We start from the raw sequence: 52,177 nt of genomic DNA, 5'->3' as shown, positions 1-52,177 counted from the left end.
CTCGCGGCCTTCCTCGACCATGTCGCCCTGGTCATGGAGAATGAGGAAAGCAGCGAGACCGATCGCGTCAGCCTGATGACGCTGCATGGCGCCAAGGGGCTGGAATTCGACACGGTCTTCCTGCCCGGCTGGGAGGAGGGGTTGTTCCCCAGCCAAAGGTCCATGGACGAAAGCGGCCTCAAGGGGCTCGAGGAGGAGCGCCGCCTTGCCTATGTCGGCATCACGCGCGCCCGGCTTCGTGCCATCATCAGCCACGCCGCCAATCGCCGCATCTACGCCAATTGGCAGTCAAGCGTGCCGAGCCGCTTCATCGAGGAACTGCCGTCCGAACACGTCGCCCAGAGCGGGACCGCGGGGCAGGAACGGCAGCAGCGGATGAACGCGCCGCCGATCTTCACCGGCGCCTTCCCCCTTGCCGCAAGCCGTCCGAGGCAGGCCCCCGGCGCCTGGGAACAGACCTCCCGCCCGCCGCGAAAAGAGACGATTCCGGTGGGCAGCCGCGTCTTTCATCAGAAATTCGGCTACGGCACCGTCCTTGCCGTGGACGACAACCGCCTTGACATCGCCTTCGAGAAGAGCGGCGAGAAACGCGTGCTCGATACGTTCGTGGAACCTGCCTGATGGCCCGCCGTGCAACCCCGCTCGAAACCGTCTCGCTGCTCGTGCCGGAGGAGGCGCTGCCCTTCTACGAGCAGGCGCTGCTGTCCGTCTGTCCGACCGTCGGTTTCTTCCGGGACGAGGATGAGGGGCCCTGGCGGCTCGAAGCCGTGAAGCCGATCGGCGACCGCGATGATGAGCTTGCAACGGCCCTGATGCTGGCCGGCGCATTGTCCGGCGTGGAGGTTATGGTCGAGCATGTGCCCACGGAAGCCGAAGGCTGGCTTGCCCGCAATCTCGAGCAATTCCCCGAGCAGTTGATCGGTCGACACTTCGCCGTGCGCGGCACGCATGAAACGGCGCCGCTCGTCCAGGGCCGCCACACGCTGACCGTCGATGCCGGCCTCGCCTTCGGCAGCGGCGAACATGGCTCAACCCGCGGCTGTCTGCGGGCGCTGGAGTTCATGGCGCACCGCCGGCCACAGCGGATCCTCGATCTCGGCACCGGTTCCGGCATCCTCGCGATGGCGGCGGCCAAGCTTCTGAAGCGGCCCGTCATCGCGACCGATATCGACCCCTGGTCGGTGCGCGTCACCCAGCAGAATGCGGCGCTGAACGGGGTTACCCGGATGATCAGGGTGTCGCTCGCGGATGGCTGGAAAGGCACAGCCACCCGTGCCGGTGCGCCCTATGATCTCGTCTTCGCCAATATCCTGGCCCGTCCGCTCTGTTCGATGGCCTATCCCCTCTCCCAGCATCTCGCACCCGGCGGCCGCGCGATCCTGGCCGGGCTTTTGGCGACGCAGGAGCGCATGGTGCTCGCCGCCCACCGCCGGCAGGGCCTGGTTCTCGAACGCCGCTTCCCCGAGGGACAGTGGAGCGCGCTGTTGCTCCGCAAGCCATGAGCGCCCTCGCGCATCACAACCGCTACGATTATGCGCCGATCACGGCGCGGCCGGATTACGATTGGCCGGGCGGCCAGCGCCTCGCCATCTATCTCGGCATCAATCTCGAGCATTTCGCTTTTGGCGAGGGACTGGGCGCCGAGCTCGCCCCCGGCGGCCCGCCTCCGGACGTACTCAACTACGCCTGGCGGGACTACGGCAACCGCGTCGGCATCTGGCGCATGCTGCAGCTTTTCGATGGGCTGTCCCTGCCAACAACCGTGCTGCTCAACAGCAGCCTCTATGATTACTGCCCGGAGGTGGTGGCCGCGTTCCGCACCCGCGGCGACGAGATCGCGGGCCATGGCCGCACCAATTCCGAACGGCAAAGCCTTCTGCCCGAGGCCGAGGAAACGGCGCTGATCGCCGAAGCGACGGCGGCGATCCGCCGGAATGAAGGGGTCGCACCGATGGGCTGGCTCAGCCCCTGGATCGCGGAAAGCGCCGTCACGCCCGATCTGCTGGCGGAGGCCGGCTACCAGTACACGCTCAACTGGTGCCATGACGATCAGCCGACCTGGCTGCGCACGCGGAGCGGAAAGCCGCTCCTCTCCGTGCCCTATCCGCAGGAAGTGAACGACATTCCGGCGATCGCCGTGCGCCGCATGGGCGCTGCGGAATTCGCTGACATGATCGTGGACAATTTCAACGAGATGCTGGAGCAATCGGTGGAGCAGCCCCTCGTCATGGGCATCGCACTCCATCCCTATATCCTGGGCCAGCCCTATCGCCTGCGGCACCTGCGCCGGGCGCTCGCCCATGTGGCACACCCGCGTGACCGGGTCTGGCTGTGCCGCGCCGGGGACATCGCGGATCATGCGGCCCGGGTTCTGCCCGCCCCGCCCCAATGAAAAGGGCAGGTCCGGATCAGACCTGCCCTTTCAGACGCATGAGCGCTTCGGCATTACCGGGCGTCGCGAGCGGCCATCGAAAAGATGGAGCGGATTTCGCTGCGGTTCAGGCCGATGTCGGCGAGTTCGCGGTCGCTGAGGCGGTCGAGCTCATTGATCACGGCGCTGCGGCGGCCGAGATCACGGACCCACTGGCCCATGCGCAGAACGGGCGCGCTGAAGCGGTTGAGACGACCCGCGGAGCCACGCGCTGCCGAGGCGGTGGAGGAAGTGTTGATGAAGGCGTTCATCGGAATATGTCCTTAATACGACGGCCACTTTTCTTTCTCGGGCCGTTCGCTGAATCGGCATATAGCAATGCCGCAGCGCAAAATGTTGCGGCAAGAAGATCAGGCTGACATGCAAGCCGAGCATGATCACGCCAAGGTTATGAAGCAGACACATATCTTTCACGAAAGCTACGCCATGCTGACTTTTTCCGGCCGTCTTGCCGCACTGCGCACCGTCTTCCCGGAGGTTGGAATAGACGGTTTCCTGGTGCCCCGGTCGGATGAGCATCTCGGCGAATACGTGCCGGCGGGTGCCGAGCGCCTGGCCTGGCTGACCGGCTTCACCGGGAGTGCCGGGCTCGCCATCGCACTTGCGGAACGGGCAGCGATTTTCGTGGACGGGCGCTATGTTCTGCAGGTGCGGCAGGAGGTGGACGGCACGCTCTGGGATTATCGCCACGTGACGGACGAGCCGCCGGCCGACTGGCTGAAGGAAGCGGTACCCGCGGGTGCTCGCATTGGCTATGATCCGCTTCTCATCGCCGAGGAGACGCTCGACCGGCTGATCCGCGCGGTGCCTGCCCTCACCTTCGTGCCGCTCCCCGAGAACCCCATCGACCGCATCTGGCAGGATCAGCCGCCGCCGCCCAAGGCCGCGGTCTCCATTTATCCGGCGGCCTTCGCCGGACGGTCGGCCGAGGAAAAGCGAGCCGAGATCGCCGGCATCCTGAAGGCAGCCGGCGAGGATGCCGCCGTCATCACCGATCCCCCGGCGATTAATTGGCTGCTCAACATTCGCGGCGCCGACGTGCCCTTCGCGCCGCTCGCCCTCGGCTTCCTCATCCTCCGCGCGGACGCCACGGCGACCCTCTTCATGGCGCCGGAGAAGATTTCCGACGAGGTGCGCCTGCATCTCGGCAACACGGTGAGCCTCGAACCGCGCGCGGCACTCGGTACGGCACTCGATGCATTGAAGGGTCTGCGCGTACGCGTCGATTCCCAGGCCTCGCCCGTCTGGTTCGCACAGCGTCTGCGCGCGGCCGGCGCCGAGGTCATTGCCGGGCCAGACCCGATCGCGCTGCCGAAAGCCTGCAAGAACCCGGTGGAGCAGGACGGTGCCCGCCGCGCCCATGGGCGGGACGCCATCGCCCTCTGCCGCTATCTGCACTGGCTGTCGGAGAACGGCAAAACCGGGACGCAGACGGAAATCTCTGCCGCCGCCGCGCTCCTCGCCTTCCGGGCCGAGGCGCCGGAATTCCGCGAGGAAAGCTTCCCGGCCATTTCCGGCGCGGGTGAGAACGGCGCCATCATCCATTATCGCGTCTCGCCCGAAAGCAACCGCCGGCTCGCGCCGAACGAGGTCTATCTCGTCGATTCCGGCGCTCAGTACGAAGATGGGACGACGGACGTCACCCGGACCATCTGGACCGGGCCGGATAGGCCGCCGGCCGCTCTGAAGGATCGCTTCACCCGCGTTCTGAAAGGCCATATCGGCATCGCGACCCTGCGCTTCCCGCAAGGGGTCGCGGGGGCCCATCTCGATGCCTTCGCCCGCGCGCCACTCTGGCAGGCCGGGCTCGATTACGACCACGGCACGGGCCATGGCGTCGGCGCCTATCTTTCGGTGCATGAGGGTCCGGTGAGCCTGTCTCGCGCGGCCCGGCCCATCCCCCTCAAATCGGGCATGATCCTCTCCAATGAACCGGGCTACTACCTGCCGGGCGCTTACGGTATTCGCCTTGAGAATCTGCTCATCGTGCAGCCCGCCGCGGCCCAAGCCGACGGCGTGAAGCCTTTCCTGGAGTTCGAGACCATTACCTGGGCCCCCTTCGACCGCGCGCTCATCGAGACGGCGCTGCTCACCCCTGCCGAACGCCAATGGCTGGACGGCTATCATGCGGAGGTGTGGCGCCGCGTCGGCCCGCAGCTCACCGGCGCTGTCGCCACCTGGCTCGCCTCTGCCTGCGCGCCGCTGTAGCCAGCCTTGCCTACCATTCTGCAGGTTCTCCCCGCACTCGACAGCGGCGGCGTCGAGCGGGGAACGGTCGAGATGGTCGAGGCGATCGCGCGGCAGGGCTGGACCCCGCTGGTCGCGAGCCAGGGCGGGAGGCTCGTGCCCGCTGTCGAACGCGCGGGCGGGCGGCACATCGCCCTGCCGCTGAAAACCAAGACCCCATGGGGCATCTGGCGCAATGCCACCACCCTTGCCCGGTTGATGCGGGAAGAGCGCGTGGATCTCGTCCATGCCCGTTCCCGCGCGCCTGCCTGGTCAGTGCTGAAAGCCTGCCAGGCCACCGGCATTCCCTTTGTCACTACCTACCACGGCGCCTATTCGGAGGGATCGCGCAGCAAGCGCCTGTACAACAGCGTCATGACCCGCGGTGCCCGCGTCATCGCGGCAAGCGGCTTCATCGCCGATCTCGTCCGTCGCCAGCATGGCGTGACGGAGGAAAAGCTCCGCCTCATTCCGCGCGGCATCGACCCCGCGGTTTTTGACCCCCATGCGGCACTCGGCCTGCGCGTCGGACGGCTCGCCCAGGCCTGGGGCCTGCCGGAAGGGGCGCAGGTCGTGCTGCTGCCCGCCCGCGTGTCACGCTGGAAGGGGCAGAGCGTGCTGATCGAGGCGCTGAGCCTGCTCAAGCGGCCCAATCTCTTCGCGGTCTTCGTGGGCTCCGACCAGGGGCGCCACACCTATGTGCGCGAGCTGCTCGATCAGGCGGCCGCGCAGGGTGTCACTCGCCAGATCAAGTTCGTGGGTCATTGCGCGGACATGCCGGCGGCACTTCTTCTCGCGGATGTCGTCGTCAGCGCCTCGACCGAACCGGAGGCCTTCGGCCGTGCCGTAATCGAGGCCCAGGCCATGGAACGGGTCGTGATCGCGGCGGGCCACGGCGGCGCCGCCGAGACGATCACCGATCAGGAGACAGGGCTTCTCGTCCCCCCCGGCGATGTGCAGGCGCTCGCCGGAATGATCGCCGCGGTGCTCGATGCACCGGCAGAGGCCCGGCAGGAGATGGGCGAGCAGGCTCGCGCCTCCGTTCTCGCCCATTACACGATCGCCGCCATGCAGGCCGCGACCATCGCCGTGTATGAGGAGGTGCTGGCGAGCCGATCATAACCGGCTCGCCGCGCCCGTGTTCCGGGATGAGGACCGGAGCGAAATCAGGCCTCGCCTGAATCATCCCGGAAATAGGGCTCGACCGGTCCGTTCACCTTCATGGTGAGCGGATTGCCATGACGATCGACCGACTTGCCGACCGAGAGCCGCACCCAACCCTCGCTCACGCAATATTCCTCGACATTGGTTTTCTCGGCGCCCTTGAAGCGAATGCCTACGCCGCGCTCCAGCGCGGCTTCGTCGAACCAGGGGCTTTTGGGATTGACGGAGAGGCGGTCAGGAGGAGTGTCGGTCATGGATGGGGCCTTTGATGACGAAGCACGATGACTGAATGGCGCCGGAGGGTCAGAGGCCGCGATCAGCCAGGAACGCCTTGAACGCCTCGGCGTAGTCGGGATGCCAGCGGGACAACGGCGGACGGTTTTCGACAATGTCCATCGCCGCCCACAGCATCCGGGCATTGTCGAGGTCACGCGTCACGTCATTGTCCGGGCACATGATATAGAAGTCGCCCGCTTCCATCCGCTCAACCATGAAGGAGACGACCTGCTCCGGGCTCCAGGCGCCGGGCGGCTTGGTATCCACGCGGGCGCGCGTGAGGCCGGTGAAGGTAAAGCCCGGAACCAGCAGATGTGCCTGCACCTGACAGTCGCGCTGGCTGCGCAGCTCATGCGCCAACGCTTCCGTCACCACCTTCACGCCGGCCTTGGAGACGTTGTAGGCGGTATTGCCGGGCGGGCAGGTGATGCCCTGTTTGGACCCCGTGTTGACAATGACCGAGGGCGCATCCTGCGCGATCATGGCCGGTGCGAAGGCCTGGCAGCCGTGGATGACACCCCAGAGATTAACCCCAAGGATCGCGTCCCAGACGGCCGGATCGCCGAAGAGCCCGCCGGCGCCTTCACGCCCCGCATTGTTCATGAGGAAATGCACCGCGCCGAAGGCCCTGAAAGCCTCGTCGCGCAAGCGCTCCACAGCCTCGCGGCGGGATACATCCGTGGGCAGCGCCATCACCCGTGCCTGGCCCGCGGAACTTAACCGGGCTCGCGCCGCCTCCAGCGCCTCGGCATTGGCATCGGCGAGGCAGAGGTGCATGCCCTGGGCCGCGCAATAGTCGGCGGCGGCAAGACCGATGCCGCTCGCGGCGCCGGTGATGACGGCAACACGCCCGGGCTGGAAGACGGGATGCGTGGACGCAGACTTCTCGGTCATGGCGCTCACCTTTTCTCTCTATGTTCCTGAAGCTTCTAGTCTAACGCGGGTGGTTGGAGCATCAAAACCGGCTGCTTGGGCGCCCCAAACGGAAAAGGGGCGTCCGGCTCATGACCGGGCGCCCCTTGTTCTTCAACCGCCCCGGAGGGTGGATGCTTATTCGGCCGAGGCGGTCTCGCCCAGGATCTCGACCCGGCCACCGGCCGCCTCGATCGCCGCCACCGCCGTCGCGGAAGCGCCGGAAACCGAGATCGTGATCGCTCGGGTCACCGCACCGCGGCCGAGCAGACGCACGCCCGACATCTTGGCGAGGTTGACGACACCGGCTTCCACGAGATTTGCCTCGGTAATGGTCTGAGCAGCGTCGAGCACACCCGCGCCAACCGCGTGGTCGAGCAGGTCGAGGTTCAACGGCGCATAGACCTTGCGGGTCGGGTTCTTAAAGCCGCGCTTGGGCAGACGACGATAGATCGGGAGCTGACCGCCCTCGAAGCCGTTGAGGGACACGCCCTCACGCGCCTTCTGGCCCTTCACGCCCTTGCCCGACGTCTTGCCCTTGCCGGAGCCGATGCCGCGGCCGAGCCGCTTCGACTTGGGACGCGCGCCGGGATTATCGCGCAGTTCATTGAGCTTCATGGTTCAATCCTTAAGGTCTGACCGGGGTCAGGCCTTTTCCACAACCTTCACCAGATGGGCGACCTTGTTGATCATCCCGCGCACCGAGGGAGTGTCCTCCAGCTCGCGCACACGACCGATCTTGTTCAGGCCGAGCCCGATCAACGTCGCCTGCTGGCCGGGCTTCTGCCCGTTGCCAGAGGTGATCTGCTTGACAGTGATCGTACGATCAGACGGCATCTGCCACCTCCGCGGTCTCGCGCTTGCCCAGGATGTCCGACACCTTCTTGCCACGGCGGGCGGCGACGGAGCGCGGGCTTGCGCAATGCTGCAAGGCGTCGAAGGTCGCCTTGATCATGTTGTGCGGGTTGCGGCTACCCATGGACTTGGCGACGACGTCACCGATGCCCAGGGTCTCCAGCACCGCGCGCATCGGACCGCCGGCGATGATGCCGGTGCCCGCCGGGGCCGCGCGCAGAATGACCTGCCCGGCGCCGAAATGGCCCAGCGCGTCATGATGCAGCGTGCGGCCTTCCTTCATCGGCACGCGGATCAGGTTACGCTTCGCCCGTTCCGTGGCCTTGCGGATCGCCTCGGGGACTTCACGCGCCTTGCCGGCGCCGAAACCCACGCGACCCTTCTGATCACCGACCACAACCAGGGCGGCGAAGGCGAAACGACGGCCACCCTTCACCACCTTGGCAACGCGGTTGATGGTCACCAGCTTGTCGATGAACTCGTCACTATGCTCGCGCTCGCGCTCACGCCCGCCGCGGCCGCCTTCTCTCGGTTCCCGTGCCATTGCTTCGTTCCCCTTAGAAGGCCAGACCGCCCTCACGGGCGGCTTCGGCCAGAGCTTTCACGCGACCGTGGTAGAGATAGGACCCACGATCGAAGACCACTTCCTTCACGCCAGCGGCAAGAGCGCGCTCGGCCAGAAGCTTGCCCACGGCCGTCGCGGCATCCTTGTCCGCGCCGGTCTTGAGATCGCGGCGCAGATCGGCCTCGATCGAGGACGCGGTTGCGAGCGTGCGGCCCGCCACATCGTCGATCACCTGCGCATAGATATGCTTGCTGGAACGAAACACCGACAGCCGTACCCGGCCACCGGACTTCTGGCGCAGCTGGAAGCGAAGCCGCTCCCGGCGACGCACCCGGAGATCCTGGTTCGCGCTCATTACTTCTTCTTACCTTCTTTACGGCGGATGGTCTCGTCGGTGTAACGAACCCCCTTACCCTTATAGGGTTCCGGCGGACGCTTCGACCTGATCTCGGCAGCCACCTGGCCGACGAGCCGCTTGTCCACGCCTTCGACCTTGATCGACGTCGGCTTCTCGCAGGTGATCTTGATCCCTTCCGGGATCGGGTAGATCACGTCATGCGAATAGCCGAGGTTGATGACCAGGTTCGGACCCTGAACCGCTGCACGATAACCGGTGCCGGTGACTTCCATGGACTTCGAGAAGCCGGCGGAAACGCCCTTCACCATATTGGCGACGAGCGCCCGCGTCGTGCCCCACATCATGCGGGACGGCGCGGCCTTCGACTTCGGCTCGACGGTCACCCGACCGTCAGCAACCGTCGTGTCCACCAGTTCGGTCGAGAGCGGCAGCGTCAGTGTGCCGAGCTTACCCTTGGCGGTCAGGATATTGTTGGCGATGGCCACATCAACCCCGGCGGGGATGGTGACCGGATACTTACCTACGCGCGACATTTCCCAGCCCCCCTTAGAAGACCCGGCAGAGGACTTCGCCGCCGACATTGGCAGCGCGGGCCTCTTGGTCACTCATCACGCCACGCGGCGTGGAGAGAATGGAAACGCCGAGGCCGCTATAGACCCGGGGCAATTCCTTGATCTTCGAATAGACGCGGCGGCCGGGGCGGGAGACGCGGGTGATCTCCTTGATGACCGGCTGGCCCTCATTGTACTTCAGCTCGATGCGCAGCTGGGAAATACCCGGCCGCAGTTCCTCGCTCGAGAAGCCACGGATATAGCCCTCACGCTTCAGAACATCGAGAACGTTCGCACGCAGGCGCGAATTCGGCGCGATGCAGACGGTATGGTTGGCTCGCTGCGCATTACGAATGCGTGTGAGCATATCCCCCAAGGGATCGGACATGGACATCGGTGATCCCTTTCCTTACCAGCTAGCCTTGACCATGCCGGGAATCTGCCCGGAGCTGGCGAGGTCGCGGAGCGCAATACGGCTCAGGCGGAATTTGCGATAGTTGGCGCGCGAGCGGCCCGTGAGCTCACAGCGCAGGCGCACGCGGGTCGCAGACCCGTTGCGCGGCAGCTGCGCGAGCTTCACGGACGCTTCGAACCGGTCTTCAACCGGCAGCTCGCGGTCCTTAACGATCGCCTTCAGAGCCGCACGCTTCGCCTTGTCGCGCGCAGACATCTGCATGCGCTTGGCGTTGCGGTTGACCTGGGAAGTTTTGGCCATCCTGTTTTACCCTCCGGAACCTATCGGCCCACCGCAGGAGCGGTGGCCGTGGTTTTCCAAATCTCGTCGAATTAAGCTCAGTTCGCGAACGGCAGCTCAAAGGCCTTGAGTAGGGCCTTGGCTTCCGCATCCGTCTTTGCCGTGGTCACGAACACGATGTCCATACCCCGAACCGCGTCCACCTTGTCGTAGACGATTTCCGGGAAGATGATCTGTTCCTTGACGCCCATGGCGAAATTGCCGCGGCCGTCAAAACCCTTGCCGGTGATGCCGCGGAAATCGCGGACGCGCGGCAGGGCGATCGTGACCAGGCGGTCGAGGAACTCGTACATCCGGGCAGAGCGCAGCGTGACCTTGCAGCCGATCGGCAGACCCTTGCGGATCTTGAAACCGGCGATGGCCTTCTTCGCCACCGTCTTGACCGGCTTCTGACCGGCGATCAGCGTCATTTCAGCAACCGCCGCGTCCAGCTTCTTCTGGTCGGCCGCCGCTTCGCCCACGCCCATGTTCAGGACGATCTTCTCGAGGCGCGGCAGCTGCATCGGGTTCGTATACTTGAACTCCTCCTGCAGCTTGGCGCGCACCACCTCGTTGTAATGCGCATGCAGCCGCGCCATAGCCTTAACGTCGCTCACCCTTTAGCCTCCTCAGCTTTCGATGAGAGCGCCGGTCTTCTTGGCGACGCGAACCTTGCGGCCGTCCTCCAGAATCCGGAACCCCACCCGGGTCGGTTGATCGCTCTTCGGATCGATCAGCATAAGATTGGACAGGTTGATCGCGCGCTCACGCCGAACGAGGCCACCCTGCTCACCCATACGGGTCGGCTTCTGGTGCTTCACGGCGACAGCAACACCCTCAACGACGGCGCGGTTCAGCTTCGGCAGAACCTGCGTCACCTCGCCCCGCTTGCCGCGATCGGCGCCAGTGATGACGACGACGCGATCACCCTTACGAATACGCGCGGCCATGATCAGATCACCTCCGGCGCGAGGCTGATGATCTTCATGAACTTGCGGGCGCGCAGCTCGCGCACGACGGGCCCGAAGATACGCGTGCCGATGGGCTCGTTCTGCTTGTTGATCAGAACGGCCGCATTGCGGTCGAAACGAATGGCGCTGCCATCGGCACGGCGCACGGGGTAGGAGGTGCGCACGATCACAGCCTGGTGCACGTCGCCCTTCTTCACCTTGCCGCGCGGAATGGCATCCTTCACCGCGACGACGATGACGTCGCCCACGGATGCGGTCTTGCGCTTCGAGCCGCCGATCACCTTGATGCACTGCACGCGGCGGGCACCGGAATTGTCGGCAACGTCGAGGTTGGTCTCAGGATGAATCATCGCTCTCTCCTCAGGCCTGAGCGGGAGCGGCAGACGCCGCTTCCGTCACGTCGACCTCGGGGAACAGGGTCTGACCATTCCGCTCGATCACGATCCAAGCCTTGCGCTTGCTGATCGGAGGGCATTCCTCGATCCGCACCAGGTCGCCGGGCTTGCAGATATTTTCCTCGTCATGCGCCGGATAGCGCTTCGACCGACGAATGAACTTCTTGTAAAGCGGGTGCATGACGCGACGCTCGACCAAGACCGTCACGGTCTTGTCCATCTTATCGCTTACCACCCGCCCTGACAGGACGCGTCTAGACATCGCCCTAATCTCCTCAGGCTTTAGCGGAAGCGCGTGTGCGCTCCGCGATGATGGTTTTGACTCGGGCGATTTCGCGCCGCACAGCCCGCACGCGGCCGACACTTTCGGTCTGCCCCGTAGCACGCTGGAACCGTAGGTTGAACTGCTCACGACGCAGGTCAACCAACTGCGCCTCCAGCTCGTCCGGAGTCTTCGTCCGGATGTCAGTCGCCTTGTTCGCCATGATCACGCCTCCCCGATACGGGTGACGAACTTGGTCTTGATCGGCAGCTTCGCCGCACCGAGCGTCAGCGCCTGCTGCGCGATGTCGGTGGGAACGCCGTCGATCTCGAACATGATGCGGCCAGGCTTGACCCGAGCCACCCAAAACTCGGGGCTACCCTTACCGGAGCCCATGCGCACTTCGGCGGGCTTCGCCGAAACGGGGACATCCGGAAAAATCCTGATCCACACGCGGCCGGCGCGCTTCATGTGACGCGTGATCGCCCGGCGAGCGGATTCGATCTGGCGCGCGGTAATGCGCTCGGGCTCCATGGCCTTGAGGCCAAAGGCACCGAACGTCAGCTGCGTGTTACCCTTGGCGAGGCCGTGGATACGGCCCTTGTGCGCCTTGCGGTATTTCGTGCGCTTGGGAGAAAGCATTGTCCGTGTCCAATCCTTACCGCTGCGGCGCCTGTTCGGCGGCCTTGCGGTCCTGCGCCATCGGATCGTGCGTCAGGATCTCACCCTTGAAGATCCAGACCTTCACGCCGCAGGTCCCATAAGTCGTCTTCGCCGTAGCAACACCGTAATCAATATCCGCGCGCAGCGTATGCAGCGGCACGCGACCTTCGCGGTACCATTCCATCCGCGCGATTTCGGCACCACCCAAACGGCCGCCGCAATTGATGCGGATACCCTGGGCCCCGAGGCGCATGGCGGACTGAACCGCACGCTTCATGGCGCGGCGGAAAGCCACGCGGCGCTCCAGCTGCTGCGCGATATTCTCGGCAACCAGCGTCGCGTCGATCTCAGGCTTGCGAATCTCCATGATGTTCAGGGAGACCTCGGCCTTCGCCATGTTGGTGAGATCCTTGCGCAGAACCTCGATATCCTGACCCTTCTTGCCGATCACCACGCCCGGGCGGGCGGCATAAATAGTGACGCGCGGCTTCTTCGCAGGACGCTCGATCACCACGCGGGAGACGCCCGCGCCGGAGAGCTTCTTGCGCAGATGCGTGCGCAGCTTCAGGTCGTCATGCAGCAGCTTCGCGTAGTCCTTCCCGGCGAACCAGCGGCTCTCCCAGGTACGGTTGATCCCGAGGCGAAGGCCGATCGGATTGACTTTATGACCCATATTACACGGCCTCCTGCTCGGAGGGCGCTGCTTCTTGCGCCCGCTCGGCAACGACGATCTTCAGGTGGCTGAACCACTTCTCGACGCGGGCGGCGCGGCCGCGGCCACGTGCATGGAACCGGCGCATCACGATCGAACGACCAACCTCAGCCTTGGTCACGACCAGGCGGTCGACGTCCAGCTGATGGTTGTTCTCGGCATTCGCAATCGCGCTCTGCAGCGCCTTGCGCACGTCGTTCGCGATGCGGCGCTTGCTGAAGGTCAGCTGCGCAACCGCGACGGATGCCGGCTTGTTCCGGATCAGCCCAGCGACGAGGTTCAGCTTGCGGGGGCTCACGCGCAGGTTACTGACCAGCGCCTGGGCTTCGGTCTCCGCGAGGGACCGGGGATGTTTCGGCTTGCTCATCGATCAGCCCCGCTTTGCCTTCTTGTCGGCCGAATGGCCCGTGAAGGTACGCGTCGGCGAGAATTCGCCGAACTTGTGCCCGACCATGTTCTCGTTGACCTGGACGGGCAGAAACTTGTGCCCGTTGTAGACTCCAAAGGTCAGGCCGATGAACTGCGGCAGGATCGTCGACCGACGGGACCAGATCTTGATGATTTCGTTGCGGCCCGAGGCGCGTGCGGCCTCGGCCTTGTTCAGGAGGTACCCGTCTACAAACGGGCCTTTCCAAACGGAGCGTGACATGGACTCAGCCCTTGCTCTTGTTGCGCCGGCGGATGATCAACTTGTCCGTCCGCTTGTTAACGCGAGTCTTATAGCCCTTGGTCGGCTTGCCCCACGGCGTCACCGGATGACGGCCACCCGAGGTGCGGCCTTCGCCACCGCCATGCGGGTGATCGACCGGGTTCATGACGACGCCGCGGTTATGCGGGCGGCGCCCCAGCCACCGCGAGCGGCCGGCCTTGCCGATATGGATGTTCGAGTTGTCCGGGTTGGACACTGCACCGATCGTCGCCATGCATTCGGCGCGCACGATACGCAGCTCACCCGACATCAGCTTGACCTGGGCGTAGCCCGCGTCCTTGCCCACGAGCTGGGCGAAGGTGCCGGCGGAACGCGCGACCTTGCCGCCTGCACCCGGCTTCATCTCGATATTGTGGATGATGGTGCCCACGGGGATCGCGGACATCGGCATCGCATTGCCCGGCTTGATGTCGGCGCGCTGGCCGGCCACCACCGAGTCACCCACCGCGAGACGCTGCGGCGCGACGATGTACGCAAGTTCACCGTCCTGATACTTGAGCAGGGCGATGAACGCGGTACGGTTCGGGTCATACTCGATCCGCTCGACCGTCGCCGGCACATCGAACTTGCGGCGCTTGAAATCGACGACGCGGTAGCTCTGCTTGTGTCCGCCGCCCCGGAAACGCACCGTGGTGTGGCCATGATTGTTGCGGCCGCCAGAGGAGGTCTTACCGACCGTCAAACCCTTGACCGGCTTGCCCTTCCACAGACCCTCGCGAGACACCAGAACGGTGCCGCGAAGGCTTGGGGTGACGGGATTAAATTGCTTCAGCGCCATGATCTATCCCCAAGAGCCTCAGGTGAGACTCGTCGTGAAGTCGATCGACTGGCCTTCGGCCAGCTGCACGATCGCCTTCTTGACATCCGCACGCTGGCCAGGCCGGCCGCGGAACCGCTTCATCTTGCCCTTCGTGACCATCGTGTTCACGCCGAGCACGGTGACGCCGAACAGGCTCTCCACCGCCGTCTTGATCTCGGGCTTGGTCGCACCGATGGCAACGCGGAACGAGACCTGGTTGCGCTCGCTCTGGACCGTCGCCTTTTCGGTGATGACCGGGCTGCGGATGACCTCGTAGATCGCCTCGCGGGACATCTTCTCGGCGCGCTTGCGCGCGTTGAAACCGGGGGTGCTCATGCTGCGCTCTCCGTCACGGTGGCGCCCTTGTCGGCGAGGCGCGCCGTCAGACCTTCCACACCGGCCGAGGTCACGACCAGAATGTCATGGCGCAGAATGTCGAGGACATTGGCGCCGATCGTCGGCAGCACGTCCACGCCGATCAGATTGCGGCTGGCGCGCAGGAAGCCCGCGTCCACATCCGCATCGATGAACAGCGCCGAGGTCCAGCCCAGTGCCCGCAGTTTGGTCGCGAGTTCCTTGGTCTTCTCCACACCAGCGGCGCGATCGATGACGATCAGCTTGCCGTCGGCCTGCTTCTGAGACAGGGCGGAGATGAGGCCGAGGCGGCGCACCTTCTTGGGCAGGTCGTAGCCATGGTCGCGCACCACCGGACCATGGACGACGCCACCGGTGCGGTACTGCGGCGAACGCAGGCTGCCCTGGCGGGCATTACCCGTGCCCTTCTGACGATAGGGCTTCTTGGTCGTGCCGGACACTTCCGCCATGCCCTTGACCTTGTGCGTGCCGGCGCGGCGACGGGCCTGCTGCCAATGCACGACACGGGCCATGATGTCGGCGCGCGGCGCGGTGCCGAAAATCTCGTCCGCTAGCTCAACCGAGCCGGCAGAGCCGTTATCGAGGGTTTTAATATCGATCTGCATGTCGCAATCCTCAGCCCACCAGCGCGGCGGGATAGGCAGCGTCTGCAGGGCGGGCGCGCTTGATCGCGTCACGCACCATGACATAGCCACCGACGGCACCCGGAACAGCGCCCTTCACCATGATAAGGCCCCGCTCGACATCCACGCCCGCGACCTCGAGATTGAGGGTCGTGATGCGCTCACCACCGAGATGGCCCGCCATCTTCTTGTTCTTGAAGGTCTTGCCGGGATCCTGGCGGTTACCCGTCGAACCCAGGCTGCGATGGCTGACGGACACGCCGTGGCTGGCCTCGAGACCCGCGAAGTTCCAGCGCTTCATGCCACCGGCGAAGCCCTTGCCCTTCGATGTACCAGCGACGTCGATCTTCTGGCCGACCGAGAAATGGGCAGCGGAGATCACCGCGCCCGGCTCGAGCAGCGCGTCATCCGCCACGCGGAATTCGACGATCTTCTTCGCGGGTTCCACCTTGGTCTTGGCGAAATGGCCACGATTCGGCTGGCTGACGTTCTTCACCTTGGCGAGACCCCAGCCGAGCTGGACAGCGGTATAGCCATCCAACTCTTGCGTACGGGTGGACACCACCCGCACCTGGTCGAGGTGCAGAACAGTGACGGGAACGTGGCTCCCGTCATCTTTGAAAAGCCGAGACATGCCCAGCTTTTTGGCGATCACTCCGGTGCGCATAGAGGCGGTCTTTCCAGGCTCAGATCTTGATCTCGACATCGACACCCGACGCGAGGTCGAGCTTCATCAGAGCGTCCACCGTCTGCGGTGTCGGCTCGACGATGTCGAGAAGGCGACGATGGGTCCGAATTTCGAACTGCTCGCGGCTCTTCTTATCAACATGGGGGGAGCGGTTCACCGTGAACCGCTCAATGTGCGTCGGCAGCGGGATCGGGCCGCGAACCCGGGCACCTGTACGCTTCGCCGTGTTCACGATCTCCTTTGTGCTCGAGTCGAGCACGCGGTGATCATACGCCTTCAGGCGAATGCGGATGTTTTGATTGTCCATCGTCAGGCTTCCAGTTTCGCGGCTTCAATCTCTTCCTAGCGCGGTCTTACGCGGTCACACTCGCAACCACGCCGGCGCCGACGGTGCGGCCACCTTCGCGGATCGCGAAGCGCAGACCGTCATCCATGGCGATCGGCGCAATCAGCTCGACATCCATCGACACGTTGTCGCCGGGCATCACCATTTCCGTGCCCTCGGGCAGGGAGACGACGCCGGTCACGTCGGTCGTGCGGAAGTAGAACTGGGGACGATAGTTGGTGAAGAACGGCGTGTGACGGCCACCCTCTTCCTTCGTCAGAATATAGGCTTCGGCCTTGAACTTGGTGTGCGGCGTGATCGAGCCGGGAGCCGCCAGAACCTGGCCGCGCTCGACGTCTTCACGCTTCGTGCCACGCAGCAGCGCGCCGATGTTGTCGCCGGCCTCGCCCTGATCGAGCAGCTTGCGGAACATTTCGACGCCCGTGCAGATGGTCTTCACGGTATTCTTGATGCCGACGATTTCGACTTCGTCGCCAACCTTCAGGATGCCGCGCTCGATACGGCCGGTGACGACGGTGCCACGGCCAGAGATCGAGAACACGTCTTCGATCGGCATCAGGAAGGGCAGGTTACGCGGACGCTCAGGCTGCGGGATGTAGCTGTCGACCGTCTCCATCAGCGCCAGGATCGCCTGCTCGCCGATTTCCGGGGTCTTGTCTTCCAGAGCGGCCAGGGCGGAACCCTTGGTGATCGGAATGTCGTCGCCGGGGAACTGGTAGGAGGACAGAAGCTCGCGCACTTCCATCTCCACGAGCTCGAGCAGCTCCGGATCGTCGACCATGTCGACCTTGTTCATGAACACGACCAGCGCCGGCACGCCGACCTGACGGGCGAGCAGGATGTGCTCGCGGGTCTGCGGCATCGGGCCGTCGGCGGAGGACACGACCAGGATCGCGCCGTCCATCTGCGCGGCACCCGTGATCATGTTCTTCACGTAGTCGGCATGGCCCGGGCAGTCGACATGGGCGTAGTGGCGCTTGGCGGTCTCGTATTCCACGTGCGCGGTGGAAATCGTGATGCCGCGGGCGCGCTCTTCCGGCGCCTTGTCGATCTGGTCATAGGCCGTGAAGGTCGCGCCACCAGCCTTTGCCAGCACTTTCGTGATGGCGGCGGTCAGCGAGGTCTTCCCATGGTCAACGTGACCAATGGTGCCGATGTTGCAGTGAGGCTTGTTACGCTCAAATTTGGCCTTAGCCATCGTCTTCTCTCCGTGAGCCGACTTGCTACCGACGTGTCAGGCTGAACTAATGTTACCAGCGATAATGGCTGAAAGCCTTGTTGGCTTCGGCCATACGGTGAGTATCTTCACGCTTCTTCACGGCGGCGCCGCGATTGTTCACGGCGTCCAACAGCTCGTTGGAAAGCCGATCCTCAAGGGTGTGCTCGCCGCGCTTGCGCGCCGAGTCGATGATCCACCGAATCGCCAAAGCCTGGCGACGCTCGGTGCGCACTTCGACGGGCACCTGATAGGTGGCACCACCAACGCGACGCGAGCGCACCTCAACGGTGGGCTTCACATTGTCCAGCGCCTCGTGGAACATGCGCACCGGATCGGCGCCATTGCCGCCACGACGCTTCAACGTGTCCAGGGCACCGTAGACGATGCTTTCCGCGGTGGACTTTTTGCCGTCATACATCAGCACGTTCATGAAACGTGTGATGACGACGTCGCCGAACTTCGCGTCCGGGAGAATATCGCGCTTAACTGCGCGGTGACGACGACTCATGACCTTGCCCTCTTACTTCGGACGCTTCGCGCCATACAGCGAACGGCGCTGACGGCGTTTGGCGATGCCCTGGGTGTCGAGCACGCCACGCAGGATGTGATAGCGGACGCCGGGAAGATCCTTCACGCGGCCACCACGGATCAGGACCACGCTGTGCTCCTGCAGGTTGTGGCCCTCACCAGGAATGTAGCTCACAACTTCGTAGCCGTTGGTGAGGCGCACCTTGGCGACCTTACGAAGCGCCGAGTTCGGCTTCTTCGGCGTGGTCGTATAGACGCGCGTGCAGACGCCACGCTTCTGCGGACAGCCCTGCAGAGCCGGCACCTTATTGCGCGCCTTGTTGGGTTCGCGCCCCTTAGCAATCAACTGGTTGATCGTCGGCATAGACCTCGTTTCCGATCTTCACATCCCGCCAAGGCCAACCTGCATCCGCACAAAAGGCCGCAATACAAGGAGACTTCCTTGCACGCGGTCTGCGTCCTTGCCGCGGTCTGAGCCTGGGGACAAAGTCCCTGGCGGCTCCGCAGCAGCGGATAATGCGAAAGCAGGCCTGAGCCCAAACGTTCTGTCTGGGGTCCGGCCGAGGGCGCGATACCTACGGGCCGAGGTGCTTGGAGTCAAGCGCGCAGCACCCGATCCGGACCGTTCAAGCCCCCGTACTTCGTGGAGGTGATATGCATCCGCGGCGAAGCGTCCGCTGCGGCCTCACGAAACCACGCATGGCGGGTCCGGTTAGAGTGTCTCGCCAAGGGCTTAGCTTATCGGCCATAAAGAAGGGAGACTTCCCTTCAGGATGGAGCGTAAGCGCATGGCCCTGCCGCCGACGGAAGCCGGGCAGCCCCCAGAGGTTGCAGCCACGGCCGCCGCAACGCCCGAGCAGCCGGCGGCCAATATGATGGCGCATATCGCCATGCGTGGAAATGTGCTCGGCCACGCGGGGGACTGGCTTGGGGAGCCCGGCAGCAACCGGGCGATCGAGGCGCTGCTCCTCGCGCCCGCGGCGGAGGGGCCGCCGCATCAAAGCCCGGCCCCGGAGTACCAGCTTCTATATAAAGAGGGTCTGCGCACGCCCTGGACGCCGGCAGGTCAGGTTTGCGGCAGCATGGGGCTGGGCCTGCCCTGCATAGGGGCGCGCTTCCGGCTGAGCGCCGAGACGGCGGCCTTCTTCGACTGCCGCTACGACGTCTCCTTCACCGATGGCACCCTGAAAGAGAACCTCGCCGATACCGAGATGGCAGAGGCCCCCGCCGGAGCGGCGGTGGCTGCCCTTCGCCTTCATGTCACCCCGCGCCCGGGCACACCGCTTATCGTGCTCAACGACATCGACCTGCGGCAGCCGCCCGCCTGGGACAGTTCGGACCGACCGGACGATCCCACAATCCGCCTGCGCCTGCTTTCCCCCGCCTTCCCGACGCGCCCGCCCACCATCCGGCACAGCGAGCGGATACCGCCGGGCCCAGCTGGCGCGATGAACGTGTCCTTCGCCCGTCGCGTCTTTCCCGGCCGGACGGTGACGCTGCGGATGATCGAAGACGCGATCGTGGTCAACGAAGGTATCGTCTTCGACCGCGATCTCAACCTCGTCGCCGGGACCGATCGGCTCTTCTCGGCCGCCGAAATCGCGGAGCACCGGGCTGCGGCAGAGGCAGGGCGCGAGCGCGGGCTCCGCCGCATCGCCGGCATCAGCGTGCTCTGCAAGTCGAAGGCGCCACAGAATTTCGGGCACTTCCTGGTCGAGATGTTCCCCAAAGCCTGGGTCGGCAGCCGACTGCTCAGCCAGCGCAATCCGTCCTTCATCGTGGCGGAGAGCGACGTCCTGCCCGTGGTCCGCGACGCGCTCGCCGGAATCGGCATCAATCCGTTCGCGGTCTCGGCGACCGACAACGCGCCGGTGCGCTGCGATACACTCGCGGTCATCGACGGCCTCACCCATCATGGCGTCTACCAGTCGCCGCTCTGCGCCCGGGCGCTCGCCGCGCTCGCAGCCCCCGTGGCGCCAGCCGGGCAGCGCAAGCTCTTCATCACCCGCCACGCGGCGACCCGCCCGCTGCATCATCAGGAGACGCTGGCAGCCGCCCTCGAGGCGAAGGGCTTCACCATCGCTGACCCCGCGCGCCTCTCGCTGCGCGAGCAGATCGCCCTCTTCAAGGGCGCCAATGTCATCGTCGGGCCGCTCGGCGCAGCTCTCACCAACATCGCCTTCTGCCGCCCCGGCAGCCGCGTCGTGGCACTGACGGCGCAAAGCTTCCCGGACACCTTCTTCTGGTTCCTCGCGCAGCATGCCGGGCTGTATTACGAGGAGATTCGCGGGCAGGACGTGTCTGGCACGCCGGATGCGCCACAATCCTGGAACGCCGGCTTTACGCTGGACGATGCGGATATCGCCTATCTCGCCTCGCTCTGACGGGCAGCGCAGGGTTCTCGGCAGCCGTACCGCATCCGGACGGGGGCCGCGACGCTCGCGGGCAAAGGCGTGACGGCGCTCCAACATGATCGGCAAGTCAGATCGCTCGCCGGGCGCGCCGGCGCAATTCATTGCCGAATCATTCCATAAATGGATGATGTTTTGATTTTACAACTTCAAGTAAAACTCTCTCTGATTTGGCCTCTACAAGACACCATTCCGTGAAATCTTCGGCATGCTGGTTATAACATTCATAACCACAGTGCCTGCGATGTGACAACTCTGCAACATACGTGACGCTATCTACATCCTTCGTGTTGCAGTTGTGTCGCTGCAGCGTTAATCGAATGTCAGCTTCGATGAGCGTTCACGCCCAGTCTCTGATCATCAGGTCGGGCCAACGACGAAAGCTGAATAGGAGATGATATGCGTAAATTGCTGTTAGGCTGCGCGGCAACGCTCACCGGCATGATCGGTTATGCGGGGCTCAACGCAGCTCACGCGCAGAGCGCGTCCAACACCCTGGCACCCGGTCAGATCACGGTCCGCCTCAACGGCCGCGTCAACTGGTATGCTGGCATTGAGTCGTCATCGCTCGACAACAACACCACGACCGGCGACAAGACCTCGACCGATAACTTCCTCGGCTATATGCGCCTCTATCCGGGTTTCGACGGCGTCGCCGCGAACGGCCTGCATTACGGTGCCGCTGCAGAAATCCGCATGAACAGCGGGCAGTCGGCCAGCAGCGAAACGCTCTATGTCTTCCAGGCCTACGGCTACCTCGGGCTGCCCGAAATCGGCCAGGTCAGCTTCGGCCAGCAGAACGGCCCCTCCGTCCTCTTCGAGACCGGCTTCTTCGAAGGCTTCAACGACGGTGGTTGGAACGGCGACATCGAAGGCATGGTCCCTTCCGCCGCCAACCCGGTCTATCCTTTCCCGGACAGCGGCAGCGCGTATGACCAGGCGACCAACAAGATCGTCTATCTCTCGCCCTCGCTCTCCGGCTTCCAGTTCGCCCTCGGCTTCACGCCGAATCAGACGGCGATGAACTACGCCCCGGCCACGACCTCCACCTCGACCCCGATCGTGGGCGGCATGCCGCGCAACATGCTCGACATCGGCGCGCAGTATACCAAGTCCTTCGGCCCCATGGGCGTGCAGCTCGGTGTCGACTACACGACCGCAGGCCAGGTCAACTACACCGGCGGCAACACCGGCTTCGTGACCAACTACAAGAACATGAACATCTTCACCGGCGGCGCCACAGTGACCTATGGCGGCCTGACCATCGGTGGCAACTCGGTCGTCGGCGCCTTCAACATGGCTGACGGCTTCACCTTCCAGCTCGAGCCGGATGGCGGCACCACCGCGGTCGGCTGGCTGGCCGGCGCGCAGTACACCATGGGGCCGATGGTCGTCGGTGCGAGCTTCTACCGCTTCACCCAGACCGGTGACCTGCCGGGCGGCATCGACGCCGGTTCCGGCGCCTCCATCACCTCCGACGGCCTCTCCACCGGCCAGCAGCAGAACAACGGTGTCGCCATCGGCGCCACCTATACCCTGGTGCCGGGCGTGAACCTCTTCGCCGACTACCTCTATGGCACGCGCCAGCAGGGCGGCTATGACTTCCAGACCGGCAATGCCGGCACGGACCACAACAATGTGCAGGCGCAGCTGTTCGGCGTCGGCACGCAGATCCAGTGGTAATCTGAACGGAAGAGGATCTCTCTCTTCCTTTCGAGACGGATCGGGACAGGGCCGGATGCGCAAGCATCCGGCCCTGTCTGCTTTGTGGCGCCTGCTTTCTGGCGCCGAGCGGATTGCCCTGCCCGGCTCGCCCCTCTAGCCTGCCGGAAAGAAGAGAGGCGACCGGCCCACCCGGGCCGCGCCCCCAGTCCGAGAGCCGCCTGATGCATGAGCAAGACATTCTGAGCGACATGTTCGCGGCAGCCCTCCGCGCCGCCGATGCCGAAGCAGCTCTCCTCCCCCATCTCCCGAAGCCGCCGCCTGGCCGCACCATCGTGCTCGGTGCCGGCAAGGCGGCGGCGGCCATGGCCCGCGCCGTCGAGCGGCATTGGCCCGAGGACCGGCCGCTTTCCGGCCTCGTCATCACCCGCTACGGCCACGGCGTCGGTGCCCTGAAACGAATCGCAGTGGTCGAGGCCAGCCATCCCGTGCCGGACGCGGCCGGGGAGGCCGCCGCAGCCCGCATCCTCGCTCTCGCCCAAGGACTGTCCGAGGACGATCTCGTCCTCTGCCTCATTTCGGGCGGCGGCTCTGCGCTTCTCGCTTTGCCCGCCCCCGGCCTGTCTCTCGCCGACAAACAGGGCGTCAATCGCGCGCTGCTCAAAAGCGGCGCCGCGATCGACGAGATGAACGCTGTGCGCAAGCACCTCTCCGCCATCAAGGGCGGCAGGCTTGCCGCCGCCGCGGCTCCCGCCCGCGTTGTGACGCTGACCATATCCGACGTGCCGGGGGACGATCCCTCCGTCATCGCCTCGGGCCCGACCGTGCCCGACCCTTCCACCCTCGCCGATGCCCGTGGCGTTCTCGCCCATTACCGAATCGCCGTGCCGCCCGCCGTTACGGCCCGGCTCGCCGATCCGGCGGCCGAGACGCCGAAGCCCGGAGATGCCGTCTTCCGTCGCGCCGAAACGCATGTCGTGGCGGGCCCCCAGGCCGCCTTGGAAGCGGCGGCGGCGGTGGCGCGGGCCGCCGGGATCACGCCCCTTATCCTCGGCAATGCGATCGAGGGCGAGGCGGTGGAGGTGGCTCGCGTCATGGCGGGCATCGCGCGGCAATGCGCGGCCTACGGCCAGCCTGTCCGGCCGCCCTGTGTGCTCCTGTCCGGTGGCGAGACGACGGTCACCGTCCGCGGCAAGGGTCGCGGCGGGCGCAACGCCGAATTTCTTCTCGGCCTCGCGGTGGCCCTGGGCGGCGCACCCGGCATCCATGCCATCGCCTGCGACACGGATGGGATCGACGGCACGGAGGACAATGCCGGCGCCGTCATCGGCCCCGATACGCTCGCCCGCGCGGCAGCCCTCGGCATCGACCCGAAGGAGGCGCTGCGCGACAATGACGGCTACAGCGTCTTCCAGTCTTTGGGCGATCTCATCGTCACCGGACCGACGCTCACCAATGTCAACGACTTCCGCGCCATCCTGATCTTGGAAGACGCAGGGGCGTAAGCCGAGAGAAGGACAGGAACCATGCCCGAGACCCTCATCCCCGGCCGTTTCGCGGGCCAGACCGCCATTGTCACTGGCGGCGCGGCCGGCATCGGACTCGCCGTCGCTGCCCGGATCACCGCGGAAGGCGGGCGCGTCTCGCTGTGGGATCGCGATTCGGCGCGCCTTGAGGAGGCGCGGCGGGACATCGGCGCGGCGGATATCCAGGCGCTCGATATTTCGGATGCCGCCTCCGTGGCGCGGGCGGCCGAAGCCTCGGCGGCGGCACTCGGCGGCACGGATGTCCTTGTCTGCAGCGCCGGCATTACCGGACCCAATACGCCGCTCGCCGATTATCCGGTGGCGGATTGGCAACAGGTGATCAACGTCAACCTCAACGGGCTTTTCTACTGCAACAAATTCGTGGTGCCCCAGATGCTCGCCGGTGGTTACGGCCGTATCGTCAATATCGCCTCGGTGGCGGGCAAGGAGGGCAACCCCAACGCCTCCGCCTACAGCACTTCCAAAGCGGGGGTCATCGGGCTGACCAAGTCGCTCGGCAAGGAACTCGCGAAGACCGAGATCCGGGTCAACTGCGTCACCCCGGCCGCCGTTCGCACCGCGATCTTCGCGCAGATGACCCAGGCCCATATCGACTTCATGCTGTCGAAAATCCCGATCGGCCGCTTCGGCGAGATCGAGGAAGTGACCTCCCTGGTCTGCTGGCTCGCCAGCCGGGAGGCCTCCTTCAGCACCGGCGCGGTCTTCGATATTTCAGGCGGCCGCGCAACCTACTGATCGAACCGGCCTATTCGGCCGGCACAGGGGTCGACGCAGGGGCGGCCAGCGCGCCATGCGAGAGCACCAGGCGGCGGTCGTGCATGGCCGCCACCGTCTCGCGATGGGCGATGGAGACGAGTGTGGTTTCCGGCAGACGCTCGCGCAGCAGTCGGTAGAGCGCGGCCTCGCCCTCGGGGTCTAGGCTCGCCGTCGCCTCGTCCAGGAACAGCCAATCGGGCTTGAGGAGCAGCGCGCGGGCAACGGCAAGCCGCTGCTGCTCGCCGCCCGAGAGGGTCTGCTGCCAGTTCCGCCGCTCCTCCAGCTGCGGCAGCAGATGGGCGAGGCCGCAATCGGTGAGAGCGGCTGCCAGCGCCGCATCGGGCACCGTCACAGGATCGAGCGGATAGGTCGCCACCCGGCGCAGCGTGCCGAGCGGCATATAGGCCCGCTGCGGCAGGAAAAGGCAGCGCCCCGCCGGCAGGGTGATGCTGCCGTCGGCATAGGGCCAGATGCCCGCGAAGGCCCGGAAGAGGGTGGATTTGCCCGAGCCCGAGGCGCCGGTGATGACGATGGACTGGCCGGGATGCAGGCGCAGATTGGCCGTCTCCATCAGCACCTGCCCGTCGGGCAGGGAGAGGCGCACGCCGTCCATCACCAGATCCGTGCCTTCCTGCTTCATGGCGGCGCCATCGGCCATGTGCAGCCGGGCTTCCTCGATCGAGCGGCGGAAGGTGCCGAGACGTTCGACCGTCGCACTCCAGGAGGCGAGGGTCGAATAGTTCGAGACGAACCAGGAGAGGGAAGACTGCACCTGGCCGAAGGCGTCGCTGATCCGTGTCAGCACGCCGAGTGCGATGGCGCCCGAGAAATAGCGCGGCGCCGCGACGACGAAGGGAAAGACATTCGCGATCTGGCCGTAGCCGGTGGTCAGCATGTTAAGCGCCTTGGTCCGGCGCATGATCGCCCACCAGTTCTCGACCACGAAGCGGAAGCGGCCGGTCAGCTCCCCGCGCTCCTCCTGCTCACCGGCGTAAAGGGCGACACCCTCCGTATTCTCACGCAGGCGCATCAGGGCAAAACGGAAATCCGCTTCCACCCGCTGCTGATTGAAGGTGAGGCGCACCAGCGGCCGGCCGATGAGATGGGTGAGCCAGGTGCCGACCACGGCGTAGATCAGCGCGACCCAGACCATGTAGCCCGGGATCGTCACGCCGAGGAGGGTGATGGAGCCGGACAATGCCCAGAGAATGCCGAGGAAGCTGAACAGCGTGACGACGTTCGACATCAGGTCGAGCGTCAGGCTGAGCGTGCCCGTGACAAAGTTCGCGATATCCTCGCTGATACGCTGATCGGGGTTGTCGGTGCCCTCGCCGCCAGGCTTGGAAGTCAGGCTCATGCGGTAATAGGTGCGGTCGCCGATCCAATCATCGAGATAGCGGCCGGTCAGCCAGCGGCGCCAGCGGATCTGCAGCCCCTGGCTGAGGAAGGTCGCGTAGACGGCGACGAGGATATAGACCACGGCGATGCTGCAGAAGCCGGGCAGGAAGCCGTGCGGCGTCTTCTTGTAAAGGAAGATCAGCTGGATGAAGGAATGCCAGTCCTTGCCCTGGATCGCGTCGAAAAAGGCGCCGTTCCAGAAGTTCAGCACCACCGTCATGCCAACCAGCGAGAGGTTCAGCAGCACGGTCGCGATGAGCAGGGTCAGCGCGATCCAGCGCTCCTCGGATCGGAAGTAGGGGATGGAGAGAAGCCAGGCATCCTTGAGAACCGGCCCCACGCGGCGCATCGCTCGGCGCATGTTCGGATCCTATCGGCTGTCGGGATCGGTCTGGTCGGTCTCAGGCTGCTCAGCCTCCGCGGGCGCATCCTTCAGTCGAAGGCGGATGACCCCCTTGATCGCCGAAGGCTCGATCGGCTTGCCGTGGCGCAGAATCTCGATCTGCCCCTTCTCGGCGAGCCGGCGGGCGGCGGCGCGGATATGGTTGAGAAGCGGCCGCCAGTTCTCGGCCAGTTGCTGGGCGACATCCGTGGGCGTGAAGGATTTTCCGGGGCCATGCTGCGCCGCCAGATGGAGGATCGCCGCCTCGTAGGTCGCTCCCGCCTCGGCAGGCTTCGCGGCCGGTTTCGCGTCGGTATTGGGATCGGTCATGAAATTGCGCGGAAGCCCCCAGTGAAATCGGGAGCGACCTAACCACGACACTTCGGCGCCGTCACGGTCTGCGACATGTCTTTTCAGTTAGAGTAGAGGGAGCCCGGCACGACTCCTTCGGCTGCGCCAGGCCCTCTCCCGGTTCCGGCGATCAGCTGCTGGTCGCCCAACCATGCTGGTGAACCAAGCCGTCATCGTAGAAGTCGTTCATCGGGTGATCCGCTAGCCCTTCTTTTCGCCCGTCATGGAACTGCGCCGTCTCGGTGCTGCCGGCCATGGCGCTGGTGGAGGATCGGCCCCCCGAAGCCGCCATTGCAACGGCATCGAACCAGCTGGTGCCGACCTCCCGCTGGTGGCGGGTCGCCGTATAACCCTCCGCCTCGGAGGCGAATTCCGCCTGCTGCAGCTCCGAATAGGCTGCCATCCCGCGCGCCGCATAGCCGCGCGCCAGCGTGAACATGGAATGGTTCAGGCTGTGGAAGCCCGCAAGCGTCACGAACTGAAAGCGGTAGCCCATGCCGCCCAGCGCCTGCTGGAAATAGGCGATCTTCTCCGGCGGCAGCTTCTTCGCCCAATTGAAGCTCGGTGAGCAGTTATAGGCGAGGAGCTTGCCCGGGAAGCGGGCATGGATCGCACGGGCGAAGCGTTCGGCCTCCTCGAGATCGGGCTCGCTCGTCTCCCACCACAGAAGATCGGCATAGGGCGCATAGGCAAGGCTGCGGGCGATGGCATAATCCACGCCGCGACCTGGCGCTACGCGGAAGAAGCCCTCTGCCGTCCGCTGTCCCGAGAGGAAGGGCCGGTCGCGCTCGTCCACGTCCGCCGTCAGCAACTGGGCGGAATGGGCGTCCGTTCGGCAGATCAGCACCGTCGGGACACCCTCGATATCGGCCGCGAGCCGGGCCGCGTTCAGGGTGCGGATATGCTGGCTGATCGGCACCAGCACCTTGCCGCCGAGATGGCCGCACTTCTTCTCGGACGCCAGCTGATCCTCGAAATGCACACCCGCAGCTCCGGCCTCAATCATCGCGCGCATGAGCTCGAAGGCGTTCAGCGGGCCGCCGAAACCGGCCTCGGCATCGGCGATGATCGGCGCCATCCAGTGGATGGAGCAGTCGCCCTCCTGCGTCGCGATCTGGTCCGCCCGGCGCAGCGCGTTATTGATGCGGCGGATCACGATCGGCACCGAATTGGCGGGATAGAGCGACTGGTCAGGATACATCTCGCCTGCCTGGTTGGCGTCCGCCGCCACCTGCCAGCCGGAGAGGTAGATCGCCTGGAGCCCGGCGCGGACCTGTTGAACCGCCTGGTTGCCCGTCAGCGCGCCGAGCGCCGGCACATAGGCTTCCGTATGCAGCAGATGCCACAGGCGCTGGGCGCCGCGCTCGGCCAGGGTATGGCGGATGCGGAAGGAGCCGCTGAGGCGGGCGACCTCCTCCGGTCCGTAGTCCCGCCGGATTCCGGCGAAACGGTCATCCGGCTCCCCCGCCCCGATGTTAAGTCCTTCGGGCGCATGGGGGATAATTTGTTTCTTGATCATTGTGTCCTCCCAAAACTTGGCGTGGTGAATTATTAACTGTGCCACGCGGGAATGGGCGGGAATTCAGGCCGGCGAATCGGTAAGGCCGTTGGCAGACCGACCGACCGGGCGAGAATTTTGTAAAGGTTGTAAAATATGGCGCGCGCGCCGATCGGCCGGACCCTCCGCCGCCTGCGCATGGAACGCAGCCTCTCGCAGCAGGCACTGGCGGGGCAGCTCGGCATTTCGGCCAGCTACCTCAACCTGATCGAACACGACCAGCGCAAGATCACGGCGAGCCTCCTCCTCAGGCTCGCCGAACTGCTCGCCGTTGATCTCGCCGCCCTCTCCGGCCGCGAGGAGCGACAGCTCGAACTGGGCCTGCGCGAAGTCTTCGCTGATGCCCTGCTGGGCGCCGAGCCGGTACCGGAAGCGGAGATCGCGGCGCTTGCCGCGCTGCCCAACGCGGCGCGGGCCGTCCTCGCGCTCTATCGCGCTTGGCGCGTCTCTTCGGAGGATGCGAGCGGCATTGCCCTGCCCTCGGGCCGGCGCGTTCTGCTGCCGAACGAGGAAGCGCGGGACGCCTTCCACGAACGCGGCAACCATTTCCCGGAGATCGAGGCGGCGGCCGAACGGGTGGGCTCACTGCTCGCCGCCGCGCCGGCCGAGATGAACCATGCAGTCGCCGAAAGTCTCCGCCGCCGGCATGGTGTCTCGGTGCAGGTGGCAGCACTTCCCGAGGCGCTTCGCCGCTACGATCCCGTCACCCGCAGCCTCACCCTCTCCGAGCAACTGCCGCGCGAGAGCCGGGGCTTCAACATGGCCTTCCAGCTGATGTTGCTCGAGGCGCGGGAGGTGGTGGAGGAGACGATCGCGACCATCGGCCCCTCCTCTCCGGAGGCCGCCTCGCTCATCCGTATCGGCCTTCTCAATTACGCGGCGGGCGCCCTGATCATGCCCTATGGCCCCTTCCTCGAAGCGGCCCGTTGCCTGCGCCACGATGTAGAGATGCTGGCCGCGCGTTTCAGCGTCTCCTTCGAGCAGGCCTGTCACCGCCTCTCCACCTTGCAGCGGCCGGGGTTGCGCGGAGTGCCCTTCTTCTTCCTGCGGGTCGATCCGGCGGGAAATGTGTCCAAGCGCTTCTCGGCCGCGGGCTTCCCCTTCGCGCGCTATGGCGGCTCCTGCCCGCGCTGGGTCGTGCATTCCGCCATGGCCACACCCGGCCTCATTCGCGTCCAGGTGGCGGAACTTCCGGATGGCGGCCGCTTTCTCTGCTTCGCCCGGACCGTCTCGCGGATGGCTGCTTCCTGGGCCGAGCCGCGCCCCATCCATGTCGTCGCCATGGGCTGTGATCTCGCCCATGCCGAGGCTCTCGTCTATGCCGACGGGCTAGAGTTGGAGCGGTCGGCGGTCGGCATCGGTCTCTCCTGCCGGCTCTGCGATCGGCCCAATTGCCGCAGCCGCGCTTTTCCGCCCCTCGACCATCGCCTCGCGCTCGATCCCCTCACCCGCGGGGAAAGCCCTTATCATTTTGAAATCACCAAGAATCCTGCGGGGCCTCCCGCTACGTTCACGAGGCGGTAAGGCATTACTCCTAGTTTGAGGGAGGCTTTGTGCGCAGCATCTAGGACGATCCGTCTGCATTCCTCCCCTCCTTCCTCCAGCCAGGGCTCTCCTGCAGGTCCCGCGGACCGCCGCCTTCAGGGCGAGACGCGGCGCGGCCTGACACGGGATATGCTCGTGCTGGATTACCAGCCCCGCCACTGCATGCGCAGCGGCCGCACGCTCGCGGTCGAGGCCTTGCCGCGCTGGCCGCACCGGTTGACCGCCGCCATGGGCGCCAGTTCCAGCGGCACCCCGGAGCGTCATTCCGGGCGCCTCGTCGGCGGATGGCTACTGCAGACCGCCTGCACCGAAGCCAGGCTCTGGAACCGCCCCGACCTCCGACTCTCCGTCAAACTCATCGGGCCGCAACTCACCAGCGAGGAGTTGTGCATCCAGGTCTCCGCGGCACTTGAGGAGAGCGGCCTGCCGCCTGAATGCCTGGAACTCGCCATTCCAGAATCCGTCGCCTTCAGTCTGGACGAGGATGCCGCCATCGCGTTCGCGAGCTTGCGGGACATTGGCGTCAATCTGCTGCTCGACGAGTTCGGTCATGTCTTCGCCAGCCTGCTTGCCCTGCGGGACATGCCGCTGACCGCGATGAAGGTGGATCGCCTCATGCTGCGCAGTCTCCCCTCGGACCAGGAGACGCTCGCCGTCGTCCGCGCCGCGGTCGAAACCTCGCATGCCATGGGCCTCAGCGTCTGCGCGGACGGGGTGGATACCGATGCCCATCGCCTCGCCCTTCAAGGCCTCACGATCGACGAGGGCCAGGGTGGCGTTTTCAGCCCGCCACTCTCCGCCGCGGAGATTCGCCTCTACCTGCAGCGCTGACCGCGCGCTGTCGCAATGGCGAATGGCGCGCGCCCGGGGTGGCGGCCCCAGGCGGGGACTAAACGCTGGCGGCGCGCTGGCGCCGCCGGCGGAAGGAGCGGCCGAAGCGCCGCAGGCCGGACATCTGCTGCTCAAGATAGTTGCCCGTATGCATGGCCTCGTCGGCCGACGGATCGCCCGTGCGAATGTATTCACGGCCGAAATCCGCGGTGCCGAACATCATGTCCCACCAGGGCAGCGTCGCGCCGTAATTGCAGCTCTTCTGGCCGGCCGCCTTCACGCTGTGATGGGCACGGTGGAAGCGCGGCGAGATGAGCAGCCGCTCGCCCAGCCAGCCGAAATAGACCTTCGTATTCGCGTGGCTGAAACTCTCCAGCACCCGCACGGTCAGCACCAGCATGGGGAACTGGATCGGCGGCACGCCGATCGCGATGGCAACGACACCGAACCAGATCGCCGACAGGAAATCATCCAGAAGATGGTTCCGGTCATCCGACCAGAAGGTCATCTGGCGCTGGGCGTGATGCAGGGAATGCAGCGTGTACCACCAGTAGAAGCGGTGGGAGAGGCGGTGCCGCCAGTATTCCGCGAAATCCAGGATGATCAGATAGGTGATCAGCGTCAGGATCGGATGGCCGAGCAGGAAAGGCAACGCACGCTCGATCGTCGGCGGCACGATGCCATGATCGGTCAGGAAGCCGTTGATCCAGGTCTGCACTTCATAGAAGAGCACGAAGCTGACGAGCGGCAACACACCCACGCGGTTGAGCAGCGTGTAGAAGATGTCCGTCCCGACGCTCTCAACCTTCTGCCATTTCTCGAGCGGCCAGAAGCGCTCCACCGGCATCGAGAGGCCGAGGGTGATGAAGACCTGGGCCACGCCGTAAAGCGCGACCAGCGCCCAGCCGTAGGAGATGTCCTCCCAGGCGGAGAGGCCGGTATGCCAAAGCAGCGGCAGCAGCAGGTGGCCCTGCAGCCAACCGGCCATGGCATCGAAGGGATCGTAAAGAAAATCGCTCCAGGTCATGCTCAGTCGGCGCTCGCGAGGCTGGTCTGCCAAATCTTCGGGTCATGCGTGTTGAGCCAGATGCCATGCGGCGAGCGGCCCACGCGAATCGTCGTATAGGTAAAGGTCTTGGGGTCGATCAGCGCGATTTTATGGTCCCAGCGCAGCGTCGCCCAAATCGTTCCATCGGGAGCGAAGTCCATGTCGTCCGGCCCACCCTGCATCGCGTAGGTATTGATCACCTGCAGCGTCTTGGCGTCGAGCACAGTAATATGGCCGCTCTCGCGATCGGTCACGTAGATGATCTTATGGTCCGGCGGCACAAACATGACATGCGCGCCCGGGTCGGTCCTGATCGTGCCGATCACGTCGCCCGTCTTGGGATCGACCTCGGCGACATGGCCCTCGCCCATGATGCCGACCAGGATCATGCCATTGTGCCAGAGCACGCCCGCCGGCGTATTGCCGACCGCCTTCTGCCACTCGACCTGGCCCGTCCCGGTATTGATCGCGATGAGCTGGCCCGAGACCTGGAGGCTCACATAGACGTGCCGCGAATCCGGAGAATAGTTGATGTGGCTCGGCATCGTATCCGCCTTGATGCGATGCAGAAGCTTGAAGCTCTGGGCGTCATAGATGTCGATCTGATTGCGGGCGAGGCCGGCGATCGTCAGGAAGCGGCCGTCCGGGCTGAAGACCAGCTGGTACGGATCGCTCATCGTGATGTGCTTGACCATCTTCCCCGTGCGCGGGTCGAGGAAGAAAAGCGCATTGCCCGTTGTATCGCCCACCAGCAGGTAGCGGCCGTCCGGCGTCAGCGCCATGTGGTGCGGCTCGCGGAAGACCGGCACGGTCCGGATGATCTTGTGCGTGTCGACGTTGATCTCGTCGATCGAGGCGCTCAGCGAATTGATCACGAAGGCAATTTTCAGGTGCTCCGCCCGCGCCGGCTGGGCGGCAAGGCCCAGGGCCACGCCAGTCATGGCGAGACCGGACAAGAAGCTGCGCCAAGCAGGCATCGGGAGACTCTCCGTCATCGAGAAACTACATGAAAAAGCCGCACTAGGCCGCTGAAAGTCAAATGAACTCTCAGACGAAAATGCTTCACGTTGAACGGGCTGCGGCCCTGCCGCAATGACCATATTGCGGCGCAAAAATCCTGACGAAGGCTCGAATGGCAGCCCTGCGCCGAGGACCTAGCGGGGGTTTCGGCCCAGCAGACGGACCGTAACCACCGCGCAGCAGATAAGGGCAAAAAGCAGATCCATGGTGGCGAAAGACAGCGGCAGGCCGGGGATGAGGAAATTCGGCGCGTCGCAGGGCTTGGCCGGCCGCGCCGGCAGGCTGTTCATCAGCGCCGTCAGATTGCCGGTGACGAGATTGGAGGCGCTGCATTCCGGCAGCGGGCTCGGCCACCAGTGCCGCTCCACGCCGACATGAACCACAGCGATGCCGATATCTGCGAAAAGGGCGAGCGCCCCAAGCCACAGCAGAGCACGACGCGCCGGCGCCGGCAGGAGCAGTGCCAGAACACCTAGCAGGATGATGATGCGGTAGGGCCAGCGCTCCCAGAGACACAACGCGCAAGGCGCCATGCCGAGATAATTCTGCGCCCCAAAGGCGACGGCAAGCGCCGCGAGCCCAACGAGAAGCAGGAAGATGGCCGTGCGCCGGTCAGGAGAATCGCTCATCCGATCCTTATCATCTGCGGCGCCCGAACTGCCAACCGCCCCGGCAGGACGGCGGGTCTCCAACAATCCGCTTGGTTTTCCGCGCGGTTCGGGTGATACGCTGCCAAGATTCATGCTGGACCTCTTCCTTATCGTAGCCCCGGAGCGATGACGGCCCTTTTTCTCCTCGTCGCGGCGGCGCTGCGTCATCCGATCTTGCAGGTGCTCTCGATCATCGGTGCCACCTTCATCCTCGAGGATGCTGCGACCGTGGTGACCGCGATTCAGGTCCAGGCAGGCACCGTCTCCATCGAAATCGGCCTGGGCTCGCTCTATGCCGGCATCGTGCTGGGAGATCTCGGGCTCTACGGCCTCGGCCGGCTCGCCGCCGTCATTCCTTGGATGGAGCGTTTCATCCCGGCGCGCCGGCGTGATATTGGGCGAGACTGGTTGAACAGCCGTCTCGCCAGGGTCATCTTCATAAGCCGCTTCTTGCCTGGACTTCGGCTGCCGACCTATACGACATGCGGTTTTCTTAAGACGTCGTTCCTTGTCTTCACGCTGGCGGCGATCGTCGCGACCCTGATTTGGACCAGCCTGCTCTTCACCGTCTCGATGAAGCTCGGGCACTATATCCTGGCCTATCTCGGCGCCTGGCATTGGGCAGGGATCGCCGTTCTGTGCATCGTGCTGCTGGTGGCCAGCCGACTGGTCGCCCGGCAGTTGAGAGGGAAAGAGACGACGTGAGCGACATTCAGGCGGCTTCGGCGGCTTCAGCAGCTCTTTCCCGCCTGCGGCGCTTCCAGAAGCAACCCCCGGAACGGCTCACGTCTTTCTTCGAATTCTGGCCCGGGTGGATCGCCTATACCCCGATCGTCCTGCAATGGATCGGGCTCGGCATCCGCTACGGCAACCCGATCCTGGCGACGGCCGCCAACCCGACCATCGAAGCCGGCGGTCTCTGTGGCGAATCGAAGCAGTCGATCCTCGACCAGATGGGCCCGGCCGGCCGGGACTGGGTGGCGCCTTATACGGTCGCGACCACCGGCGCCTATCTGGAATCGGATGATCTCGGCGTCGCCGAGGCTGCGATGACCGAGGCCGGCCTTTCCTTCCCCGTTGTCGTGAAGCCCGATATTGGCTGCAACGGCACCGGCGTCTGTCTCGTCGACAACCGCGCCGATCTGGCCCGTTATCTCGCCGCCTTCCCGCGCCTCACCCGCTTCATGCTGCAGGCGCTGATTCCCTACGAGGCCGAGGCTGGCATCTTCTATATCCGCCGCCCGGGCGAGCCAGTCGGCACCATCACCTCCGTCACCCTCAAATCCTCTCCTGTGGTGGTGGGCGACGGGCGCTCCAACCTGCGCGAACTGGTCATGGCCGATCCGCGCTGCGCCCAGGTACCGCATCTCTATCTGCCGCGTCTCGCCTCCCGCCTGCATGAGGTTCCCGAAGCGGGCGAGCGGGTGAAGCTCGTCTTCGTCGGCAATCACTGCAAAGGGTCCACCTTCAAGAACGGCGCCAAACTGGTGACCCGGGAACTGACCGAGCGGATCGAAGCCATCGCCCGCTCGATCCCGAACTTCCATTTCGGCCGCTTCGACATCCGCTACGAAAGCGCAGCCGGGCTGATGGCGGGGGAAGGCTTCCGCATCATCGAGATCAACGGCGTCGGCTCGGAAGCGACCCACATTTGGGACCCGCAGACGAAGCTGCGCGAAGCCTATGCCGCACAGTTTTTCCATTATCGCTCGGCCTTCGAGATTGCCGCGGCCAACCGGACGCTCGGGCACAGGCCCACCGGCTTCTTCACCCTCCTGCGCATGTGGCGGCAACAGAAGCGCCTGATGGCCTCCTACCCCGCCAACGACTGACCTTGGCCACTCCGAAGATCCGGCGGATCCGGGCAGACCGGCTGCTGGTCGATCGCGGCCTCGTTGAAAGCATCGCCCGCGCCCAGGCCCTGATCATGGCCGGCCAAGCCTTTCACGACACGCGGCGCATCGCCAAGGCGGGCGACCTCCTGCCCGAGGACGCATCCCTGTCGCTGAAGGGCCAAGACCACCCGTGGGTTTCCCGCGGAGGGCTCAAGCTGTCCCATGGCCTCGCCCATTTCGGCTATCCGGTCGCAGGCCGCACATGCATCGACGTCGGCGCCTCCACCGGCGGCTTCACGGATGTGCTGCTTAGTCAGGGCGCGGCGCGGGTCTATGCGGTGGATGTCGGTCATGGCCAACTCGCCTGGAAGCTCCGCAGTGATGACCGGGTCGTCGTGCTGGAGAAGACCAATGCGCGGCTGATCACGACGGCCCAGATTCCCGAACCTCTGGGCGCCCTGGTCTGCGATGCAAGCTTCATCGGGCTTCGCGCCGTGCTTCCGGCGGCCCTGGCGCTTCTTGCACCCGGAGCCTGGGCCATCGCGCTCATCAAGCCGCAGTTCGAGGCGGCGCATGCCGAGATCGGGCCGCGCGGCGTCGTGACGGACCCGGCGGTGCGTGCCCATTACTGCGGCGAAATCGAAGCCTGGTGGAAAACCTTGGCAGGCTGGACGGTGGACGGCATCGTCGAAAGCCCGATCACCGGCCCCGAGGGCAACCATGAATTTCTGATTGGGGCGCGCTACGCGCCTTGAGGGATGGTGGTCAGCCCTGGCCGGATCGCAGGTCGGCCGCACCCGAGCAACCGATTTCCTCGCCAGCACCGACGCCAGAGATGTCGTCCAGCAGCGACCAGACCCGGTGCGGCTCCATCGGAGCGGTCGGATCGTTCAGGATCCGGTCCAACTCTTCGAGTTTCCAGCCGATCGATCGCTTCATGAGTCCCATCTCGCCTCTCCCGCCCAGCCAATGCGATGCTACCGCACTGCAACATAAGTGGAAGTAAGAATCCTCGTCATTTCTTCCAGATTTGGCGAATCAACGTTTTCGTGCGCAGTCAGGGTCGCATCGGTTCAAAGGGAATCTGATAGGCGACTCACCTGAATCGTCACTCGGGCCCTACCAAGACATCAGAGCGAAGACTGGATGGCCGGGGCGAGGGCCGAAATCTTGGCCGCCGGATGGGCCTGATTGCGGAAGCGAAGCTCTCCTTCGGCGGCGGCGTCCGGGCCGCTGAGGCCGAACATTTCCATCCGGCTGTAGCAGGTGACCGCCACGACATGCGCCGCCGCGTCCGAGGTCATGTATTGCCGCGCGGCCCCCTCGAGTTCGAGACTGTCCATGAGCATGCGCCATTCAGGTCGGTCCATGTCCTCGATGAACAGGGCGAGAATGGCCGGGCGCGTGCCGGAGACGCGCGCCGGGGCCAGCCCGTCCAGCGCGCCGCGCACCGTCTCAGCGACCGCATTGCGCTTTCCGGCTCGTGCCGCCATGGCCCAGACGCCGTCGGCGCAGGCGGAGAGCGAGAGATGCGCCTCCGGCCCGAATTCCTGGCGAAGCCGGGTCATCAGCCCGTCAATCGCGGCATTGTTGCCCCCCAGCACCAGCGGCTCGATGCGGAACACCGCAGCCTCGTCCTGGTCCAGACGCGCACCGCTGTCGAGCATGGCAAGAACGCGCGCCTGCAGCGCGTCCAGCTGCGCCGCATCCTGGTCCCGCAGACCGCGGGCGAAAGTTATCTTGAGCAGGTAACGGCCGGGCCGCGCCTCGATCCAAGGCTTCATTTGCGCCTCGATCCGGTCACAGAAGGAGGCCCAGGCGAGGCGATGGATGTCGCGCCCGGCTTCCGCCGATACGGTGTGGCAGATGCACTCGACCTCGGCATCTTCCCGCCGCAACACGAGATCGTAGGGGGCCGCTTCCTCCAGCCCGGCGTGGAAGACGTCGAACCCACGCTCCCGGTGCAGCGCGGCCGTACGGAACAGGTGCAAGAGATCCACGAGCCGCCCTTCGCCCGACAGCGCGGCGGCGAGATGCGCCCGCAATCGTTCAAGCCCCACTGGGCTAAGTGTCCCGGTCGTGCCCACCAGCTCGGCCAGGATCGCCCCGAGCCTCTGCTCGGCAACCGTGGGCGTCGCGCGCTCAGCAGCACGGGTCCCGTCCGGTGCGCGGCCGCGCATGCGCTCGATCGCGAGTTCCAGCGCATGGCGTTGCTTGAAGACCGCGCCGCACCGGTTCGACGCGGCGGCCCGGCCGATGATTTCGGCGATGCGGGCCGACCAGACCTCCTCGCCGACGAACAGGACGAACTGCTCGATCACCGGCAGTGCCGTGACGGGGAAGTCCTGGGCGGCGCGCTTCAGGGTCTCGGAGGAAAGGGTTTGGGTCATACTGCACCGATACGCGATGCCGCCCCGCGTCTCAATCAACCCCTGCAACACAGAGTTGTGAGAGGAATGCTTTACTTTGTGCGGTCGCCGTTCTGCGCGCGGTCGCGCAGCAGATGGTCGGCCAGCACGCAGGCCATCATGGCCTCGCCCACCGGCACCGCGCGGATGCCGACGCAGGGGTCATGTCGGCCCCGGGTGGAGACCTCGACCTCCTCGCCGGCCTCGTTGACAGAGCGGCGCGGGGTCAGGATGGAACTCGTAGGTTTAACCGCGAACCGCGCGACCACCGGCTGGCCAGAGGAGATGCCGCCCAGAATACCCCCCGCGTGGTTCGACAGAAAATCAATCTGGCCATCGGCGCCCATGCGCATTTCGTCGGCATTCTCTTCGCCGGTCAGCGTGGCGGCAGCGAAGCCTTCGCCGATCTCCACGCCCTTCACGGCATTGATGCTCATGAAGGCGCTCGCGAGATCGGCATCGAGCTTGCCGTATATCGGCGCGCCGAGCCCTGCCGGCACGCCTTCGGCGATGATTTCGCAGACTGCGCCGATGGAGGAGCCCGCGCGGCGGATCGCGAGCAGCGTCTCTTCCCAGGCCTCCGCCGCCACCGGATCGGGGCAGAAGAAGGCATTGGCGTTGACCGCTTCCCAGTCCCAGCGGGTCGGATCAATGCGATGGGCGCCCATCTGGACCATGGCGCCGCGGATCACCACGCCCTCGCCCAGCACACGGCGCGCCACGGCGCCGGCGGCGACGCGCATCGCGGTCTCCCGCGCGGACGATCGCCCGCCGCCGCGATAATCACGGATGCCGTATTTCAGCTGGTACGTGACGTCGGCATGGCCCGGCCGAAAGCTCCGGGCGATATTGCTGTAGTCCTTCGACCGCTGGTCGACATTCTCGACCATCAGACCGATCGGCGTGCCCGTCGTCATCCCCTCAAAAACGCCCGAGAGGATTCGGACCTGGTCCGGCTCCTGCCGCTGGGTTGTGAAGCTCGACTGGCCGGGCCGGCGGCGATCCAGATAGGGCTGGATATCGGCCTCCGTCAGCGGAATGCCCGGCGGGCAGCCATCGACGACACAGCCGATCGCCGGCCCATGGCTCTCACCCCAGGTGGTGACGCGGAAGAGATGTCCGAAGCTGTTATGGGACACGGCTGGATGACCCGCCCTGCGGTTTCAGCTTGTAATCGCCGCGATGTCGGGGGCCGCGGGATTTTTCATGCCGACAATGTGGTATCCGCAATCGACGTGATGGACCTCGCCGGTAACGCCGCGGCCGAGATCGGAGAGCAGATAGAGGCCGGAGCCGCCCACCTCTTCCGTCGTCACGTTGCGGCCCAGCGGCGCATTCAACTCGTTCCACTTCAGGATATAGCGGAAATCGCCGATGCCGGAGGCGGCCAGCGTCTTGATCGGGCCGGCACTGATGCCGTTGACGCGGATGTTGCGCTCGCCAAGATCGGCCGCGATGTAGCGGACGGAGGCTTCCAGCGCCGCCTTGGCGACGCCCATCACGTTGTAGTGCGGCATCACCCGCTCGGCGCCGAGATAGGTGAGCGTCAGCATCGAACCGCCATCCGGCATCATTGCGGCCGCGCGCTGGCAGACCGCGACGAAGCTGTAACAGGAAATGTCCATCGCCTGCAGGAAGGCGGCGCGCGGCGTGTCGACATAGCGGCCGCGGAGATAGGCCTTGTCAGCCCAGCCAATGGCATGGACCAGGAAGTCGATCTTGCCCCAGCGTTTCTCCACCTCGGCGAAGGCGGCATCGATACTCGCCTCGTCGGCCACGTCGCAGGGCAGCACGATGTCGGCGCCAATGCTCTCGGCCAGCGGGCGAACCCGTTTCTCCAGCGCCTCACCCTGATAGGTGAAAGCGACCTCGGCCCCCTGGGCCGCGCAGGCGGCAGCAATGCCCCAAGCGATCGACCGGTCATTGGCAACGCCCATGACCACACCGCGCTTTCCAGCCATGAGCGTGCCCTTGGCGGGCGGGATGGCCGTGGCATCCTGAGACATGCGGGACCTCTTCTGAACGACGACTGCGGCAACTGCGACGAATGGCCTCGTACCCGGCGGCAGTTTACCGGGCACGTCTGTAACAGCGGGTGGTGGCACAGGAGGGAACGAGCGACAAGGGGTGGCGGTGCGCGACGCCGTGGCGCCATCCCGAAGCTGGCTTGGCCGGATGCGAAGGTCGGCCCAGAATACCCTCGTCAGATCAAGGATTGCTCTGCCATGACCCTCGCTCCTTCCTCCCCCTCGTCGCTATCCACGACCGATCCCTTCCAGCTCTTCACGGAATGGTTCGCCGATGCGCGCCGCACCGAGCCCGCAGACCCGAATGCGATGACGCTCGCGACCGTCGGTGCGGACGGCATGCCCGATGCCCGTATCGTGCTGCTCAAGGGCCAGGACGCCCAGGGCTTCGTCTTCTATACGAATTATGAAAGCCAAAAGGGGGCCGAACTTGCCGCCAATCCGCGGGCCTGCCTCAATTTCCATTGGAAAACCCTGCAACGGCAGGTGCGGCTGTTGGGCCGGGTGGAAAAGGTGACGCCGGCGGAGGCCGACGTCTATTTCGCTTCCCGCCCGCGCCTCTCGAAGCTGGGGGCTTGGGCCTCCGACCAGTCACGGCCGCTCGCCGACCGCTCGGTGCTGGAAAGCCGGCTCGCCGAAGCCGAAACCCGCTTCCCGACGGAAGAGGTTCCGCGCCCACCGCACTGGTCCGGCTACCGGGTCGTGCCGCTGCGTTTCGAGTTCTGGCGCGAAATGCCCTACCGCCTGCATGATCGGCTGATCTTCACCCGCGACGGCGAGGATGCGCCTTGGGAAACGAGCCGCCTCTTTCCCTGAGGCCAGCTATGCTACAATAAAACCCCGCACGGAAACGGACTGACGCTCATGCCCATCCGCAAGGTAATTCTGCTTCTTAACGAGACCGCGGCCGGACGCGCCGCGCTCGATACGGCACTCGACACCGCCACGACCTGGCAGGCGCATCTCACGGTGCTGCATGTCCGCGTCGATGCGCGGGACGTGGCGCCGCTTGCCGGCGAAGGCCTGTCGGGCGCCATGATCGAGGACATGATGGTGGCAACCGAGAAGGAAAGCGCCGTCCGCGCCCATGATGTGCGCGTGCTCTTCGAACAGGCGATGAATATCCGCGGCATCACCATCGGTGAGCCGCGGCCGCATGCCGGCGTCCCGACCGCCAATTTCGTATCCGTCGCCGGGCGGGAGGAAGAGATCATCGCCCAACAGGCACGACTGGCCGATCTCACTGTCATTCCCCATCCCGAGGCCGGGCAGGATGTCTCCTCCTCGGACGCGCTGCATGCGGTGCTGTTCGATTCCGGCCGGCCGGTAATGATCGCGCCCGCCGCGGTGCCGAAAAGCCTCGGCCGCCGCATTTGCATCGGCTGGAACGGCACGGCTGAATCCTCGGCCGCCGTCCAGGCCGCGCTGCCCTGGATGCAGAAGGCGGAGGCCGTCCGCATCCTGACATCGGACGATTACCAGCGCCGCGGCCCCGGCGCGCCCGACCTCGCCGCCTATCTCTCGCTACACGGAGTCGAGGCGGAAATCGCGACCTTCCGCCCGGTCGACAAATCGGTGGGCGCCGGCCTGCTCGCCGCCGCGCGGGAATTTCACTCCGATCTGCTTTCCATGGGCGCCTATTCCCATTCCCGCCTGCGCCAGCTCATCCTGGGCGGCGTAACCCGGCACATCCTCGAAAATGCCGACCTGCCGGTGATCATGAGCCGCTAGGCGCTGAGCCGATAGACCGTGACCCGCCGCTCGATCCTGTCCTCGAGTTCGAGGGTCGTCGGCACATCCATGCTCCCGATCGGCTCCATCCCGGCGCGCGGCAGATAAGCGCGGCCGGGATCGGCAACCCAGACCTCCGCGCCCTCCGCCACCATGCGGCGCAGCCAGGGCAGGATATGCCCGGTCATCGGCGCCTCGTAGCACACGTCGCCGCAGAGAATGAGATCCCAGCGGCAGTCCTGCCCCACCACGTCCCGTGTCTCGGCGGCAACGGAGACGCCGTTTTCGGCCGCGTTCAGCAGGGTCGCGACGATGGCGAGCGGGTCGATCTCCGCCGCCTCCACCGAAGCGGCGCCCGACTTGGCGCAGGCGATGGCGGCCAGCCCACAGCCGGCGGCGAAATCCAGCACGCGGCGGCCGGCGACCAGCGCCGGCCGGTCCAGCACCATACGCGCCAGGACCTGGCTGCCCGGCCAGGCGAAAGCCCAAAAAGGCGGTTCTATCCCGGTCTGCGCCAGCCAAGCTTCGGTCGCCTGCCAGATGGGAGTGATTTCGGTCGCGAGCCAGAGCGGAATCTCCGGCACCAAGGCCGCCGTGGCGCGGGCGGTATGGCTGCGCAGAAAGGCGGCCGGATCCTCCATGGTCAGATCCGTCCGAGCAGGAAGGCGAGCCCGACGGCCAGCCCCACCCATTTGTTGTGCTTGAACAGCGCGAGGCAGAGCGGTCCGTCATCGACATCCAACCGCCAGACCTGCCGCGCCAGCATGCAGGCTGGCAGGATGAGTACGATCAGGTAGAGCGCACCGAATCCGGCCGCGAGGCCGGCCGCCACGAGCAGCAGGATGCTGAGGCCATAGCAGACGGCAAGGAAGGGCACAGAGGTTGCGGCGAAAAGTCGCGCCGTCGACCCGATCCCGACCAGCGCATCATCCTCGCGGTCCTGATGCGCATAGATCGTGTCGTAGCCGAGAATCCAGAAGAAGACGGCGGCATAGAGCAGCAGGGCGGCGAGGTCGAACTGCCCGGTCGCTGCCACGTAGCCGAGCGGCGCGCCAAAACCGAAGGTAATGCCGAGCATGGCCTGCGGCCACCAAGTCACCCGCTTTGCCGCCGGATAAAGGGCGACGAGGATGAGCGAGGCCGCCCCCAACAGTTGCGCCGCGCGGTTGAGGCTCAGCAGCACGGCGAGACCCACGCAGAGGAGAAGCGCCAGAAAGGCTGCCGCCTGCCGCATGGACAGGGCGCCGGAGGCCAGCGGCCGCCCCGCCGTGCGCGCCACCAAGCGGTCGATCTTGCGATCCCACATATCGTTCACCACGCAGCCGGCGCTGCGCATCACGAGCGACCCGATGGCGAACAGGATGATCAGCCGAACCGTCTCACCCCTCGGCGCGCGGGCCAGGAGAATGCTCCAGAGGCCAGGGAGAAACAGCAGCCAGGCCCCGATCGGCCGGTCCAGCCGCGCCAGGATGGCATAGGGCGCGAGCGATGCGGGGAGCTTGCCGATCCAGCCGTCCCGGTCGATATCTGTGTGCGCCACCATGACCACTCCATCCTCCCAGGCCGATCACGGGTCAATCCGCCTTCACGTCAGCGCCCCGCTCGGCGCCGGCGCCTCTGTCCTATTGGAGGAGAGGCAGGCGCGCTACCTCGGCACCGTCATGCGCCGCAGCGCGGGCGATCGTTTGCGGCTTTTCAACGGGCAGGACGGGGAGTGGCGCGCCGTCATCCGCGACATGGGCAAACGCGGGGTCCGGCTGGAGGCGGAGACACAGATCCGCCCGCAGATAGCGGAACCCGACCTCTGGCTGCTCCTCTCCATCATTAAGCGCGATGCGCTGGAATGGGCGGTGGAGAAGGCGACCGAGCTTGGCGTTGCGGAAATTCATCCCGTCGTCACGGCGCGCAGCCAGCCGGCTCGGCCAAATCCGGAGCGGCTCGCCGCCATTGCCGTGGAAGCAGCCGAGCAGTGCGAGCGGCTTTCCATCCCGCGGATTCATGCAGCCCAGCCCCTCGAAAACCTGTTGCGCGGGTGGCCGGAAGGCCGGCCCCTCGTCGCCGCGATCGAGCGCGACGGCGCGGCGACGGCCCCGCCGCCGCTCGTTTCGGGCGCGCTGCTGGTGGGGCCGGAAGGCGGCTTTGACCCCCGGGAGCTTGACGTCCTACGCCGGCTTCCCTTTCTTGTAGCGGCGTCACTCGGCGCCCGCATTCTGCGGGCAGAGACCGCCGCTATCGTGGGTCTCGCCCTCTTGCAGCGCCCATCCGAATTCTTGAACAACGATGCTTGAGCAGAACAGCCGATGTCCAACCCCGGCGAGGGTGATCTCACCCCGATCGACTCCACGGCCCAGCTTGCCGCCTATCTCGCGGAAGGCTGCAAAGCGCCGTCGCGATTCCGCATCGGGACCGAGCATGAAAAATTCGGCTTCCAGCAGCGGAGCCTGACCCCGCCGCCCTATGAGCCCCAGGGCATCCGCGCGATGCTGGAAGGGATCGCGAAAGGTGGCTGGGCGCCGATCCTCGACCACGGCAACCCGATCGGGTTGACCCAAGCGGGCTCCTCCGTCTCGCTCGAACCAGCGGGCCAGCTCGAGCTTTCCGGCGCCCCGCGAGAAACATTGCACGAGACGCAGGCCGAACTCGCGGCCCATCTGGCGGAGGTGCGGGCGGTGGCCGAGCCGCTCGGCCTCGGCTTCGCGCCGCTCGGTTTCCATCCCCTCGCGACCCAGGCGGATATGCCCTGGATGCCCAAGGGCCGCTACGGCATCATGCGCCGCTACATGCCGAAAGTGGGCACCCGTGGCCTCGACATGATGACCCGGACCTGCACCGTGCAGGTCAATCTCGACTTCGGCTCGGAGGCGGACATGGTGCGCAAGCTCCGCGTCAGCTTGGCGCTGCAGTCCTTCGCCACCGCCCTTTTTGCCAATTCTCCCTTCTACGAGGGCCGGCCCAACGGCGTGCTCTCCAACCGGGCAATGGTCTGGACCGATACGGACAATGCCCGCGCCGGCATTCCGGCGGTGGTCTTCGAAGACGGATTCGGCTTTGAGCGCTTCGCGGAGTTCGCCCTCGATGTGCCGATGTATTTCGTCTATCGCGATGGGCATTATATCGACACGGCTGGCGCCTCGTTCCGGGATTTCATGGCGGGAAAGCTCAGGGGACTGGAAGGCCAACGCCCCACGATGGGCGATTTCGCGGATCATCTGACCACGATCTTCACCGATGTCCGGCTCAAGCGATTCCTCGAGATGCGTGGGGCGGATGCCGGCAACCCGGCAATGATGGTCGCCTTTTCCGCCTTCTGGACCGGGCTTCTTTATGACGATGCCGCGCTCGCCGCCGCGGAATCCATGGTGCGCGAGTTGACAGCCGGCAACTTGATGGAGGTCCGCGCGGCTGTGCCCACCCAGGGACTCGCCGCTCCCTGGCGGCATGGATGCTTGCGGGATCTCGTGAAGCCGCTCGTCGCCATCGCATCCGAGGGCCTCGCCGCCCGGCGTCGCTTCAATGAGGCGGGTGAGGACGAGCGGATCTATCTCGCCCCGCTTCAGGCGATCGCCGAGGGCGCACCGACCCAGGCGGAACATTGGCTCGCCCGTTACGAAGGCGCCTGGGGACGGGATGTCCGACCGATCTTTAGGGAGGCCGCGATCTGACCGACGGCGTCGACATCTTCGACCGCGCAGCCGTCCGCCGCTATCGCGACCGTGCGGCATCGACGGTGCAGAGCGTCGCCCCCATCCTGGAGGATGCGGCGGACCGGCTACTCGACCGGGTATCCGACACCACGCGGTATTTTCAGGCGGCCCTCGACATCGGCGGGCGCGGTGTTGTGGCACCTCGGCTGCGTGAGATGGGCATCTCGACCGTCGCGATGGATCTGTCCCTCCCGATGGCAGCGCGCAGCGGCGCGCCCTATGTGGTGGGGGACGAGGAGACGCTGCCCTTCGGCGAGGGCAGCTTCGATCTCGTCGTCGCCAATCTCGCGCTGCACTGGGTAAACGACCTGCCAGGCGCACTGATTCAGATTCGCCGCGCGATGAAACCGGACGGTCTGTTCCTGGCTTCTCTCCCGCTCCTCGGTTCGCTGGGCGATTTCCGCCACGCCCTGACCGAGGCCGAGGCCGAACTGCGCGGCGGCGCCAGCCCCCGCATCTCGCCCTTTCCGGAATTGCGCGACCTTGCCGGCCTCCTGCAGCGGGCGGGTTTCGCCTCCCCGGTCGCGGATCAGGAGGAGGTCTCCCTCCTTTACGGCAATCCGCTGACCTTGCTGCGGGATCTTCAGGCAGCCGGAGAGCGCAACGCGATCCGCGAGCGAAGCCGGGCCATCCCGCCGCGGGGTCTCTTCCCCGCCGCGCTGATGCGGCTGCCTCTGGATGCCGAAGGCCGGATGAAGGTAACGCTCCGCCTCGGCATCATGACGGGATGGTCTTCCGGCAATACCCAGGCCGAGGTTTGATGCCTCAATCGCGCGGGCCGCGAATATTCAGCATCCCGCCCGGTCCTTTTTGATCGACATCAATCCGCTTGCCCTGTCGCGCTGGTATTTTGCGGCCTGTTAATCGAACCCGCGGTCCGACGGTCGCCACGGCTGCATCGGTCATGTCGATCCGGATCCCGAGACATGGAGGTTTTGAGCCATGGCTTTCTCCGATCTTCTGCCCTTCAACCGCCCCCGCACACCCGCCGAGACGGGCGGCCCCGCCGATCCCTTCATCGCCCTGCACCGGGATATGAACCGGCTCTTCGATGAATTCACCCGCGGCTTCGGCCTGCCCATGGCCCCACGCTCGGCCTTCGCCACCACCTGGCCGCAGGTGGAGGTGAGCGAGACCGAGACCGAGGTGAAGGTCGTCGCCGAGGTGCCGGGGCTGGAAGAGAAGGACCTCGAGCTCTCGCTGCAGGACGGTGTTCTCACTCTCAAGGGAGAGAAGAAATCCGAAACCAAGGGGCCGGTTTACAGCGAACGCTGGCAGGGCCAGTTCCTGCGCTCCCTTCAGCTCGGCCGGGACATCGATCCGGACAAAGTCGCGGCCGCCTTCAAGAACGGCGTGCTGACGGTGACGGTCGGCAAGCGCGCGGATGCGAAGAACGGCCTGAAGCACATCGCGATCAGCAAGGAATAGGCGTTCCCTGACCCAGGGTTCGCTAGGGCAGGATGGCGCGTGCGCGCATGGCCATCCCGCTCGACCGATAAAGTTAAACTCTAGGGGGCGTCGGACGGCGGGGCCGGCGGCAGGCCCGCCATGTCGCGCCAGGCGGCCTCGTCCAGCACGGTGATGCCAAGCTCCGCAGCCTTGCGGGCCTTCGAGCCCGCATCGGCCCCGGCGACCACGTAATCGGTCTTCTTGGACACGCTGTCCGTCACCCGCATGCCCAGAGATTCGGCGCGGGCCTTGGCTTCCGGCCGGGTCATGCTCTCCATGCCGCCGGTGAAGACGATCGTCTTGCCGGCAAGCGGGCTATCAGCCCGGGCGCTCTCCGCATCCTCGATGGTCAGCACGCCGGCGAGAGCATCCAGAACGCCGATGTTGCGATCCTCCGCGAAAAATTCCACCAGCTCCTCGGCGACCGCCGGGCCGATGCCGAGAATGCTGCCGAGTGCCAGGCGTGCGTCCGAACCCACGATGCGCGCAGCCAGCATCTCCTCCCGCCAATGCGCGTAGCTGCCGTAATGCCGGGCGAGGAGTTTCGCATTGGTCTCGCCGATGCGGCGGATGCCGAGCGCATAGATGAAGCGGGCGAGCGGTATGGTCCGCCGCGCCTCGATGGAGCGGGAGAGGTTGGCGGCGGACAGATCGCCCCAGCCCTCGCGCTGGGCGATCTCAGCCTCGTGCTCCGGCAGGCGAAAGATATCGACGGGCGTCGCGATCAGTCCGTCGGCATGGAACTCGGCGACCGTCTTGTCGCCCAGTCCCTCGATGTCGAAGGCACCGCGCGAGACGAAATGGATCAGCCGCTCCACCTGCTGGGCCTGGCAGATGAGGCCACCGGTGCAGCGCCGCACGACCTCGCCCGGGGGGCGCAGCGCGAGCGAACCGCAGACCGGGCAATGCTCCGGCGGTACCCAGGGTACGGTACCCTCGGGCCGCTTCTCCGGCACGATGCCGAGGATCTGCGGGATCACGTCCCCTGCCCGCTGCAACATCACGGTATCGCCCACCCGCACGTCCTTGCGGGCGATCTCGTCCTCGTTATGCAGCGTCGCCCGGGTCACGAGCACGCCGCCGACATTCACCGGCTCAAGCTCGGCCACTGGCGTCAGCGCCCCCGTCCGGCCGACCTGGATGCGAATTTCGCGCAAGGTGGTGACCGCTTGTTCGGCTGGGAATTTCCAGGCGATCGCCCAGCGCGGCGCGCGGCCGACGAAGCCGAGGCGGGTCTCCAGCCGGAGGTCGTCGATCTTGTAGACGACGCCGTCGATGTCGTAGCCGAGGCCGGCGCGCTGCAGGCCCATCTCGGTCTGGAACGCCTCGGCCTCGGACTCATCGGCCAGCAGCCGGGACAGCGGATTGACGGTGAACCCCCAGGCTTTCAGCCGCTGGAGGTAGCCCCAATGGGTTTCCGCCACCGGTTCGGAGCTTTCGCCCTGGGCGTAGGCGAACAACGACAGCGGGCGGCTGGCAGTGATGGAGGGGTCGATCTGGCGCAGGCTGCCGGCGGCGGCGTTGCGGGGATTGGCGAAGATCTTGCCACCGGCCTCGGCCTGGGCGGCGTTCAGTGCCAGGAAGTCGGCCTTGGTCATGAACACCTCGCCGCGGATCTCGATCAGCGCGGGTGCCTTGCCGTGCAGCTTTTCGGGGATCGACTGGACGGTGCGCAGGTTGGCGGTGACGTCCTCGCCTTCAGTGCCGTCGCCGCGGGTGGCGCCGCGGATGAAGCGGCCGTGCTCGTAGGTGAGGCTGATCGACAAGCCGTCGATCTTTGGTTCGGCGACGAAGGCCAGAGTGCCGGTGAGGCCGAGGAAGCGGCGGATGCGGGCGCAGAACTCCAAAAATTCCTCGGCACCGAAGGCGTTGTCGAGGGACAGCATCGGCACGCGGTGGCGGATTTTCGCGAATCCGCTCTCCGGCGCGCCGCCGACCCTTGTGGAGGGTGAATCCAGGCGGATCAGCTCCGGGAAGCGGGCCTCGAGCGCGGCGTTGCGCCGGCGCAGCGCGTCGTAGTCGGCGTCGGAGATCTCGGGCGCGTCGCTGGTGTGGTAGGCGGCATCTTGATGCGCGATTTCGGCGGCAAGGCGCGCCAGTTCCTCGGCGGCTTCCTCGGGCGTGAGGTCTTCGACTGGGCGGGGATCAGCGGTCATGAGGGGATGGAGGTTAGCATCCCCTGCGGCGGGCGTGCCACTGGGTGGAGTGGACGCCGAATTGGGTGGACAGCCGGTCGTCCGCTTTCAAGGACGCATCCGGAAGGTCAACCATTCGGCTTTGGTGCCAAGGGACGGCAGGCCGCGAGCCGGGGCCCAAGAGCTATACGGCGGATGGTGACTTCATACCCTCAACGAGGAAAGTCAGCAGCGGCTGAACCAGAGACCTCTCGGCCGTATCATCGCCTAGCACGACGATCTCGGTCATTGGCAGAGGAGGCCAGTGGTCCGGAGGCTCAAGGATTTGCATACCGTCTTGGATAAAGGACCGCCCCAATGCCGTTATGCCGAGCCCGCCTGCAACGGCGGCCTGAACGCCCATGAGACTGGTGACGGTGCAGGCGGTCGCCCAGTCCTGCCGCGCCGCATCGAGCGTCGTAAACATGAGCTCCCGATAGGTGCATGGCGGCTTCAAGAGCACGAGTGGCAGTGGTCGATCCAATTCCAACCGAAAATCCAGAGCGGCAAACCACACCATCGGTTCGCGCCATATGACGCGACCTCGATCCCGCAGCTGCCTCGTGGCGATCACGAGATCAAGGTCGCCGTTGTCAAATTCTGCCAACAGCTCGTGCGTCAGACTTGTGTTTACCTCCAGTTGAACTTCCGGGTACAGTCTGAGAAACCGCGCCAGGAGCCGCGACAATTGCAAGGGGACGAAGTCCTCGCATATTCCCACGCGCAGTCGTCCGGAAGCTCGCGGTATCTGTAGCGAGCGAATGACATCGTCGTTGAGGTCCAGGAGCCGACGAGCCCCGATCAGCAGTTGCCCGCCAGGACCGGTAAGGCACAGCGACCGGCTGGTCCGTTCGAACACCGGATGGCCGATGAGCTCTTCCAGTCGCCGGATTTTCTGACTGACGGCAGACTGCGAGCGCCCGACGATGTCCGCCGCGGCAGTAAAACTCCCCGCGTCGGCGACGGCCACGAATGTGCGCAACAGATCCAGGTCGAGGTCAGGCATGGCCAATTCATAAGAATTTCCACTGGAACCATCCAAACTATGCGTTTGCGTGAACGCTGGCGAGCACTCATGTCGTCGGTGCCACCGCGGAATGCCGCGCTGGCGGTGGTTGTTGAATTCTGACGTGTTCCACAAAAGGGGCGGGATGGGTCCGGTAATGCCCATATGCCGCGACCAGGAGGCATCATGCGCGCACAGGTCCTGACGGCGTTCGGTGGCCCAGAGAATTTTCAGCTCATGGATATTCCGAAGCCCGTAATCAGGCCCGGAACCGTTCTCGTCAAAGTGGCGGCCACCTCGGTCAACCAGGTGGATACGAAAATCCGCACTGGACTGCCGATAGCGCCGGACAGCCCGATGGTCCTGGGCGCGGATGTTGCCGGGACTGTCCAGGAAGTCGGCCCGGGCGTGCTTGATTTCTCGCCTGGTGACGAAGTCTATGGGTGCGCTGGCGGTGTGAAGGGACACGGCGGAGCATTGGCCGAATATCTTCTCGCGGACGCGAGACTGCTTGCGCCGAAGCCTACGACTCTCACCATGCACGAGGCGGCAGCATTGCCGCTCGTTTCGATTACGGCTTGGGACGGGCTGGAGAGGACCAATGTTACGGCATCGGATCATATCCTGATCCACGGCGGCATTGGCGGCGTCGGACACATCGCCGTGCAGCTCGCCAAGGTTCTGGGTGCGCGCGTCGCCACCACGGTTGGGTCGGCGGACGCCGCGGATTTGGCGCGCAATCTTGGTGCGGATGAGACCGTCCTTTACCTTAGTGAAACGGTCGACCATTACGTCGATCGGCTCTCTGAGGGTCGCGGCTTCGATGTCGTCTTCGACACTGTAGGCGGCAGCAACCTGGGGGCGTCGTTCGCGGCGGCAGGCGACAATGGTCGCGTCATCACCACCAATTCACGGACCACCCAGGACCTGGGGCTGCTTCACGCCAAGGCACTTTCCTTCGGTGTGGTCTTCATGCTGCTGCCCATGTTGCATGGGCGTGGTCGCGATCGGCATGGGCGCATCCTGCGCAGCCTGGCACGGCTCGTTGACGCAGGCCGAGTGCGGCCGCTCATCGACGCGAATCACTTCACCCTTGCCACCGCACCGGATGCCCATCGACGCATCGAATCGGGCAAAGCCACCGGCAAGATCGTCATCGACATCGCAGAGGAAGCCTGACCTTGGCCTGGCTGTCGCGAGACGACGCCACAGAGGCAGCAACATCGGCTCGCGGGCAAGTCGATGTGTCCGCCTCTGCATAACTCCGCGCGAGCCACAGCACTCGATGGCACCCCTCGCAAGGCCAGGGTCTCGATCGGCGCACCTTCACGCTCGAAGTCATACCAAATCCCTCAATCTGCCTCGCAGGAGATGCACGAATGTTGAAATTGCCGCTGATTCAGAATCGGAAGCAGCTGACCTATGCAGCGGCCGCCATAGCGGTCGAAGCGGCGGTGGTGAAATCCCGCGAGATCGCCGCCCCGGAATGTATCGCCGTCGTGGATGCCGGCGGCAATCTGCTGGCCTTCGCCAGGGTGGACGGGGCGGCAGTTCTCGCGCGGGACCCGGCAATCGCCAAGGCCGCCACCAGCGCTTCGCTCAGTGCGCCGACCGGTGGGCTTCCCTTCGAATTCGGTGCAAATCTGGGTCTGGCGAGCCATGGCGGCATTGCCAATCTCGGGGGTGGATTACCGATCGTCTTCGCAGGCGACACGCTGGGAGCGATCGGCGTGGGATCGGGTACGACCGAACAGGACGTTGCGGTTGCCGAGGCGGGCCGTGACGCCGTCCTGGCAGCGCTCGCCGCCGCGTGATGCACGTGGGCGGGTCACCGACCGTCCGGCGCAGGACGGCAGTCATCGCCGCATTCGGTATGGTGGCCGGGGCGGTACCGGTTGCTGCGACAGAGGGCAAAGGAGAGGCCAGCATGGGCCAGAACGCATTACATGACGCGATGCAACTCGCGAGCGACCGCCCGATCGGGCATATCGAACCGGTATTCCAATTCCACGATGCAATGCCGACTGGCGTCACCGTCGCGGCCGATGGGCGCGTCTTCATCAACTTTCCCCGTTGGGGCGATGCGGTGCCGTTCACCGTCGGCGAGATCCGTGACGGCAAGGTCATTGCGTATCCGAATGTCGCCATCAATACATTTGATTCCGCGAAGCCCGGTGCGACGCTTGCGAGCGTGCAGAGCGTGGTCGTCGACGCCGCCAATCGGCTTTGGATACTCGATACGGCAGCGCCCGGGTTCTCGGCTCCCGTCGCCGGCGGCGCAAAGCTGGTTGCCGTTGACCTGGCGACCGACGAGGTCGTGAGA

The 52,177-nt window shown here is 65.4% G+C and carries 65 protein-coding genes and 1 pseudogene; 24 read left to right on the top strand and 42 right to left on the bottom strand.

Annotated elements, in window-relative coordinates:
• From VL752_RS10795 to VL752_RS10785, 3 genes are all read left to right on the top strand, one after another.
• Positions 1-621, top strand: a 621-nt coding sequence (locus tag VL752_RS10795) for a 3'-5' exonuclease (protein WP_325354996.1), incomplete at its 5' end; no start/stop codon positions are given.
• The gene (locus VL752_RS10790) at positions 621-1,502 is read left to right on the top strand and encodes a 50S ribosomal protein L11 methyltransferase (RefSeq protein ID WP_325354994.1); all 882 of its coding nucleotides are present in this window, start codon (positions 621-623) and stop codon (positions 1,500-1,502) included. The genes VL752_RS10795 and VL752_RS10790, both read left to right, overlap by 1 nt.
• Complete coding sequence (locus VL752_RS10785) at positions 1,499-2,392, top strand: polysaccharide deacetylase family protein (protein WP_325354992.1); 894 nt, start codon at positions 1,499-1,501, stop codon at positions 2,390-2,392. The genes VL752_RS10790 and VL752_RS10785 overlap by 4 nt, the downstream gene beginning before the upstream one ends.
• 53 nt (positions 2,393-2,445) lie before the next feature.
• On the opposite strand, the gene VL752_RS10780 is transcribed toward VL752_RS10785, so the two are convergent.
• Positions 2,446-2,682, bottom strand: coding sequence for a DUF1127 domain-containing protein (locus VL752_RS10780; protein ID WP_325354990.1), 237 nt, complete (start codon positions 2,680-2,682; stop codon positions 2,446-2,448).
• Between the two features lie 175 nt (positions 2,683-2,857).
• On the opposite strand from VL752_RS10780, the gene VL752_RS10775 reads away from it, so the two are divergent.
• Positions 2,858-4,639 carry an aminopeptidase P family protein gene (locus tag VL752_RS10775; RefSeq protein WP_325355004.1) on the top strand — a complete coding sequence of 594 codons (1,782 nt, stop codon included), beginning with the start codon at positions 2,858-2,860 and terminating at the stop codon, positions 4,637-4,639.
• Positions 4,640-4,645: 6 nt separating this feature from the next.
• Entirely contained in the window at positions 4,646-5,779 is a 1,134-nt protein-coding gene (locus VL752_RS10770) for a glycosyltransferase family 4 protein (protein ID WP_325354988.1), read from the top strand.
• A 44-nt stretch (positions 5,780-5,823) separates the two neighbouring features.
• Here the strand turns inward: VL752_RS10770 and VL752_RS10765 are convergent, their stop codons facing one another.
• The 26 genes from VL752_RS10765 to rpsL form a co-directional block, all read right to left on the bottom strand.
• On the bottom strand, positions 5,824-6,075 hold the full coding sequence (locus tag VL752_RS10765; RefSeq protein WP_325354986.1) for a DUF3297 family protein: 252 nt from the start codon (positions 6,073-6,075) through the stop codon (positions 5,824-5,826).
• 49 nt (positions 6,076-6,124) lie between these two features.
• A complete protein-coding gene (locus VL752_RS10760) occupies positions 6,125-6,991 on the bottom strand; it encodes an SDR family NAD(P)-dependent oxidoreductase (protein ID WP_325354984.1) in 867 nt (288 codons plus the stop codon).
• Positions 6,992-7,147: 156 nt separating this feature from the next.
• Positions 7,148-7,627: a 50S ribosomal protein L15 gene (gene rplO, locus VL752_RS10755; protein ID WP_325354982.1), complete on the bottom strand. Its 480-nt coding sequence runs from the start codon at positions 7,625-7,627 to the stop codon at positions 7,148-7,150.
• Between the two features lie 27 nt (positions 7,628-7,654).
• A complete protein-coding gene (gene rpmD / locus VL752_RS10750) occupies positions 7,655-7,846 on the bottom strand; it encodes a 50S ribosomal protein L30 (RefSeq protein WP_325354980.1) in 192 nt (63 codons plus the stop codon).
• Positions 7,836-8,408, bottom strand: coding sequence for a 30S ribosomal protein S5 (gene rpsE / locus VL752_RS10745; protein ID WP_325354978.1), 573 nt, complete (start codon positions 8,406-8,408; stop codon positions 7,836-7,838). The genes rpmD and rpsE overlap by 11 nt, the downstream gene beginning before the upstream one ends.
• Positions 8,409-8,421: 13 nt before the next feature.
• A complete protein-coding gene (gene rplR, locus VL752_RS10740) occupies positions 8,422-8,784 on the bottom strand; it encodes a 50S ribosomal protein L18 (protein ID WP_325354976.1) in 363 nt (120 codons plus the stop codon).
• Positions 8,784-9,320: a 50S ribosomal protein L6 gene (gene rplF, locus VL752_RS10735; RefSeq protein WP_325354974.1), complete on the bottom strand. Its 537-nt coding sequence runs from the start codon at positions 9,318-9,320 to the stop codon at positions 8,784-8,786. Before rplF ends, rplR begins: the two co-directional genes overlap by 1 nt.
• A gap of 13 nt (positions 9,321-9,333) precedes the next feature.
• Positions 9,334-9,732 carry a 30S ribosomal protein S8 gene (gene rpsH / locus VL752_RS10730; RefSeq protein ID WP_325354972.1) on the bottom strand — a complete coding sequence of 133 codons (399 nt, stop codon included), beginning with the start codon at positions 9,730-9,732 and terminating at the stop codon, positions 9,334-9,336.
• A gap of 15 nt (positions 9,733-9,747) precedes the next feature.
• Positions 9,748-10,053, bottom strand: a complete 306-nt coding sequence (gene rpsN / locus VL752_RS10725) for a 30S ribosomal protein S14 (RefSeq protein WP_325354970.1) — start codon at positions 10,051-10,053, stop codon at positions 9,748-9,750.
• Between the two features lie 77 nt (positions 10,054-10,130).
• Positions 10,131-10,670: a 50S ribosomal protein L5 gene (gene rplE, locus VL752_RS10720; RefSeq protein ID WP_408863106.1), complete on the bottom strand. Its 540-nt coding sequence runs from the start codon at positions 10,668-10,670 to the stop codon at positions 10,131-10,133.
• Between the two features lie 30 nt (positions 10,671-10,700).
• Entirely contained in the window at positions 10,701-11,021 is a 321-nt protein-coding gene (gene rplX, locus VL752_RS10715) for a 50S ribosomal protein L24 (protein ID WP_325354966.1), read from the bottom strand.
• A 2-nt stretch (positions 11,022-11,023) separates the two neighbouring features.
• A complete protein-coding gene (gene rplN / locus VL752_RS10710; RefSeq protein ID WP_227307413.1) occupies positions 11,024-11,392 on the bottom strand; it encodes a 50S ribosomal protein L14 in 369 nt (122 codons plus the stop codon).
• A 10-nt stretch (positions 11,393-11,402) separates the two neighbouring features.
• A complete protein-coding gene (rpsQ, locus tag VL752_RS10705) occupies positions 11,403-11,699 on the bottom strand; it encodes a 30S ribosomal protein S17 (RefSeq protein WP_325354964.1) in 297 nt (98 codons plus the stop codon).
• 13 nt (positions 11,700-11,712) lie between these two features.
• On the bottom strand, positions 11,713-11,922 hold the full coding sequence (gene rpmC / locus VL752_RS10700) for a 50S ribosomal protein L29 (RefSeq protein ID WP_325354962.1): 210 nt from the start codon (positions 11,920-11,922) through the stop codon (positions 11,713-11,715).
• Between the two features lie 2 nt (positions 11,923-11,924).
• Positions 11,925-12,341: a 50S ribosomal protein L16 gene (gene rplP, locus VL752_RS10695; protein ID WP_325354960.1), complete on the bottom strand. Its 417-nt coding sequence runs from the start codon at positions 12,339-12,341 to the stop codon at positions 11,925-11,927.
• Between the two features lie 16 nt (positions 12,342-12,357).
• Positions 12,358-13,035: a 30S ribosomal protein S3 gene (rpsC, locus tag VL752_RS10690; protein ID WP_325354958.1), complete on the bottom strand. Its 678-nt coding sequence runs from the start codon at positions 13,033-13,035 to the stop codon at positions 12,358-12,360.
• 1 nt (position 13,036) lies between these two features.
• A complete protein-coding gene (rplV, locus tag VL752_RS10685; protein ID WP_325354956.1) occupies positions 13,037-13,441 on the bottom strand; it encodes a 50S ribosomal protein L22 in 405 nt (134 codons plus the stop codon).
• Positions 13,442-13,444: 3 nt separating this feature from the next.
• A complete protein-coding gene (gene rpsS / locus VL752_RS10680) occupies positions 13,445-13,723 on the bottom strand; it encodes a 30S ribosomal protein S19 (protein ID WP_227307419.1) in 279 nt (92 codons plus the stop codon).
• A 4-nt stretch (positions 13,724-13,727) separates the two neighbouring features.
• Positions 13,728-14,561, bottom strand: a complete 834-nt coding sequence (gene rplB, locus VL752_RS10675; RefSeq protein WP_325354952.1) for a 50S ribosomal protein L2 — start codon at positions 14,559-14,561, stop codon at positions 13,728-13,730.
• A gap of 18 nt (positions 14,562-14,579) precedes the next feature.
• Complete coding sequence (locus VL752_RS10670; RefSeq protein ID WP_325355002.1) at positions 14,580-14,876, bottom strand: 50S ribosomal protein L23; 297 nt, start codon at positions 14,874-14,876, stop codon at positions 14,580-14,582.
• Positions 14,877-14,914: 38 nt separating this feature from the next.
• Positions 14,915-15,562, bottom strand: coding sequence for a 50S ribosomal protein L4 (gene rplD / locus VL752_RS10665; RefSeq protein WP_325354950.1), 648 nt, complete (start codon positions 15,560-15,562; stop codon positions 14,915-14,917).
• Positions 15,563-15,572: 10 nt separating this feature from the next.
• The gene (gene rplC, locus VL752_RS10660; RefSeq protein ID WP_325354948.1) at positions 15,573-16,247 is read right to left on the bottom strand and encodes a 50S ribosomal protein L3; all 675 of its coding nucleotides are present in this window, start codon (positions 16,245-16,247) and stop codon (positions 15,573-15,575) included.
• Between the two features lie 19 nt (positions 16,248-16,266).
• The gene (gene rpsJ / locus VL752_RS10655; protein ID WP_325354946.1) at positions 16,267-16,575 is read right to left on the bottom strand and encodes a 30S ribosomal protein S10; all 309 of its coding nucleotides are present in this window, start codon (positions 16,573-16,575) and stop codon (positions 16,267-16,269) included.
• Between the two features lie 46 nt (positions 16,576-16,621).
• Positions 16,622-17,812, bottom strand: coding sequence for an elongation factor Tu (gene tuf, locus VL752_RS10650; RefSeq protein WP_325354945.1), 1,191 nt, complete (start codon positions 17,810-17,812; stop codon positions 16,622-16,624).
• 52 nt (positions 17,813-17,864) lie between these two features.
• The gene (gene rpsG, locus VL752_RS10645) at positions 17,865-18,341 is read right to left on the bottom strand and encodes a 30S ribosomal protein S7 (RefSeq protein WP_325354943.1); all 477 of its coding nucleotides are present in this window, start codon (positions 18,339-18,341) and stop codon (positions 17,865-17,867) included.
• Between the two features lie 12 nt (positions 18,342-18,353).
• Positions 18,354-18,725: a 30S ribosomal protein S12 gene (gene rpsL / locus VL752_RS10640; RefSeq protein ID WP_011631258.1), complete on the bottom strand. Its 372-nt coding sequence runs from the start codon at positions 18,723-18,725 to the stop codon at positions 18,354-18,356.
• A 424-nt stretch (positions 18,726-19,149) separates the two neighbouring features.
• Between rpsL and VL752_RS10635 the strand changes: the two genes are divergently transcribed.
• The 4 genes from VL752_RS10635 (at position 19,150) to VL752_RS10620 (ending at position 24,716) form a co-directional block, all read left to right on the top strand.
• Complete coding sequence (locus VL752_RS10635) at positions 19,150-20,745, top strand: glycosyltransferase family 61 protein (protein WP_325354940.1); 1,596 nt, start codon at positions 19,150-19,152, stop codon at positions 20,743-20,745.
• Between the two features lie 426 nt (positions 20,746-21,171).
• Positions 21,172-22,455: a porin gene (locus VL752_RS10630; protein ID WP_325354938.1), complete on the top strand. Its 1,284-nt coding sequence runs from the start codon at positions 21,172-21,174 to the stop codon at positions 22,453-22,455.
• A gap of 203 nt (positions 22,456-22,658) precedes the next feature.
• The gene (locus tag VL752_RS10625) at positions 22,659-23,939 is read left to right on the top strand and encodes a glycerate kinase type-2 family protein (RefSeq protein WP_325354936.1); all 1,281 of its coding nucleotides are present in this window, start codon (positions 22,659-22,661) and stop codon (positions 23,937-23,939) included.
• Between the two features lie 21 nt (positions 23,940-23,960).
• The gene (locus VL752_RS10620; RefSeq protein WP_325354934.1) at positions 23,961-24,716 is read left to right on the top strand and encodes an SDR family NAD(P)-dependent oxidoreductase; all 756 of its coding nucleotides are present in this window, start codon (positions 23,961-23,963) and stop codon (positions 24,714-24,716) included.
• A gap of 10 nt (positions 24,717-24,726) precedes the next feature.
• Here the strand turns inward: VL752_RS10620 and VL752_RS10615 are convergent, their stop codons facing one another.
• From VL752_RS10615 to aceA, 3 genes are all read right to left on the bottom strand, one after another.
• Positions 24,727-26,496, bottom strand: coding sequence for an ABC transporter ATP-binding protein/permease (locus tag VL752_RS10615; RefSeq protein ID WP_325354932.1), 1,770 nt, complete (start codon positions 26,494-26,496; stop codon positions 24,727-24,729).
• Between the two features lie 9 nt (positions 26,497-26,505).
• Entirely contained in the window at positions 26,506-26,847 is a 342-nt protein-coding gene (locus VL752_RS10610; RefSeq protein WP_325354930.1) for a DUF3253 domain-containing protein, read from the bottom strand.
• A 151-nt stretch (positions 26,848-26,998) separates the two neighbouring features.
• Positions 26,999-28,387: an isocitrate lyase gene (gene aceA / locus VL752_RS10605; protein WP_325354928.1), complete on the bottom strand. Its 1,389-nt coding sequence runs from the start codon at positions 28,385-28,387 to the stop codon at positions 26,999-27,001.
• 135 nt (positions 28,388-28,522) lie between these two features.
• On the opposite strand from aceA, the gene VL752_RS10600 reads away from it, so the two are divergent.
• A complete protein-coding gene (locus tag VL752_RS10600; protein ID WP_325354926.1) occupies positions 28,523-29,950 on the top strand; it encodes a helix-turn-helix domain-containing protein in 1,428 nt (475 codons plus the stop codon).
• 15 nt (positions 29,951-29,965) lie between these two features.
• Positions 29,966-30,802 carry an EAL domain-containing protein gene (locus tag VL752_RS10595; RefSeq protein WP_325354924.1) on the top strand — a complete coding sequence of 279 codons (837 nt, stop codon included), beginning with the start codon at positions 29,966-29,968 and terminating at the stop codon, positions 30,800-30,802.
• 58 nt (positions 30,803-30,860) lie between these two features.
• Here the strand turns inward: VL752_RS10595 and VL752_RS10590 are convergent, their stop codons facing one another.
• The 3 genes from VL752_RS10590 to VL752_RS10580 form a co-directional block, all read right to left on the bottom strand.
• Positions 30,861-31,829: a sterol desaturase family protein gene (locus VL752_RS10590; protein WP_325354922.1), complete on the bottom strand. Its 969-nt coding sequence runs from the start codon at positions 31,827-31,829 to the stop codon at positions 30,861-30,863.
• 2 nt (positions 31,830-31,831) lie between these two features.
• Positions 31,832-32,827 carry a YncE family protein gene (locus VL752_RS10585; RefSeq protein ID WP_325354920.1) on the bottom strand — a complete coding sequence of 332 codons (996 nt, stop codon included), beginning with the start codon at positions 32,825-32,827 and terminating at the stop codon, positions 31,832-31,834.
• A gap of 177 nt (positions 32,828-33,004) precedes the next feature.
• The gene (locus VL752_RS10580; protein ID WP_325354918.1) at positions 33,005-33,499 is read right to left on the bottom strand and encodes a disulfide bond formation protein B; all 495 of its coding nucleotides are present in this window, start codon (positions 33,497-33,499) and stop codon (positions 33,005-33,007) included.
• A gap of 147 nt (positions 33,500-33,646) precedes the next feature.
• Here VL752_RS10580 and VL752_RS10575 point away from each other — a divergent pair, with 147 nt between their 5' ends.
• Genes VL752_RS10575 through VL752_RS10565 form a run of 3 tightly spaced genes read left to right on the top strand, consistent with a single transcriptional unit; the run spans position 33,647 to position 36,110 of the window.
• Positions 33,647-34,225 (top strand): DedA family protein, encoded by a 579-nt coding sequence (locus VL752_RS10575; RefSeq protein WP_325354916.1) that lies wholly within the window; start codon positions 33,647-33,649, stop codon positions 34,223-34,225.
• Positions 34,222-35,352, top strand: coding sequence for a D-alanine--D-alanine ligase (locus VL752_RS10570; RefSeq protein ID WP_408863101.1), 1,131 nt, complete (start codon positions 34,222-34,224; stop codon positions 35,350-35,352). Before VL752_RS10575 ends, VL752_RS10570 begins: the two co-directional genes overlap by 4 nt.
• A gap of 17 nt (positions 35,353-35,369) precedes the next feature.
• Positions 35,370-36,110, top strand: coding sequence for a TlyA family RNA methyltransferase (locus VL752_RS10565; RefSeq protein ID WP_325354998.1), 741 nt, complete (start codon positions 35,370-35,372; stop codon positions 36,108-36,110).
• 10 nt (positions 36,111-36,120) lie between these two features.
• On the opposite strand, the gene VL752_RS10560 is transcribed toward VL752_RS10565, so the two are convergent.
• The 4 genes from VL752_RS10560 to fabI all read right to left on the bottom strand — a co-directional run bounded on the left by VL752_RS10560 (position 36,121) and on the right by fabI (position 39,769).
• The gene (locus tag VL752_RS10560) at positions 36,121-36,303 is read right to left on the bottom strand and encodes a peptide chain release factor 1 (RefSeq protein ID WP_325354914.1); all 183 of its coding nucleotides are present in this window, start codon (positions 36,301-36,303) and stop codon (positions 36,121-36,123) included.
• Between the two features lie 182 nt (positions 36,304-36,485).
• Positions 36,486-37,745: a hypothetical protein gene (locus VL752_RS10555; protein WP_325354912.1), complete on the bottom strand. Its 1,260-nt coding sequence runs from the start codon at positions 37,743-37,745 to the stop codon at positions 36,486-36,488.
• Between the two features lie 71 nt (positions 37,746-37,816).
• A complete protein-coding gene (aroC, locus tag VL752_RS10550; protein ID WP_325354910.1) occupies positions 37,817-38,902 on the bottom strand; it encodes a chorismate synthase in 1,086 nt (361 codons plus the stop codon).
• A gap of 24 nt (positions 38,903-38,926) precedes the next feature.
• Positions 38,927-39,769 carry an enoyl-ACP reductase FabI gene (gene fabI, locus VL752_RS10545; protein ID WP_325354908.1) on the bottom strand — a complete coding sequence of 281 codons (843 nt, stop codon included), beginning with the start codon at positions 39,767-39,769 and terminating at the stop codon, positions 38,927-38,929.
• A 219-nt stretch (positions 39,770-39,988) separates the two neighbouring features.
• On the opposite strand from fabI, the gene pdxH reads away from it, so the two are divergent.
• Both pdxH and VL752_RS10535 read left to right on the top strand, forming a co-directional pair.
• Positions 39,989-40,606 (top strand): pyridoxamine 5'-phosphate oxidase, encoded by a 618-nt coding sequence (gene pdxH, locus VL752_RS10540; protein ID WP_325354906.1) that lies wholly within the window; start codon positions 39,989-39,991, stop codon positions 40,604-40,606.
• 48 nt (positions 40,607-40,654) lie between these two features.
• The gene (locus VL752_RS10535) at positions 40,655-41,521 is read left to right on the top strand and encodes a universal stress protein (protein ID WP_325354904.1); all 867 of its coding nucleotides are present in this window, start codon (positions 40,655-40,657) and stop codon (positions 41,519-41,521) included.
• Here the strand turns inward: VL752_RS10535 and VL752_RS10530 are convergent.
• Positions 41,518-42,162 (bottom strand): class I SAM-dependent methyltransferase, encoded by a 645-nt coding sequence (locus tag VL752_RS10530; RefSeq protein ID WP_325354903.1) that lies wholly within the window; start codon positions 42,160-42,162, stop codon positions 41,518-41,520. The two genes, VL752_RS10535 and VL752_RS10530, sit on opposite strands and share 4 nt — an antisense overlap.
• 2 nt (positions 42,163-42,164) lie before the next feature.
• Positions 42,165-43,064, bottom strand: a complete 900-nt coding sequence (gene ubiA, locus VL752_RS10525; RefSeq protein WP_325354901.1) for a 4-hydroxybenzoate octaprenyltransferase — start codon at positions 43,062-43,064, stop codon at positions 42,165-42,167.
• Here ubiA and VL752_RS10520 point away from each other — a divergent pair.
• Genes VL752_RS10520 through VL752_RS10510 form a run of 3 tightly spaced genes read left to right on the top strand, consistent with a single transcriptional unit; the run spans position 43,063 to position 45,986 of the window.
• The gene (locus VL752_RS10520) at positions 43,063-43,809 is read left to right on the top strand and encodes a 16S rRNA (uracil(1498)-N(3))-methyltransferase (protein WP_325354899.1); all 747 of its coding nucleotides are present in this window, start codon (positions 43,063-43,065) and stop codon (positions 43,807-43,809) included. The two genes, ubiA and VL752_RS10520, sit on opposite strands and share 2 nt — an antisense overlap.
• 12 nt (positions 43,810-43,821) lie before the next feature.
• Positions 43,822-45,183, top strand: a complete 1,362-nt coding sequence (locus VL752_RS10515) for a glutamate--cysteine ligase (RefSeq protein ID WP_325354897.1) — start codon at positions 43,822-43,824, stop codon at positions 45,181-45,183.
• On the top strand, positions 45,180-45,986 hold the full coding sequence (locus VL752_RS10510; RefSeq protein ID WP_408863104.1) for a methyltransferase domain-containing protein: 807 nt from the start codon (positions 45,180-45,182) through the stop codon (positions 45,984-45,986). Before VL752_RS10515 ends, VL752_RS10510 begins: the two co-directional genes overlap by 4 nt.
• Before the next feature lie 4 nt (positions 45,987-45,990).
• On the opposite strand, the gene VL752_RS10505 is transcribed toward VL752_RS10510, so the two are convergent.
• Positions 45,991-46,131: a hypothetical protein gene (locus VL752_RS10505; RefSeq protein ID WP_325354893.1), complete on the bottom strand. Its 141-nt coding sequence runs from the start codon at positions 46,129-46,131 to the stop codon at positions 45,991-45,993.
• Positions 46,132-46,167: 36 nt separating this feature from the next.
• On the opposite strand from VL752_RS10505, the gene VL752_RS10500 reads away from it, so the two are divergent.
• Complete coding sequence (locus VL752_RS10500) at positions 46,168-46,653, top strand: Hsp20/alpha crystallin family protein (protein WP_325354891.1); 486 nt, start codon at positions 46,168-46,170, stop codon at positions 46,651-46,653.
• 80 nt (positions 46,654-46,733) lie between these two features.
• On the opposite strand, the gene ligA is transcribed toward VL752_RS10500, so the two are convergent.
• Positions 46,734-48,830, bottom strand: coding sequence for an NAD-dependent DNA ligase LigA (gene ligA, locus VL752_RS10495; RefSeq protein WP_325354889.1), 2,097 nt, complete (start codon positions 48,828-48,830; stop codon positions 46,734-46,736).
• Positions 48,831-48,993: 163 nt separating this feature from the next.
• Positions 48,994-49,854: a LysR substrate-binding domain-containing protein gene (locus VL752_RS22265; protein WP_408863099.1), complete on the bottom strand. Its 861-nt coding sequence runs from the start codon at positions 49,852-49,854 to the stop codon at positions 48,994-48,996.
• Between the two features lie 165 nt (positions 49,855-50,019).
• Here VL752_RS22265 and VL752_RS22260 point away from each other — a divergent pair.
• From VL752_RS22260 to VL752_RS10475, 4 genes and pseudogenes are all read left to right on the top strand, one after another.
• Positions 50,020-50,319, top strand: a pseudogene (locus tag VL752_RS22260) (alcohol dehydrogenase catalytic domain-containing protein); the annotation flags it as partial.
• 72 nt (positions 50,320-50,391) lie between these two features.
• Entirely contained in the window at positions 50,392-51,033 is a 642-nt protein-coding gene (locus VL752_RS10485) for a zinc-binding dehydrogenase (RefSeq protein ID WP_325354885.1), read from the top strand.
• Positions 51,034-51,233: 200 nt separating this feature from the next.
• Positions 51,234-51,668: a GlcG/HbpS family heme-binding protein gene (locus tag VL752_RS10480; RefSeq protein WP_325354883.1), complete on the top strand. Its 435-nt coding sequence runs from the start codon at positions 51,234-51,236 to the stop codon at positions 51,666-51,668.
• Between the two features lie 113 nt (positions 51,669-51,781).
• On the top strand, positions 51,782-52,177 hold a 396-nt coding region (locus tag VL752_RS10475), incomplete at its 3' end, for an L-dopachrome tautomerase-related protein (RefSeq protein WP_325354881.1).

This window comes from Acidisoma sp., from assembly GCF_035492295.1.
Taxonomy (GTDB): Bacteria; Pseudomonadota; Alphaproteobacteria; order Acetobacterales; family Acetobacteraceae; genus Acidisoma.
Note: the sequence above shows the minus strand (reverse complement) of the source record. Positions and strands in the feature narration are given on the sequence as shown.

Excerpts from the sequence above, each read along its gene's own strand:
- VL752_RS10790 (WP_325354994.1), top strand. The coding sequence starts at position 621 with ATGGCCCGCCGTGCAACCCCGCTCGAAACCGTCTCGCTGCTCGTGCCG.
- VL752_RS10785 (WP_325354992.1), top strand. The coding sequence starts at position 1,499 with ATGAGCGCCCTCGCGCATCACAACCGCTACGATTATGCGCCGATCACG.
- VL752_RS10780 (WP_325354990.1), bottom strand. The coding sequence starts at position 2,682 with ATGAACGCCTTCATCAACACTTCCTCCACCGCCTCGGCAGCGCGTGGC.
- VL752_RS10775 (WP_325355004.1), top strand. The coding sequence starts at position 2,858 with ATGCTGACTTTTTCCGGCCGTCTTGCCGCACTGCGCACCGTCTTCCCG.
- VL752_RS10765 (WP_325354986.1), bottom strand. The coding sequence starts at position 6,075 with ATGACCGACACTCCTCCTGACCGCCTCTCCGTCAATCCCAAAAGCCCC.
- VL752_RS10760 (WP_325354984.1), bottom strand. The coding sequence starts at position 6,991 with ATGACCGAGAAGTCTGCGTCCACGCATCCCGTCTTCCAGCCCGGGCGT.
- rplO (WP_325354982.1), bottom strand. The coding sequence starts at position 7,627 with ATGAAGCTCAATGAACTGCGCGATAATCCCGGCGCGCGTCCCAAGTCG.
- rpmD (WP_325354980.1), bottom strand. The coding sequence starts at position 7,846 with ATGCCGTCTGATCGTACGATCACTGTCAAGCAGATCACCTCTGGCAAC.
- rpsE (WP_325354978.1), bottom strand. The coding sequence starts at position 8,408 with ATGGCACGGGAACCGAGAGAAGGCGGCCGCGGCGGGCGTGAGCGCGAG.
- rplR (WP_325354976.1), bottom strand. The coding sequence starts at position 8,784 with ATGAGCGCGAACCAGGATCTCCGGGTGCGTCGCCGGGAGCGGCTTCGC.
- rplF (WP_325354974.1), bottom strand. The coding sequence starts at position 9,320 with ATGTCGCGCGTAGGTAAGTATCCGGTCACCATCCCCGCCGGGGTTGAT.
- rpsH (WP_325354972.1), bottom strand. The coding sequence starts at position 9,732 with ATGTCCATGTCCGATCCCTTGGGGGATATGCTCACACGCATTCGTAAT.
- rpsN (WP_325354970.1), bottom strand. The coding sequence starts at position 10,053 with ATGGCCAAAACTTCCCAGGTCAACCGCAACGCCAAGCGCATGCAGATG.
- rplE (WP_408863106.1), bottom strand. The coding sequence starts at position 10,670 with ATGGCGCGGCTGCATGCGCATTACAACGAGGTGGTGCGCGCCAAGCTG.
- rplX (WP_325354966.1), bottom strand. The coding sequence starts at position 11,021 with ATGGCCGCGCGTATTCGTAAGGGTGATCGCGTCGTCGTCATCACTGGC.
- rplN (WP_227307413.1), bottom strand. The coding sequence starts at position 11,392 with ATGATTCATCCTGAGACCAACCTCGACGTTGCCGACAATTCCGGTGCC.
- rpsQ (WP_325354964.1), bottom strand. The coding sequence starts at position 11,699 with ATGTCTAGACGCGTCCTGTCAGGGCGGGTGGTAAGCGATAAGATGGAC.
- rpmC (WP_325354962.1), bottom strand. The coding sequence starts at position 11,922 with ATGGCGAACAAGGCGACTGACATCCGGACGAAGACTCCGGACGAGCTG.
- rplP (WP_325354960.1), bottom strand. The coding sequence starts at position 12,341 with ATGCTTTCTCCCAAGCGCACGAAATACCGCAAGGCGCACAAGGGCCGT.
- rpsC (WP_325354958.1), bottom strand. The coding sequence starts at position 13,035 with ATGGGTCATAAAGTCAATCCGATCGGCCTTCGCCTCGGGATCAACCGT.
- rplV (WP_325354956.1), bottom strand. The coding sequence starts at position 13,441 with ATGAGCAAGCCGAAACATCCCCGGTCCCTCGCGGAGACCGAAGCCCAG.
- rpsS (WP_227307419.1), bottom strand. The coding sequence starts at position 13,723 with ATGTCACGCTCCGTTTGGAAAGGCCCGTTTGTAGACGGGTACCTCCTG.
- rplB (WP_325354952.1), bottom strand. The coding sequence starts at position 14,561 with ATGGCGCTGAAGCAATTTAATCCCGTCACCCCAAGCCTTCGCGGCACC.
- VL752_RS10670 (WP_325355002.1), bottom strand. The coding sequence starts at position 14,876 with ATGTCCCGCGAGGCGATCTACGAGGTCATCCGCAGCCCGGTCATCACC.
- rplD (WP_325354950.1), bottom strand. The coding sequence starts at position 15,562 with ATGCAGATCGATATTAAAACCCTCGATAACGGCTCTGCCGGCTCGGTT.
- rplC (WP_325354948.1), bottom strand. The coding sequence starts at position 16,247 with ATGCGCACCGGAGTGATCGCCAAAAAGCTGGGCATGTCTCGGCTTTTC.
- rpsJ (WP_325354946.1), bottom strand. The coding sequence starts at position 16,575 with ATGGACAATCAAAACATCCGCATTCGCCTGAAGGCGTATGATCACCGC.
- tuf (WP_325354945.1), bottom strand. The coding sequence starts at position 17,812 with ATGGCTAAGGCCAAATTTGAGCGTAACAAGCCTCACTGCAACATCGGC.
- rpsG (WP_325354943.1), bottom strand. The coding sequence starts at position 18,341 with ATGAGTCGTCGTCACCGCGCAGTTAAGCGCGATATTCTCCCGGACGCG.
- rpsL (WP_011631258.1), bottom strand. The coding sequence starts at position 18,725 with ATGCCGACGATCAACCAGTTGATTGCTAAGGGGCGCGAACCCAACAAG.
- VL752_RS10635 (WP_325354940.1), top strand. The coding sequence starts at position 19,150 with ATGGCCCTGCCGCCGACGGAAGCCGGGCAGCCCCCAGAGGTTGCAGCC.
- VL752_RS10630 (WP_325354938.1), top strand. The coding sequence starts at position 21,172 with ATGCGTAAATTGCTGTTAGGCTGCGCGGCAACGCTCACCGGCATGATC.
- VL752_RS10625 (WP_325354936.1), top strand. The coding sequence starts at position 22,659 with ATGCATGAGCAAGACATTCTGAGCGACATGTTCGCGGCAGCCCTCCGC.
- VL752_RS10620 (WP_325354934.1), top strand. The coding sequence starts at position 23,961 with ATGCCCGAGACCCTCATCCCCGGCCGTTTCGCGGGCCAGACCGCCATT.
- VL752_RS10615 (WP_325354932.1), bottom strand. The coding sequence starts at position 26,496 with ATGCGCCGAGCGATGCGCCGCGTGGGGCCGGTTCTCAAGGATGCCTGG.
- VL752_RS10610 (WP_325354930.1), bottom strand. The coding sequence starts at position 26,847 with ATGACCGATCCCAATACCGACGCGAAACCGGCCGCGAAGCCTGCCGAG.
- aceA (WP_325354928.1), bottom strand. The coding sequence starts at position 28,387 with ATGATCAAGAAACAAATTATCCCCCATGCGCCCGAAGGACTTAACATC.
- VL752_RS10600 (WP_325354926.1), top strand. The coding sequence starts at position 28,523 with ATGGCGCGCGCGCCGATCGGCCGGACCCTCCGCCGCCTGCGCATGGAA.
- VL752_RS10590 (WP_325354922.1), bottom strand. The coding sequence starts at position 31,829 with ATGACCTGGAGCGATTTTCTTTACGATCCCTTCGATGCCATGGCCGGT.
- VL752_RS10585 (WP_325354920.1), bottom strand. The coding sequence starts at position 32,827 with ATGCCTGCTTGGCGCAGCTTCTTGTCCGGTCTCGCCATGACTGGCGTG.
- VL752_RS10580 (WP_325354918.1), bottom strand. The coding sequence starts at position 33,499 with ATGAGCGATTCTCCTGACCGGCGCACGGCCATCTTCCTGCTTCTCGTT.
- VL752_RS10575 (WP_325354916.1), top strand. The coding sequence starts at position 33,647 with ATGACGGCCCTTTTTCTCCTCGTCGCGGCGGCGCTGCGTCATCCGATC.
- VL752_RS10560 (WP_325354914.1), bottom strand. The coding sequence starts at position 36,303 with ATGGGACTCATGAAGCGATCGATCGGCTGGAAACTCGAAGAGTTGGAC.
- VL752_RS10555 (WP_325354912.1), bottom strand. The coding sequence starts at position 37,745 with ATGACCCAAACCCTTTCCTCCGAGACCCTGAAGCGCGCCGCCCAGGAC.
- fabI (WP_325354908.1), bottom strand. The coding sequence starts at position 39,769 with ATGTCTCAGGATGCCACGGCCATCCCGCCCGCCAAGGGCACGCTCATG.
- pdxH (WP_325354906.1), top strand. The coding sequence starts at position 39,989 with ATGACCCTCGCTCCTTCCTCCCCCTCGTCGCTATCCACGACCGATCCC.
- VL752_RS10535 (WP_325354904.1), top strand. The coding sequence starts at position 40,655 with ATGCCCATCCGCAAGGTAATTCTGCTTCTTAACGAGACCGCGGCCGGA.
- VL752_RS10530 (WP_325354903.1), bottom strand. The coding sequence starts at position 42,162 with ATGGAGGATCCGGCCGCCTTTCTGCGCAGCCATACCGCCCGCGCCACG.
- VL752_RS10520 (WP_325354899.1), top strand. The coding sequence starts at position 43,063 with ATGACCACTCCATCCTCCCAGGCCGATCACGGGTCAATCCGCCTTCAC.
- ubiA (WP_325354901.1), bottom strand. The coding sequence starts at position 43,064 with ATGGTGGCGCACACAGATATCGACCGGGACGGCTGGATCGGCAAGCTC.
- VL752_RS10515 (WP_325354897.1), top strand. The coding sequence starts at position 43,822 with ATGTCCAACCCCGGCGAGGGTGATCTCACCCCGATCGACTCCACGGCC.
- VL752_RS10505 (WP_325354893.1), bottom strand. The coding sequence starts at position 46,131 with ATGACCGATGCAGCCGTGGCGACCGTCGGACCGCGGGTTCGATTAACA.
- VL752_RS10500 (WP_325354891.1), top strand. The coding sequence starts at position 46,168 with ATGGCTTTCTCCGATCTTCTGCCCTTCAACCGCCCCCGCACACCCGCC.
- ligA (WP_325354889.1), bottom strand. The coding sequence starts at position 48,830 with ATGACCGCTGATCCCCGCCCAGTCGAAGACCTCACGCCCGAGGAAGCC.
- VL752_RS22265 (WP_408863099.1), bottom strand. The coding sequence starts at position 49,854 with ATGCCTGACCTCGACCTGGATCTGTTGCGCACATTCGTGGCCGTCGCC.
- VL752_RS10485 (WP_325354885.1), top strand. The coding sequence starts at position 50,392 with ATGCACGAGGCGGCAGCATTGCCGCTCGTTTCGATTACGGCTTGGGAC.
- VL752_RS10480 (WP_325354883.1), top strand. The coding sequence starts at position 51,234 with ATGTTGAAATTGCCGCTGATTCAGAATCGGAAGCAGCTGACCTATGCA.